51 protein-coding genes and 2 pseudogenes (1 of these 53 running past the window's edge) are annotated in these 56,102 nt (G+C 66.3%); 22 read left to right on the top strand and 31 right to left on the bottom strand.

Annotation, left to right across the window (positions count from 1 at the left end):
* Both EJV47_RS29110 and EJV47_RS06110 read left to right on the top strand, forming a co-directional pair.
* Positions 1–107: pseudogene (locus tag EJV47_RS29110) on the top strand (IS982 family transposase); the annotation flags it as partial.
* Between the two features lie 22 nt (positions 108–129).
* On the top strand, positions 130–837 hold the full coding sequence (locus EJV47_RS06110) for an SMI1/KNR4 family protein (protein ID WP_126692270.1): 708 nt from the start codon (positions 130–132) through the stop codon (positions 835–837).
* A 137-nt stretch (positions 838–974) separates the two neighbouring features.
* On the opposite strand, the pseudogene EJV47_RS06115 reads toward EJV47_RS06110, so the two are convergent.
* Positions 975–1,871 (bottom strand): annotated as a pseudogene (locus EJV47_RS06115) (Tn3 family transposase); the annotation flags it as partial.
* A 323-nt stretch (positions 1,872–2,194) separates the two neighbouring features.
* Between EJV47_RS06115 and EJV47_RS06120 the strand changes: the two are divergent.
* The 5 genes from EJV47_RS06120 to EJV47_RS06140 all read left to right on the top strand — a co-directional run bounded on the left by EJV47_RS06120 (position 2,195) and on the right by EJV47_RS06140 (position 12,322).
* A complete protein-coding gene (locus EJV47_RS06120) occupies positions 2,195–4,123 on the top strand; it encodes a sensor histidine kinase (protein ID WP_165903637.1) in 1,929 nt (642 codons plus the stop codon).
* A gap of 9 nt (positions 4,124–4,132) precedes the next feature.
* Positions 4,133–4,897 carry a LytR/AlgR family response regulator transcription factor gene (locus EJV47_RS06125; protein WP_126692273.1) on the top strand — a complete coding sequence of 255 codons (765 nt, stop codon included), beginning with the start codon at positions 4,133–4,135 and terminating at the stop codon, positions 4,895–4,897.
* A gap of 196 nt (positions 4,898–5,093) precedes the next feature.
* Entirely contained in the window at positions 5,094–8,609 is a 3,516-nt protein-coding gene (locus tag EJV47_RS06130) for an LVIVD repeat-containing protein (protein WP_126692274.1), read from the top strand.
* An 81-nt stretch (positions 8,610–8,690) separates the two neighbouring features.
* Positions 8,691–10,262 carry a glycine rich domain-containing protein gene (locus tag EJV47_RS06135; protein ID WP_126692275.1) on the top strand — a complete coding sequence of 524 codons (1,572 nt, stop codon included), beginning with the start codon at positions 8,691–8,693 and terminating at the stop codon, positions 10,260–10,262.
* 41 nt (positions 10,263–10,303) lie between these two features.
* Positions 10,304–12,322, top strand: coding sequence for a beta strand repeat-containing protein (locus tag EJV47_RS06140; RefSeq protein ID WP_126692276.1), 2,019 nt, complete (start codon positions 10,304–10,306; stop codon positions 12,320–12,322).
* A 125-nt stretch (positions 12,323–12,447) separates the two neighbouring features.
* On the opposite strand, the gene EJV47_RS06145 is transcribed toward EJV47_RS06140, so the two are convergent.
* Together EJV47_RS06145 and EJV47_RS06150 are read right to left on the bottom strand one after the other, a co-directional pair.
* Complete coding sequence (locus tag EJV47_RS06145) at positions 12,448–12,606, bottom strand: T9SS type A sorting domain-containing protein (RefSeq protein ID WP_126692277.1); 159 nt, start codon at positions 12,604–12,606, stop codon at positions 12,448–12,450.
* A 63-nt stretch (positions 12,607–12,669) separates the two neighbouring features.
* Positions 12,670–13,431, bottom strand: a complete 762-nt coding sequence (locus EJV47_RS06150; RefSeq protein ID WP_126692278.1) for an IS5 family transposase — start codon at positions 13,429–13,431, stop codon at positions 12,670–12,672.
* 89 nt (positions 13,432–13,520) lie between these two features.
* Here EJV47_RS06150 and EJV47_RS06155 point away from each other — a divergent pair, with 89 nt between their 5' ends.
* The 3 genes from EJV47_RS06155 to EJV47_RS06165 all read left to right on the top strand — a co-directional run bounded on the left by EJV47_RS06155 (position 13,521) and on the right by EJV47_RS06165 (position 15,144).
* Positions 13,521–13,790 (top strand): CPCC family cysteine-rich protein, encoded by a 270-nt coding sequence (locus EJV47_RS06155; protein ID WP_126692279.1) that lies wholly within the window; start codon positions 13,521–13,523, stop codon positions 13,788–13,790.
* 206 nt (positions 13,791–13,996) lie between these two features.
* Positions 13,997–14,473, top strand: a complete 477-nt coding sequence (locus EJV47_RS06160) for a helix-turn-helix domain-containing protein (protein WP_126692280.1) — start codon at positions 13,997–13,999, stop codon at positions 14,471–14,473.
* Positions 14,474–14,481: 8 nt separating this feature from the next.
* Positions 14,482–15,144 carry an IS630 family transposase gene (locus EJV47_RS06165; RefSeq protein ID WP_243651057.1) on the top strand — a complete coding sequence of 221 codons (663 nt, stop codon included), beginning with the start codon at positions 14,482–14,484 and terminating at the stop codon, positions 15,142–15,144.
* A 1,232-nt stretch (positions 15,145–16,376) separates the two neighbouring features.
* On the opposite strand, the gene EJV47_RS06170 is transcribed toward EJV47_RS06165, so the two are convergent.
* Entirely contained in the window at positions 16,377–17,384 is a 1,008-nt protein-coding gene (locus EJV47_RS06170) for an IS701 family transposase (RefSeq protein ID WP_126692282.1), read from the bottom strand.
* Positions 17,385–17,465: 81 nt separating this feature from the next.
* On the opposite strand from EJV47_RS06170, the gene EJV47_RS06175 reads away from it, so the two are divergent.
* The 3 genes from EJV47_RS06175 (at position 17,466) to EJV47_RS06185 (ending at position 21,149) form a co-directional block, all read left to right on the top strand.
* Positions 17,466–17,669: a hypothetical protein gene (locus EJV47_RS06175; RefSeq protein WP_126692283.1), complete on the top strand. Its 204-nt coding sequence runs from the start codon at positions 17,466–17,468 to the stop codon at positions 17,667–17,669.
* 62 nt (positions 17,670–17,731) lie between these two features.
* Complete coding sequence (locus EJV47_RS06180) at positions 17,732–18,739, top strand: hypothetical protein (protein ID WP_126692284.1); 1,008 nt, start codon at positions 17,732–17,734, stop codon at positions 18,737–18,739.
* Between the two features lie 85 nt (positions 18,740–18,824).
* Complete coding sequence (locus tag EJV47_RS06185; RefSeq protein ID WP_126692285.1) at positions 18,825–21,149, top strand: DUF5682 family protein; 2,325 nt, start codon at positions 18,825–18,827, stop codon at positions 21,147–21,149.
* 334 nt (positions 21,150–21,483) lie between these two features.
* Here EJV47_RS06185 and EJV47_RS06190 read toward each other — a convergent pair whose 3' ends face one another.
* Positions 21,484–22,197 carry a spheroidene monooxygenase gene (locus EJV47_RS06190; protein WP_243651037.1) on the bottom strand — a complete coding sequence of 238 codons (714 nt, stop codon included), beginning with the start codon at positions 22,195–22,197 and terminating at the stop codon, positions 21,484–21,486.
* Positions 22,198–22,293: 96 nt separating this feature from the next.
* Positions 22,294–22,809, bottom strand: coding sequence for a pyridoxamine 5'-phosphate oxidase family protein (locus EJV47_RS06195; RefSeq protein ID WP_126692286.1), 516 nt, complete (start codon positions 22,807–22,809; stop codon positions 22,294–22,296).
* Positions 22,810–23,017: 208 nt separating this feature from the next.
* On the opposite strand from EJV47_RS06195, the gene EJV47_RS06200 reads away from it, so the two are divergent.
* On the top strand, positions 23,018–23,611 hold the full coding sequence (locus EJV47_RS06200; RefSeq protein WP_165903639.1) for an acyl carrier protein phosphodiesterase: 594 nt from the start codon (positions 23,018–23,020) through the stop codon (positions 23,609–23,611).
* Positions 23,612–23,709: 98 nt separating this feature from the next.
* Here EJV47_RS06200 and EJV47_RS06205 read toward each other — a convergent pair whose 3' ends face one another.
* Entirely contained in the window at positions 23,710–24,759 is a 1,050-nt protein-coding gene (locus EJV47_RS06205; protein WP_126692288.1) for a hypothetical protein, read from the bottom strand.
* 279 nt (positions 24,760–25,038) lie between these two features.
* Entirely contained in the window at positions 25,039–25,758 is a 720-nt protein-coding gene (locus EJV47_RS06210; protein WP_165903640.1) for a carboxypeptidase-like regulatory domain-containing protein, read from the bottom strand.
* Between the two features lie 558 nt (positions 25,759–26,316).
* On the opposite strand from EJV47_RS06210, the gene EJV47_RS06215 reads away from it, so the two are divergent.
* Positions 26,317–27,066 carry a hypothetical protein gene (locus EJV47_RS06215; RefSeq protein ID WP_126692290.1) on the top strand — a complete coding sequence of 250 codons (750 nt, stop codon included), beginning with the start codon at positions 26,317–26,319 and terminating at the stop codon, positions 27,064–27,066.
* 28 nt (positions 27,067–27,094) lie between these two features.
* A complete protein-coding gene (locus tag EJV47_RS06220) occupies positions 27,095–29,173 on the top strand; it encodes a T9SS type A sorting domain-containing protein (RefSeq protein ID WP_126692291.1) in 2,079 nt (692 codons plus the stop codon).
* Positions 29,174–29,261: 88 nt separating this feature from the next.
* On the opposite strand, the gene EJV47_RS06225 is transcribed toward EJV47_RS06220, so the two are convergent.
* The 9 genes from EJV47_RS06225 to EJV47_RS06265 form a co-directional block, all read right to left on the bottom strand.
* Positions 29,262–29,774 carry an FKBP-type peptidyl-prolyl cis-trans isomerase gene (locus EJV47_RS06225; protein WP_126692292.1) on the bottom strand — a complete coding sequence of 171 codons (513 nt, stop codon included), beginning with the start codon at positions 29,772–29,774 and terminating at the stop codon, positions 29,262–29,264.
* A gap of 214 nt (positions 29,775–29,988) precedes the next feature.
* Positions 29,989–31,983 carry an AAA domain-containing protein gene (locus tag EJV47_RS06230; protein WP_126692293.1) on the bottom strand — a complete coding sequence of 665 codons (1,995 nt, stop codon included), beginning with the start codon at positions 31,981–31,983 and terminating at the stop codon, positions 29,989–29,991.
* A 115-nt stretch (positions 31,984–32,098) separates the two neighbouring features.
* Entirely contained in the window at positions 32,099–32,629 is a 531-nt protein-coding gene (locus tag EJV47_RS06235; protein ID WP_126692294.1) for a hypothetical protein, read from the bottom strand.
* Positions 32,630–32,735: 106 nt separating this feature from the next.
* The gene (locus tag EJV47_RS29115) at positions 32,736–33,197 is read right to left on the bottom strand and encodes an RDD family protein (RefSeq protein WP_424321752.1); all 462 of its coding nucleotides are present in this window, start codon (positions 33,195–33,197) and stop codon (positions 32,736–32,738) included.
* Positions 33,198–33,272: 75 nt separating this feature from the next.
* Positions 33,273–33,539, bottom strand: a complete 267-nt coding sequence (locus tag EJV47_RS06245) for an Imm51 family immunity protein (protein WP_126692296.1) — start codon at positions 33,537–33,539, stop codon at positions 33,273–33,275.
* Positions 33,540–33,828: 289 nt separating this feature from the next.
* Positions 33,829–34,035 (bottom strand): Rossmann-fold NAD(P)-binding domain-containing protein, encoded by a 207-nt coding sequence (locus tag EJV47_RS06250; RefSeq protein WP_126692297.1) that lies wholly within the window; start codon positions 34,033–34,035, stop codon positions 33,829–33,831.
* A gap of 258 nt (positions 34,036–34,293) precedes the next feature.
* Positions 34,294–34,809 (bottom strand): hypothetical protein, encoded by a 516-nt coding sequence (locus tag EJV47_RS06255; protein WP_126692298.1) that lies wholly within the window; start codon positions 34,807–34,809, stop codon positions 34,294–34,296.
* 129 nt (positions 34,810–34,938) lie between these two features.
* Positions 34,939–36,057, bottom strand: coding sequence for a VWA domain-containing protein (locus tag EJV47_RS06260; RefSeq protein WP_126692299.1), 1,119 nt, complete (start codon positions 36,055–36,057; stop codon positions 34,939–34,941).
* A gap of 72 nt (positions 36,058–36,129) precedes the next feature.
* Complete coding sequence (locus EJV47_RS06265; RefSeq protein WP_126692300.1) at positions 36,130–38,376, bottom strand: ATP-binding protein; 2,247 nt, start codon at positions 38,374–38,376, stop codon at positions 36,130–36,132.
* A 127-nt stretch (positions 38,377–38,503) separates the two neighbouring features.
* Between EJV47_RS06265 and EJV47_RS06270 the strand changes: the two genes are divergently transcribed.
* From EJV47_RS06270 to leuS, 3 genes are all read left to right on the top strand, one after another.
* Positions 38,504–38,965, top strand: a complete 462-nt coding sequence (locus EJV47_RS06270; protein WP_126692301.1) for a hypothetical protein — start codon at positions 38,504–38,506, stop codon at positions 38,963–38,965.
* A gap of 46 nt (positions 38,966–39,011) precedes the next feature.
* Positions 39,012–41,705 carry a M1 family metallopeptidase gene (locus EJV47_RS06275; RefSeq protein ID WP_243651039.1) on the top strand — a complete coding sequence of 898 codons (2,694 nt, stop codon included), beginning with the start codon at positions 39,012–39,014 and terminating at the stop codon, positions 41,703–41,705.
* Between the two features lie 221 nt (positions 41,706–41,926).
* The gene (gene leuS, locus EJV47_RS06280; protein WP_126692302.1) at positions 41,927–44,710 is read left to right on the top strand and encodes a leucine--tRNA ligase; all 2,784 of its coding nucleotides are present in this window, start codon (positions 41,927–41,929) and stop codon (positions 44,708–44,710) included.
* A 254-nt stretch (positions 44,711–44,964) separates the two neighbouring features.
* On the opposite strand, the gene EJV47_RS06285 is transcribed toward leuS, so the two are convergent.
* Positions 44,965–45,327, bottom strand: coding sequence for an MmcQ/YjbR family DNA-binding protein (locus EJV47_RS06285; RefSeq protein WP_126692303.1), 363 nt, complete (start codon positions 45,325–45,327; stop codon positions 44,965–44,967).
* 251 nt (positions 45,328–45,578) lie between these two features.
* On the opposite strand from EJV47_RS06285, the gene EJV47_RS06290 reads away from it, so the two are divergent.
* Positions 45,579–46,187: a DUF1003 domain-containing protein gene (locus EJV47_RS06290; RefSeq protein WP_126692304.1), complete on the top strand. Its 609-nt coding sequence runs from the start codon at positions 45,579–45,581 to the stop codon at positions 46,185–46,187.
* 86 nt (positions 46,188–46,273) lie between these two features.
* Here EJV47_RS06290 and EJV47_RS06295 read toward each other — a convergent pair whose 3' ends face one another.
* On the bottom strand, positions 46,274–46,453 hold the full coding sequence (locus tag EJV47_RS06295) for a DUF6728 family protein (RefSeq protein ID WP_126692305.1): 180 nt from the start codon (positions 46,451–46,453) through the stop codon (positions 46,274–46,276).
* Positions 46,454–46,575: 122 nt separating this feature from the next.
* Entirely contained in the window at positions 46,576–47,100 is a 525-nt protein-coding gene (locus EJV47_RS06300; protein ID WP_207895839.1) for a GNAT family N-acetyltransferase, read from the bottom strand.
* A gap of 123 nt (positions 47,101–47,223) precedes the next feature.
* Between EJV47_RS06300 and EJV47_RS06305 the strand changes: the two genes are divergently transcribed.
* A complete protein-coding gene (locus EJV47_RS06305) occupies positions 47,224–47,685 on the top strand; it encodes a nuclear transport factor 2 family protein (RefSeq protein WP_126692306.1) in 462 nt (153 codons plus the stop codon).
* A 176-nt stretch (positions 47,686–47,861) separates the two neighbouring features.
* On the opposite strand, the gene EJV47_RS06310 is transcribed toward EJV47_RS06305, so the two are convergent.
* From EJV47_RS06310 to ispG, 9 genes are all read right to left on the bottom strand, one after another.
* Positions 47,862–48,182 (bottom strand): DUF6984 family protein, encoded by a 321-nt coding sequence (locus EJV47_RS06310; RefSeq protein ID WP_126692307.1) that lies wholly within the window; start codon positions 48,180–48,182, stop codon positions 47,862–47,864.
* 75 nt (positions 48,183–48,257) lie between these two features.
* The gene (locus EJV47_RS06315; RefSeq protein ID WP_126692308.1) at positions 48,258–48,920 is read right to left on the bottom strand and encodes an HAD family hydrolase; all 663 of its coding nucleotides are present in this window, start codon (positions 48,918–48,920) and stop codon (positions 48,258–48,260) included.
* 411 nt (positions 48,921–49,331) lie between these two features.
* Positions 49,332–49,706, bottom strand: a complete 375-nt coding sequence (locus EJV47_RS06320; protein ID WP_126692309.1) for a hypothetical protein — start codon at positions 49,704–49,706, stop codon at positions 49,332–49,334.
* Positions 49,707–49,711: 5 nt separating this feature from the next.
* The gene (locus EJV47_RS06325; RefSeq protein ID WP_126692310.1) at positions 49,712–50,362 is read right to left on the bottom strand and encodes an HAD family hydrolase; all 651 of its coding nucleotides are present in this window, start codon (positions 50,360–50,362) and stop codon (positions 49,712–49,714) included.
* Positions 50,363–50,369: 7 nt separating this feature from the next.
* Complete coding sequence (locus EJV47_RS06330; RefSeq protein ID WP_126692311.1) at positions 50,370–50,633, bottom strand: Txe/YoeB family addiction module toxin; 264 nt, start codon at positions 50,631–50,633, stop codon at positions 50,370–50,372.
* Positions 50,633–50,866 carry a hypothetical protein gene (locus tag EJV47_RS06335; RefSeq protein ID WP_126692312.1) on the bottom strand — a complete coding sequence of 78 codons (234 nt, stop codon included), beginning with the start codon at positions 50,864–50,866 and terminating at the stop codon, positions 50,633–50,635. The genes EJV47_RS06330 and EJV47_RS06335 overlap by 1 nt, the downstream gene beginning before the upstream one ends.
* A 123-nt stretch (positions 50,867–50,989) precedes the next feature.
* The gene (locus EJV47_RS06340) at positions 50,990–51,295 is read right to left on the bottom strand and encodes a hypothetical protein (protein ID WP_126692313.1); all 306 of its coding nucleotides are present in this window, start codon (positions 51,293–51,295) and stop codon (positions 50,990–50,992) included.
* A gap of 8 nt (positions 51,296–51,303) precedes the next feature.
* A complete protein-coding gene (locus tag EJV47_RS06345) occupies positions 51,304–51,702 on the bottom strand; it encodes a hypothetical protein (protein WP_165903641.1) in 399 nt (132 codons plus the stop codon).
* 158 nt (positions 51,703–51,860) lie between these two features.
* On the bottom strand, positions 51,861–53,957 hold the full coding sequence (gene ispG, locus EJV47_RS06350) for a (E)-4-hydroxy-3-methylbut-2-enyl-diphosphate synthase (RefSeq protein ID WP_126692315.1): 2,097 nt from the start codon (positions 53,955–53,957) through the stop codon (positions 51,861–51,863).
* 252 nt (positions 53,958–54,209) lie between these two features.
* Here ispG and EJV47_RS06355 point away from each other — a divergent pair, with 252 nt between their 5' ends.
* Positions 54,210–54,677 (top strand): hypothetical protein, encoded by a 468-nt coding sequence (locus EJV47_RS06355; RefSeq protein WP_126692316.1) that lies wholly within the window; start codon positions 54,210–54,212, stop codon positions 54,675–54,677.
* Here the strand turns inward: EJV47_RS06355 and EJV47_RS06360 are convergent.
* Together EJV47_RS06360 and EJV47_RS06365 are read right to left on the bottom strand one after the other, a co-directional pair.
* On the bottom strand, positions 54,658–55,317 hold the full coding sequence (locus EJV47_RS06360) for an NAD(P)H-binding protein (RefSeq protein ID WP_126692317.1): 660 nt from the start codon (positions 55,315–55,317) through the stop codon (positions 54,658–54,660). The two genes, EJV47_RS06355 and EJV47_RS06360, sit on opposite strands and share 20 nt — an antisense overlap.
* 197 nt (positions 55,318–55,514) lie before the next feature.
* A protein-coding gene (locus EJV47_RS06365) for a MarR family winged helix-turn-helix transcriptional regulator (protein ID WP_126692318.1) crosses the window boundary here: on the bottom strand, positions 55,515–56,102 show its 3' portion. Its footprint extends 78 nt past the window's final position; 588 of the gene's 666 nt are visible here — the last part of the coding sequence; its start codon lies off the right edge, out of view; it ends in the stop codon at positions 55,515–55,517.

Consider the following 56,102-nt stretch of genomic DNA (forward strand, 5'->3'; position numbering starts at 1 on the left):
TGACTGAGCGCTTCCCCAAGAAGATCCACGCCACCACGGCCGCCGGCTTCGCCCTTAAAATCGGCCTCTTCGTCTTTGTACACGCAATCGACCGCTTCGGACTGTAACCCGCAACTTGGGTTTGCTACTATGTCCGACCTGCTAACCGCCATTGAGCGCAAATACGACTTTCAGCTGCCCGCGCTGTACCACCGCCTGTACCACAACGGCATGCTCGACTGGTTCCCCGACGGCGGCTACCCCCACCCCCACTGGCGCCGGGACGTTTTTCCGCGCCTGCAGCAGCGGCCGCCGGTGCTGTTCTACGCCCAGGACTTCGAGTTGATGCGCCCGGAGGAAGTGCTGAGCTGGGAATGGCCGGAAGACTGGAGCCCGGCGCACCGCTTCGTGCCCCTGGGCCAGACCGGCGGCGGCGACGTGTACGCCTTCTGCCCCAGCCTCGCCCCGGCCGGCGGCGAAGTGCCCGTCATCCTCTCGCTGCACGACGACAACCAGACCACCGTGCTGGCTCCCTCGCTGGAAGCCTTTATTTTCCGCGAAATGCTGGACCGGGCCACGTCCGTCGACTCGTACGATGTGGAGGGCTACGCCGACTTCGAGGCCCTGCGGGCGGATTGGCAACGGGCGGCCGCGGCCATCAGCCCCTACCTGCGGCCGGCCTGGAACGCCGTGTTGACCGAGGTATACGCCCGGCCGCTGCAGACGGAAACCGTAGTGCTGCCCCGCCGGCGCTACACCGTCGACACCCTGCTGCCGCAGGCCGAGTTTGAGCAGCTGCTGCAGCGGGAAATGAGCTTTCCGCAGCTGAACGCGACGTTTGAGCACTTCACCGCCTGAGCGCCGGCCTCCCCTTTCATCCTACCTGTTGGCATGAGCAATTCAGTGGTTTTCGCCCGCCTGCTGCAGCGCCTCGACGAGCTGCTGCAGCGGCACCGCCCCGACTACTGGCCTTGGTTAAAAGTTTGGTACAAAAGTTAAACGGGCGGGGCGGGCGGCTCCTCCCATCGGAAGGCAAAGAGTGCGTCCAGATCGAAGCGCAGGGAGTCTTTCAGCGCTTCGTCGGAGAAATCGAATTCCCCGTACAGGTTGATGTGCTGCCAGCTCACGGGCGAGCTGGCGGCGATGGCGTCGGCCACGGCCTGTCGCTCGGCGGCTGGGGCCTGGAGTAAGTACTGGTTCAGGTACAGGCAATTCCAGCACACGATGACGTTTTGCACCAGCCGCTTGCAGGCATCGGCCAACTGCTGCTCTTCCTTGCCGGCGTAGGGCAACTGCCCGTTCTGCCCGTAGAACACGGCCCGGGCGAGCGAGTGGGTGCTTTCGAGCTTGTCGAGCTGCTCGTCGATGCGCTTGCGCAGCCCCTGGTCGTCCATGTAGCGCAGCAGAAATTCGGTCTTGACCGCCCGGCCCAGCTCGCGCAGGGCCAGGTACCCGGGGTGGTGCTGGGAATAGGAGTTGAGGCGCCGCAGCACGGTGGAGGCCGTCACCTGTTTGTGCTTCAGGCTCACCACCAGCCGCACGAGCGTGTCCCACTGCGCCTCGATCAGCACCCGGTCCAGGCGCTTGACTGGCGCCAGGCCGTGGGCCGTCAGGTCGGGCACCTCCATCCCGGCGAAGGCGTAGAGTTGCTGGTCCTGGAACGACTGAATGCGCGGGGCGAAGGCGACCTGAATCAGGAACGTGACGGCGAAGTTGACTTCGCTGAAGCCGTGCGTGTCGGTGGAGTGAATGGTCGACTCGACCACGTCGTTGTGCAACAGCCCATCGAGCAGGTAGGCCGCCTCGCGCTCGGAGGCGCTGATGGTCACGGAGTGGAACAGCCGGTGCCGGTCGTCGAGGAAGCCGTAGGAGACGATGCCTTTGTCCTGGCCGAAATACTTGTAGGGGGGCTAACTAGAGTAGGAACGAAAAACAACGCTAAGGTCTTGCGGTCAAATTTTGTCGGGCATGGTGCCTCGCGAAAGGGCCAACTACTCGGTGTCGGCAGGGCTACCATCCACCGCTGCCTTGCGCACTTAGGCTTGCCTAATGGAGGGAGTTCCGCCAATCTCCCGGGTGTTTAGCGTAGAATTATGTCCACTTGCTAAAAGACCCCCAATACGCACGTCGTGCACGCGCTGGTGCTAGCATTTGTCCGTACGCCCTAGGTCAAAACGCCATGGGTGATATATTTTGCGCGTTACCGCATAACTCCATGCCGCTGTTTTCTTCTTTACCCTGGTGCCATTGCGTAGGCACGGCGGTCTGTCTGCTGCTCGTTGCCTGCCCCGCCCGCGCCGGCGGCCCCGTCCCTTCCTCGCCCACCGACAGCTTGCGGCGGCTACTGGCCCGCACCCAATTGCCCGACACCCAGCGCGTACAGGTACTCGACGAGCTATGCTGGCAGCTGAGCCGGCGTGACCTGCTTGCCGCCCGCCGCTACGGCGAGGCCGGCCTGGCTCTGGCCCGGCGCGTAGGCTACCGTCTGGGCGAGGCCCGCTGCGCCAACGACTTGGGTACAACAGCTTTGTACCAGGGTGAGCTGGTGGCCGCCACCCGCTATTACCAGACCAGCGTGGCCGCTGCCCGCCAGCTGCCGCCCACCCCCGCGCACCGCCGCCTGCTGGCTTTTGCCCTCATGGGCCTGGGCAACGCCCTCACCGAGCAGCAGGCCTGGGCCCGGGCCGAAACGCAGTTTCGCGAGGCCCGCACCGCCCTGCCGTCCACTGCCAGTGCCGCCGACCGCGCCCTGTTCGAGCTGAACCTGGGCAACTTCTACCAGCAGTGGGGCCACCCGGCCCGGGCCCTGGCCCCGCTGCGCCGGGCCCTGGCCACCTACCAGCAGGCCGGCGACTCTACCCACCAGGCGCTGGCGACCCGCGCCCTGGGTGCCGCCGCCTACGACCTGCGCCAGCTGCCCCTGGCCGAAACTTACCTGCGCCAGGCCCTGCGCCTCAACCGGGCTCTGCAAGACACCCTGGGCCAGGCCGGCGACCTGAACAACCTGGCCCTGGTGCAGGCCGCCCGGGGCCGCCACCCCGCCGCCGTAGCCCTGAGCCGGCAGGCCCGGGCCCTGGCCCGCGCCGCCCACGCCCGCGACCTGGAAGCCGAGGCCCTCGACAACCTGGCCGAGGCCCTGGCCCGCAGCGGGCAGGCCCCGGCCGCCTACCGCACCCTGCGCCGTTACTTGGCCCTGAACGACTCGTTGCGCGGGGCCGCCGCCGCCCGCGAGCTGGCCGCCCTGCAGGTGCGCTACCGCGTGGCCCAGCAGCAGCTGCGCATCGGGCAGCTGCGCGGGCAGCAGCAGGCCGCCCGCCAGCAAGCCGCCCGCCAGGCCGCCCGCCTGCGCCAGCTGGGCGCGGCGGCTGTGGCGTTGCTGGCCGCCCTGCTGCTGTTTGGCTGGCTGATGCTGCGCCTGCGCCGCTCCCGCGCCGCCCTGGCCCGCTCCGAGGCCGCCCTGCGCCAAGCCAACCGCACTAAGGACCAGCTCATGGCCGTGGTGGGCCACGACCTGCGCGGCCCGGTGGCGGCCTTTCAGCAGGTGCAGCCCCTGCTGACGCACTACGCCCAGGCCCCCGAACCCGCCGAGCTGCGCGCCCTGGCCGCCGAGTTGGGCGAATCGGCCCGGCAGATGGCAGCCTTGCTCGACAACGTGCTGTGCTGGGCCCGCGCCCAGATTGGGCAGGTGCTGCTGCGGCCCGAGCCCCTGGCCGCCGCCGCCGTGGCCGAGGCCGCCGCCGCCCTGCTGCGCCCCGCCGCCACGGCCAAGGGCGTGCAGCTGCAGCTGGACCTGGCCCCGGACCTGCCGCCCCTGCGCACCGACGCCGACGCGCTGGCCACCGTGCTCCGCAACCTGCTCGGCAACGCCGTCCGATTTACCCCGCCCGGCGGCACGGTGCAGCTGCGGGTGACGCCCGCGGCGGCCGGACAGCTGCGCGTTGAGGTGGCGGACACCGGGCCGGGGCTGCCGCCCGCCGCGCTAACCGGCGCGGCCCCCACGCCGGGCACCGGCGGGGAGGTGGGTACCGGCCTGGGCCTGCCGCTGTGCCGGGAGTTCGTGCGCTTGCTCGGCGGCGAGCTGCGCCACAACGCCGGGCAGCCCGGCGGGGCCCGGCTGTGGTTTGATTTGCCCGCCGCCCGCTAATTTAGCCCCATGCCCGCTGCCCCCACCCTGCGCCTCCTGGCCGTCGAAGACAACCCTGTGCAGGCCCGCGCCCTGCGGGTGCTGGTGCGCGAGCTGGGCTACGAGCTGGTGGGCGTGGCCCCCAGCGCCGCGGAGGCGCGGGGCCTGTTTCGCGAGCTGGCGCCCGACGTGGTGGTGCTCGACATCCGCCTGAAGGGTGCCGACGACGGCATTGCCCTGGCCCTGCAGCTCAACGCGGAGCGGGCCGTGCCACTCATCTTCGTCAGCAGTCTGCAGGACGCGGCCACCTTCGAGCGGGCCCGGGCGGCCGGGCCCTTCGCCTTTCTGCCCAAGCCCTACGACGCGGCCGTGCTGGGCCGGGCCATCGAGCTGGCCGTGCTCAACTTCGCCCGCACCCAGGGCGCCCGCCCCGACGCCGAGCCGGGCGCCGACGGCAGCGGCCTGCTGGTGCGCGACAGTTTGTTTCTGCGCGAAAACAACCGCCTCGTGCGCCTGCCCTACGCCGAGCTGCTCTGGGTGCAGGCCGACGACTCCTATTGCCACCTGCACACCCGCGGCGGCCGCAAGCACACCGTCAAGCTCAGCCTGCGCGAGCTGGAAACCCGCCTGCCCGCCGGCCGCTTCGTGCGGGTGCGCCGCGGCGTGCTGGTCCAGGCCGACGGCATCGAAAACATCGACCTGGGCGCGGGCACGGTGCAGGTGGGCGGGCAGCGCGTAGCCATCGGGCGGGCCTACCGCGAAGACCTCTTGCGCGGACTGAATCTGATTGGGTGAAGCCCCGCATCCGCCGGCTCCCCACCGGGGGAGGTACAGGACACCCCGGTTTCGCCCCGGGGTTGCGGCTGCATGGGCTGCCGTTTACCCCCCACGTTGTGTCGTTGGCCCACCTGAATTTGCGGGTGCAGCCTCCTAGAGCTCAACTTTGGAGTTGGAAGTTGGCCGTTCGGGCCGGCTCAACTGCTCACCCGCTATGCTTGCTTCATTACGACGCCTCCTCGGCCCAGCGCTGCGCACCTGGCTGTTGCTGGCCCCCACCATGTTGCGCGCCCAGCACGTGGGCATCAACACCACGCAGCCCACCCAGCCGCTCGACGTGAACGGCAACGCCCGCGTGCGCGGCCTGGCCAACCCGGCTGCTACCGCTCCGCAACTGGTGCGCGCCGACGCCGACGGCAACCTGAGCGCAGCCCCGCTGCCGGCCGCCGCTGGCCTGGGCGCTGCCGCTGCGTTGCTGGGCCAGGTCGCCACGGACCCAGGGCCCGCCGACGTGGCCGTGAGCGGCACCACCGCGTACGTGGCCAGCTCCGGCAGCAACCGCTTGGCCGTGTACGACTGCGCCAACCCCGCCGCGCCGGTGCTGCGCGGCCAGCTGAGCACCCCCGGCGCGGCCCTGGCCGTGGCCGTGAGCGGCACCACGGCCTACGTGGTGACCTACAACCCCGGCGCCCTGCTGGTGGTGGATTGCAGCAACCCGGCCGCCCCGCAGCTGCGCGGCAGCGTGTCCATCGGCGGCGTGCCCTACGACGTGGCCGTCGGCGGCACCACCGCGTACGTGGTGGAGCCGCTGAGCAACGCACTGCTGGCCTACGACTGCGCCAACCCGGCCAGCCCGCAGCTGCTCGGCAGCGCCGCCACCGAGGCCTCGCCCCAGGGCGTAACAGTGAGCGGCACCACCGTGTACGTGGCCAACTACACCGCCCGCAGCTTGCAGCTGTTCGACGGCGCCCCCCCCGGCGCCCCGGTGCTGCGCGGCCGGTTGGCCTTGTCCGGCTCACCGTACCGCGTGGCGGTGGACGGCACCACGGCCTACCTCACCTCCTACAGCCCCGACGCCTTGCTGGTGGTGGATTGCGCCCCCCCCACGGCCCCGCAGCTGCTCACCAGCCTCACCACCGACACGGGCACGGCCGACGTGGCGCTGAGTGGCCCCCTGCTGGCCGTCATCAGCTACGCTTCCACCTCGCTGCAGGCGTTTGACCGCAGCCGCCCCGCCGCGCCCGCCCCGCTGGGCCGCGCTACCACCGACGGCACGCCGCAGGCCCTGGCCCTGAGCGGCACCACGGCCTACGTGGTCAACGCCTTCCGCAACTCGCTGCAGCTGTTTCGGGTGCTGCCCACCCCGGCCGGCGTGGTGGGCCAGAACCCCGACGGCAGCCTGAGCAACCTGCCCCTCTCGGCGCTCAACTACTGGCAGCAGAGCGGCAACTACGTGTACCGCGCCGGCGGCCGGGTGGGCATCGGCACGGCCGCGCCCCAAACCACGCTGGACGTGAACGGGGTGGCCACCCTGCGTGACGAGCTCCGGGTGAGCGGCCCGCTCACGCTCGCGGGCGGCGCATGGTTGCAAAACCAGCTGCGGGTCAGCGGCTCGACGGAGTTGCAAGGCAGCGCGACCTTGCAAAACGGGCTGACGGTGGGCGGCTCCACGCACTTGCGGGACGTGGTCACGACCGCCAAATCGGTGGTGCTCGACGTGGGCGACACCAACCCGGGCACAGTGGGCGGAGAAGCGCTGCGCTTCGGCGCCCTGGGTACGGGCGAGGGCATCGGCAGCCAGCGCCAGGCCAACGCGGCCGGGCGAGCGAACCAGTACGGCCTGGATTTCTACACCAACTCCCAGAAACGCCTGAGCATCGCCAACAACGGCAACGTGGGCGTGGGCACCGACCAGCCCGCGGCGGCGCTGGACGTGGTGGGCGGGACCCGCCTGCGCGGCCTGAGCACGCCCGGCGTGGTCACCACCGACGCCGATGGCTACCTGAGCAGCGCCCCGGCCGCCGCCCTGGACCCGACCACCGCCGGCAGCGGACTGACCAAGACCGGCAACAACTTCGCGTTGGGCGGCACGCTCACCCAGCCCACAACCCTAAACCAGGGCGGCTACGCCCTGAGCCTGACGGGCGGCTACGTGGGCATCGGCACGGCCGCGCCGCAGCAGCCGCTGGACGTGGCGGGCAACATCGGCGCCAGCGGCACGGTGGCGGCGGCCGGGGGCCTGGCGGGCGGGGCGCTGGACGTGAGCGGCCCGGCCCGCCTGCGCGGCTTGGCCACGGCCGGCGTGGTGACCAACCAGGCCGACGGTACTCTGGGCACGGCCACCGCCGCTGCCCTGGACCCGACCACGGCTACCAACGGGCTGACCAAAACCGGCAGCGCCTTCGCGCTGGGCGGCGCGCTCAGCCAACCCACCGCGCTGGACCTGGGCCCGCACAGCTTTCGCTTGACCAACGGCGTGGGGCAGAACGTGGCCGATCCGGCCGTGCTCGGACCGACCAATAGCTTCCGCACCGTGGGCAACCCGGGCGAAACCCAGACCTTCACGGCCGCCGCCACGGGCGCGCTGACGCAGGTGGAAGTGACGCTCTCCAGCAGCGCCGGCGGCCGCTCCCTGCTGCTGAACGTGTGGGCCGGCGCGGCGGGCACCGGCACGCTGCTGCTGAGCGCCCCGCAGGCGTTTACGGTGGCCGTCGGCGGACCGGCCCCGTACGTGTTTGCCCTCGGCGGCCTGACGCTCACCCAAGGGCAGGCGTACACGCTGGAGTTGCGCGGCGCCGGCAACCTGGGCTGGGCTTACTCGTCCATCGGCCCTTACCCCAACGGCGCCGCCGGCTTCGACCCCGCGCGCGACTTTGTGTTCCGGGTGACCATCAACAACGCCGCCGTGCTGCTGACGGCCCAGGCCACGGGCGTGGGCATCGGCACGGCCACGCCCCAGGCGGGCCTGCACGTGGCGGGCAGCAGCCGTTTCGACGCCTTGAGCGGCGCTGGGCAGCGCGTAGTCACGGCGGACGCGAGCGGCAACTTGAGCACGGCCACCGCCACCAGCCTGGACCCGACCACCGCCGCCAACGGGCTGACCAAAACCGGTAACAGCTTTGCCCTGGGCGGCACGCTGCTGCAGCACACGACGCTGGCGCTGGGCGGCTTCAACCTCGGGCTGACCGGCGGCCGGCTGGGCGTGGGCACCAGCAGCCCCCAGCAGGCGCTGGACGTGAGCGGCAATGCGGCCATCAGCGGCAACGCGGCCGTCAGCGGCACCACCGCCCTGACCGGCACCGTGACCACCGGCGGCAGCTTGGGCGTGGGCACCAGCAGCCCGGCCGTGCGCCTGCACGTCGCGGGTACCGCCGGCACGCCCAACGTGCGCGTGGAAAGCCTGGCCGGCTCGGGCACGCGCCTGGTCACGGCCGACGCCAGCGGCAACCTGGCCACCACCGCCGCCATGCAAACGGGCGCGGCCAGCATCGGCACCAGCGGTTCGGACTACAAGACACTGGCCGTGACTTTCCCCGCGGCCTACGCCAGCGCCCCGGCCACCGTGCTCGTGACCGTACGCAACGAGGCCGGCACGACTTACACCGACACCTTCGCCGTGACCCTGCGCTCGGTGTCGGCCACGGGCTTCGTGGTCAACATCCGCCGCGAAGACGGCGGCGGGCAAGGCTGGGGCCAGAACCCGACTCTGAGCTGGCTGGCGCTGCCCTAGGGTCCGGCGCGGCCCCGCTACCCGGCGTCGGACGCCAAGGCCCAATTCTAAAAACCTTTCTCTGTAATTGATTTCGGGTCCATGAAACAGTTATTCATGTTTTTCGCACTGGCCGCGCTGCTACCCGCCGCTGCCCAGGCCCAGTCGGTGGGCATCGGCACGGCCACGCCTCACGCCTCGGCTGCCCTGGACGTGCGCAGCCCCGGCAATAACCAGGGCCTGCTGCCCCCGCGCCTCACCCAGGCCCAGCGCGATGCCATTGCCAACCCCGCCACGGGCCTGCTCGTCTACAACCTCGACACCCGCGCCCTCAACGCTTGGGACGGCGCGCGCTGGCAGGAGGTGCTGGGCACGGGCGCGGGCGGCTCGGCCGGCAACGCCGCTCCGGCCACGACGACCTACGGCTACACCGGCAGCCCGCAAACCTACACCGTGCCGGCCGGCGTGACCCAGATTCAGGTGGTGGCCGACGGGGCCGGCTCGGGCTGGACCACTTCCAATGCTGTATTCCGGCAGGGGGCGCGTGTGTCGGCCACGCTGGACGTGCTCCCCGGCGAGGTGCTGACCGTGGAGGTGGGCCAGAGCAGCGACGACGGCTCTACCGGTGCCCTTAATTCTAGCGTTACCCCTTACAACGGCGGTGGGAGCGGTTCCGGTGGTTTTCAGGTAGGCAACGTCTTATTCAGAGGCATGGGAGGGGGCGGGGCCACCGACCTGCGCCGGGCCAGCGCCCTGGGCAGCACCGGCGACTACCTGGCCAGCCGCAACGCTCTGCTGGTAGCCGGTGGCGCGGGTGGCTCCACCACCAATCTGGGCGGTACGGGCGGCATTCCCAACGGGGCCGACGGGGCCAGCGGCTCGGTGACCGGCGGCACGGGCGCTACCCAAGCTGGGCCGGGCATCGGGAACGGGGGCGGCGCCAACGGCACCGGCCCTACTGGCGGGAATGGCCGGACTGCCAGCTTTGCCATTGAGCTAAGCGGCGGCGGCGGCGGCGGCTACTACGGGGGCGGGGGCGGGGGGGCTGTCTACCGGAACAACAACGGCAGCGCCGGTGGGGGCGGCTCGTCGTGGGCGATGCCGGGCGCGGCCAACGTGAGCTACGCGCTGGCCCCGGTGCAGCAACACGGGCGCCTGACCATTACGCCGGTGGTGCTGCCGGCCCCAACCTTTAGTGTAGCCAACCTGGTGGGCGGCTGGCAGCTCGGCGCCGCGGGCCTCTACTACCAGACCGGCAACGTGGGCATCGGCACGAGCAGCCCGCAGGCCGCGTTGCACGTGGCCGGCAGCAGTGGCACCGCCAACGTGCGCCTGAGCAGCCTGGCCGGCGCGGGCACGCGCCTGGTGACGGCCGACGCCACGGGCAACCTGACGGCCACCGCCCCCGCCCTGCAGACGGGCACGGTGAGCATCGGCAGCAACGGCGGCGACTTCAAGACCCTGACCGTGACTTTTCCGGCGGCCTACGCCAGCGCCCCGAACATCGTCGTGTGCAGCGTGCGCAACGAGGCCGGCTCCAGCTTCAACGACACCTTCGCCGTGACGGTGCGGTCGGTGTCGGCCACGGGCTTCGTGGTCAACATCCGCCGCGAGGACGGCGGCGGCGCCGGCTGGGGCCAGAACCCGGTACTCTGCTGGCTGGCCCAGCCCTAGCGGGCGGTGCCCCACTTCTCTTGCCGCTTTTTTCGTATCGCATGAAAGCACTCAATCTCCTGGCCCTGGCCGCCGCATTGCTACCCGCTCTGTCGGGCCAGGCCCAGTCGGTGGGCATCGGCACCAGCACGCCCGACGCTGCCGCAGCCCTCGACATTCGGTCCGCCGATAAAGGCCTACTTATCCCGCGCCTGGACTCGGCCGCCCGCGCCGCCATCGGCGCCCCGCCCGACGGGCTGCTGGTGTTTCAGACCGACGGGCGCCGCGGTTTCTGGTACGCCGTGGGCGGCCAGTGGGTGTTCATCCCCGATAAAGCCCGCAGCGGCGACAACCTGGGCAACCACACCGCCACCCAGCCCCTGAACCTGCAAGCCAACGCACTCATGGGCACCGGCGCCGACTTGGGTACGGCCGTGGGCCTGGGCGTGCGCGCCGACGGGGGCCTGAACCTGGCCCAGAACGCGGCCGGCCGCAATCTGCTACTGGGCTTTCAGACCGGCACGACCTTGGCACCCGACGCCGGTACCCAAGCGGGCCTCTACAATCAGGCGGTGGGCTACCAAGCGGGCATGCTCCTGCGCACGGGCGCCCGAAACACGTTCACCGGCTACCAGAGCGGGCCGAACACCACCAGCGGCAGCCGCAATGTATTCACGGGCTACCAGACGGGCTACAGCAACACGACCGGCAGCGACAACGTGTTCATTGGCGACTTGAGCGGTCAGGACAACAGCAGCGGTTCGCAGAACGTGTTCACGGGTGCGCAGAGCGGCTTCTACAATACCACCGGCAGCAACAACGCCTTTTATGGCTACCAGGCTGGCGGGCGCAACACCACCGGCAGCTTCAACGTGTTTGTGGGCAGGGGCAGCGGCGAAAACAACACTAACGGCTACGAAAACACGTTCAGCGGGTTTTACAGCGGCAACGCCACTACCACCGGCTACCGGAACGTGATGCTGGGCGCCTACTCCGGTAACAACACGACCACCGGTTACTACAACGTGTTTGCCGGCGCTGGTGCGGGCTACACCAACACGACCGGCATCGAAAATACCTTTCTGGGCTTTCAGGCAGGCTTCGCCAACACCACCGGCTACCAGAACGTGCTGGTCGGCTCGCTGGCCGGGGCCAGTAACACAACCGGTTACTTCAACGTGTTTGCCGGCCAGGGTGCGGGCAACCGAAATACCACGGGCTACAACAATACTTTTCTAGGCTTTCAGACAGGTTTTAGCAACACCACGGGGGCCAGCAACTTGTTTGTGGGCTCACAGGCGGGGGCGTATAACACTACCGGCGACCGTAACGTGCTGGTGGGCCCGCAGAGCGGCCGCGACAATACCACCGGCGAGCGGAACACTTTTCTGGGAGGCCTGAGCGGTGTGGGCAACACCACCGGCTCGCGCAACGTGTATCTGGGCCGCGAAAGCGGCAACGGCGGCACCACCGGCTCCGACAACACCTTTGTGGGCGCGCTCACGGGCACCAACAACCGCACCGGCAGCCTGCTCAGCATCTTAGGCGCCAACAGCGGCCCGGCCGCCGGCAGCGACGCGCTAACCAACGCTACGGCCGTAGGCGCCAACGTGACGCTGACGCAGAGCAACACCGTGGTGCTCGGCAACGCGGCCAGCGTGGGCATCGGCACCAGCGCCCCCACCGCCCGCCTGCACGTGGCCGGCACCGGTGGCACGCCCAATGTGCGCCTGGAAAGCTTGGCCGGCACGGGCACGCGCCTGGTCACGGCCGACGCCAGCGGCAACCTGGCCACCACTGCCCTGCCGCCGGCTCAGCAAACGGGCGCGGTGAGCGTGGGCACCAGCAGCTCGGATTTCAAAACGCTGACCGTGACCTTCCCGGCCGCCTACGCCAGCGCCCCGGCCACCGTGCTCGTGACTGTGCGCAACGACCCTGCCTTTGGCAACGTCAACGACACCTTCGCCGTGACGGTGCGGTCGGTGTCGGCCACGGGCTTCGTGGTCAACATCCGCCGCGAGGACGGCGGCGGCGCCGGCTGGGGCCAGAACCCCACCTTGAACTGGCTGGCTCTGCCGTAGCCCTGCGGGACCACCGCTACGGAATGTCCGGTGACCTCGCCGCCGGTGCGCACAGTCGGCAACCGCCCACAGCCATACGGTCCGCAAACATTAGGGACTGTTTGGCTGTGGGCGGTATAATTCCGTTACTCGGCCACCACCAAGCGGGTGCTGGCGCGGCGGCTGCCGCTGCGCGCCTCCAGCAGGTACACGCCCGCCGGCAGGGCCGGCAGCGCCAGCTCCTGCGCCGCGCCGGCCTGCCGGCTCAGCACCAGCTGGCCCATGCTGTTAGGAACGAAAATCAACGCTAAGGAAATTAGTCCAGCCGTTCTTCCCTAATGAAGTGTTGTTAAGAGCGTGTTGGGGAATTACGTGATTCGATTTAGGCAGAGGGTGATGTTGGCCCAGAGAAGCCAGGCGGCGTGGCTTTTGGGCAGGTGCTCGTAGTCGACCACGAGGCGGCGGAAGCAGTTGAGCCAGGCAAACGTATGCTCGACGACCCAGCGCTGGGCTACGGGCACGAAGCCGCGGGTCGAAGGCGGACGGCTGGCCAGCTCGTGGCGCAAGCCGCGTGCCAGCAGCCCTTCGGCAAAGCGGCCGCGGTAGGCTTGGTCGGTAACCACGGCGCGCAGGCGCGGGCCCCAGTGGCGGCGTTCGAGCAGTAGCGGAGCTGCGCCGTGCCCGTCGTGCTGGTGGGCTGCGTGGATGCGGCAGGCCCATACGCGGCCTTGCGTGTCGACCAGCAGCTGCCGTTTGCGACCGTTCACGCGTTTGTGCGCGTCCAGCCCACGGGCTTCGCAGATGCGCGGGGCCAGCTTCACGCTTTGGCTGTCCAAGCAGAGCACGGCCGACGTGGGGGCGCGGCCTTCGCGCACGCGCTCGGCCTGCATCAAGCAGCGGTTCAGCCGCGGCAGCGTGCCGTCCTGCTGCCAGCGCCGGTAGTAGTAATACACGGCTGTCCACTTCGGAAATACCGCCGACAGGCTGCGCCACTGGCAGCCCGTGCGGCACACGTAAAGCAGCGCGTTGACCACGTGGCGCAGGCACAAGCGACGTTTGCGTTGCAGCGGCAGCAACGGAATCATACCTTGCCACTGCGAGTCAGTAAGGGGTTGAAAGCACTCAACCATACGGGGCCGGAAGCCTAGGAACTCCCGCCCCAACTTACTGGCTCGTTTCTGTTTACGCCCTACTCAACTGCCCAACACGCTCCTGGCTCATGAAAGCGAACCGACACGGTAATTACCCATGTCCTTGTTGTAGCTATTATACCTTTGATGCTCCGCCAGATAATAGCTTTGACATCTGTCCGGTGTGCTACTGGGAGGATGATGGCGTGCAATTACGCGAGCCAACCTACGCCGGTGGGGCAAACAAGCTCAGTTTAGAACAAGCGCGCCTGCATTACGCGCAGTACGGCGCCTGTGAGCCTGGCATGCAGCGATATGTTCGCGCCCCGCTGCCCGATGAACTGCCGGATCAAGCATAAACAAGCACAATCACTGAAGTACTTCCTGCAAAGTACTTCAGACCCAGACGAGATTGGGGGCAACTTGGAAGGCATCCTTCCTACCTAAGATGGAGTTAGGCACTCGCTCTAACCTCGGCACTATTGAAATCCCCAACACGCTCTAAGTCCTTATTCCACCTGATAGTGAGGGGTGCGTATACAGACGGTATTTGCTCCTCACTGCTATGCCAGCCAAACATCACGTTGAACTCGACGCGGCTGCCCGCGCCACGTTGCTGCAGCACTGTAGCAGCGGCACGCACGCGGCCCGCTACCTGTTGCACGCGCGCATCCTGTTGCTGGTCGACGGCGGGGCACACGGGCCTGGGTGGACCGATGAGAAGGCCGCGGACGCCTTGCACTGCGGCGTGGCCACCGTGGAGCGAGTGCGCCGCCGCTACGCCACCGACGGCCTGGACGCCGCCTTGCGCGTGCGCCGCCCCGTGCCCGGGCGCCCGCCCAAGATCAACGGCGCGGCCGAAGCGCAGCTTATCGCGTTGGCGTGTTCGGCGCCGCCGGCCGGCCGGGCACGCTGGACGGTGCGCCTGCTCACCGACTCGTTCGTGGACCTGGCCTGCCAGCACGGCTGGCTCGGGGTGCCGGTGGGGCGCGAAACGGTGCGCCAGACGCTGAAAAAAACGCGCTGCACCCGCAGCGCGTGAAGCAATGGGTGATACCGGCGGAGGGCTCGCCCGCCTTTGCCGCGGCCATGGAACACGTACTGGACGCCTACGCGGCCCCCTACGACGCCCGGTTTCCGCTCGTGTGTGTGGACGAACGGCCCTGCGCGCTGGTCGGTGAAGCCCGCGACCCGCTGCCCCTGCAACCCGGGCGGGTGCTGCGCCAAGACGCGGAATACGTGCGCGGGGGCCTGTGCTGCCTGCTCCTGGCCTTCGAGCCGCTGCGCGGCTGGCGCCAGGCGTGGGTACGCCCGCAGCGCCGGCGCCTGGAGTTTGCCGAACTGGTGGCTCATCTGGCCGAAGAAGTCTATCCCACCGCCGCGCGCATCCGCCTCGTCTGTGACCAGCTCAACACGCATTCGGCGGCCGCTTTTTACGCCCGCTACCCGCCGGAACGGGCGCGGCGCCTGGCCGAACGGGTCGAGTTTATCTACACGCCCGTGCACGGCTCGTGGCTCAACGTGGTCGAAACCGAGTTCAGCATTTTGGTGCGCCAATGCCTGGGCCACCGCCGCCTGGGCGGCATCGACCAGCTTGACCAGCAAGTCCAGGCGTGGGTAGCCGCCCGCAACCAGCGCAAGGCCACCATCCAGTGGCACCTCACCACAGCAGACGCGCGCCGACGGCTCACAAAACTTTACCCCTCAATTTGACCCGGTCTGAGGACTAAGTCTCCATCCAGAAGTAAGCGTATAATGCGCGGGTCGTAGCATGTATCATGCTATTACCTGCCACCGTGTTGAACGCGGCCGCAGTTTCCTGTTTAGGATCCAGCAGCCAGCACGGACCGCACCCGTGTATGAGGCGGCGGGCGCTGGCTGTGCCGGGGCACCGTGCACGGGTGGCTGCAGGCCTAGTTCCGGCAGCGCAAAAAAATAGTGGCCTGACTTGAGCAAGCCACCCAGCAACTGCACCGGCTCGTGCCGCGCGTGGCGGCCGAGTTGCATGTAGTCGTCAGCGTGGGCACGTTAAGCTGGGTGGCGCCTGCGGTTTTTGCCCGCCACCTGTGCCGAGCTGAACCTGATCGAAATTCGCTGGCACCGCTGCAAGCACTACTGGCTCACCCCCGACGACTGCCACAGCAGACAAACCCGGCGCGACAAGCTCGATGAGTTGCTAGCCAGAGTCGAACCCGACTATACGGTTACTGTTAGAGCGATTCTCAAATCAATGTACTGTGTTTGGAGTAGGTTGAGGCATGCAAGCGTATTCTACTGATCTATGCGAACGAGTAATGGCGGCCCGCACAGCTGGCGGTACGCTCACGGCCGTGGCCGCTCGCTTTGGCGTCTCCGTTTCCTTCGTAACCAAGCTGCGCCGCCGGCAACATGTGCGCGGCACGTTGGCCCCGTTGCCCCATCGCGGCGGCCCGGCGCCGCTGCTCAGCACAGCCGCGCAGCAGCTGCCCGTCGCCTGCCTGCGCCAGCAACCTGACGCGACGTTGGCCTCGGTTAAAAGTTTGGTACAGAAGTTAATTGGCTAACTCAGCAGCAGCCTCGCTGCCTCATGATTAACAAGAGTTAACATATTGAAAAGCAGGTGATTGTAATTGCTATTCTAGCACTAAAGTACAGTTTGCTCGTCGCAATAGACGAGTTAATTGTACTTTGACTGTTGAACAAGTTTTCTGAACCAAATCGGGTGGTTTTGGTGCCAGTTGCCCGCTCGGTGGATGGTTGGCTCACTTGTTCATTTATAGGGGGTATTCTGAACCACTATGCCATAATTGCCCTCCGAATGCCATATCTGGTCTGCTGCGCCTTGCGGCTGCCACTCTGCTTTCAATACGGACATTACAATCTTATCGTGAAACACGCCTTGCCTACAAGCCGCTTGTCGGAGACGCCCTTCCACGACGAAGCCCGCTCTCGTATAGGCTTAGGAGTTACGCAGTTGCCAGATTGAGCAGATAGGTCGGCTGGGGCAAATACGCACGGATGGCTTCTCGCAGCAGCAGTTTCTTGGCCTCATACCAACTGCGTCCCGTTTGTTGGCGCTGCACTTCCAGTCGTAGAAACGCCCGCAGCGCACAACAGATGTGGTTACGCTGGGCGCGGGCGGCCCGCACCTGGGCTTTCTCTACCCCGCAGCATTGCTTCAGCCCCCGGTGGTACTGCTCGATGCCCCAGGCCAAGTCGGCCAGCGGCCGGCGCTCGGCCTCGCTCAGCGCTGGTTCGCTGCTGGCCCAGTACTGGGCCGCGTCCGTGCCGCCGTCTGGGGCGGCCAACCGGAACACGCGAATGAAGCCGTAGCCGTTGAGCCAGACGCGGGCCCCGTCGGCGGGCACAGCACACTCCCGCAGCGGGCGTAGCTGCTGCCCATCGGGGTTGACCAGCCGGTTCGCATGCAGGCGGGTGAGCCAGCGCCAGCCGCAAGCGCGCACCAATTTCAGATTGGGCAAACTCGCGTACCAACTATCGAACAAGACGCACGGGGGATGCAGCCCCCGCTGGTGGGCCGCCTGCACCAAGTGCTGAAAATGGTGGTTTTTGGTCAGGTGGTCGTGGGCCCTATCATAGAGACGGCAGTCGAGCGGCACCAGGCGCTGACCGTCGCTCCACAGTAGCGTGAGCAGGTTAATGCTCTGCACCACGGCGTGGTGTTTGCCCGACCAATGGCGCGTGACCAAGCCCATCTTGTGGGCGTAGGGCTTGTCCAGGGTCGTATCGTCGAGCATCAGCACGCCGGAACCGGGCCTGACCAACGCCTGCGCTTCCTGCCAGAGCGTGGCCGCATCCGGCTCCAAGCGGTGCAGCAAGCGCGTAAACGAATCGTGGGCCACCAGCCCCGTGGCAGTCGGATGCACGCGGGCGGCTTCTGTGCCACTCACCGCGACCGGGCTGGCCACTAAGAACTGAATGTAATCCTCGGCTACAACTTTGGGCGCGTTCATGCCTTAACTTACCAAAATCTCAACTGCGTAACTCCTAACTTCCTGAACCAGGACGCTGCCCACCGCCTGCTGCGCCAGTACGTGCTGCCCAAGCCCACGCCGCAGCAGCAACGTACCGCTTACCAGGAGCGGGTAACGCAGTTCAAGACCACCTTTGCCCGCAAATCGGACGAAAGCCTGCGGCAGATGCTCAGCAACGAAACCCTCGTGCCCGCAGCCCGGGAAGCCGCCCGGCAGCTGCTGCAGGCGCGCGGGCTGGCCCCCGCGCCTGCCTCGTCGGTCTGACAAGGGCGGCCCCGTATCCGCGCTCCGATTTTCAGGCTTCCAACCAGCTACTCAGCTTTTTCATGCCCTCGTCACCTGCCGCCTTCGATTCGCGCTACTTCCCCGTCGACGACCAGCCGATTGCCTGGGGCAGCACCCTCGACGAAGCCAAGGCCCAACTGGAGCCGCCCGGCTGGCTGCCCTCCTACGGCGGCTGGCCCAACCTGCGCGGCCGCTGCCAGGCGGTGCTGGGCCTGCCGGCGGTGGAGTACAACCTGCGCGCCCCGGCCCGCCACAAGCCCATCGTGCAGGTCAGCTACGAGCTGGCCCCGCCGCCTGGGCACGCCGGCAGCGGCCCGGCCGAGCCGGCCTACTGGGTGCAGCCGCTGGCCCGGCTGCTGGGCCCGCCCACGCAGGCCGGCCCGACCGCGTTTGTGGGCGGCGGCTGGGGCAGCGTGGTCTACACGGCCAAGTGGGAAACGCCGCTGCTCAGCATTGGCCTGTCGGTCTACGGCGGGGTGCGGCAGGAGCAGTCGGGCCCGGCCGCGGCGGGGCTGTACTTCGACTGGCGGGACGTGCTGACGGCCGCCCGGCCCTTCTACGAGGCGGCGCTGGCGCAATCGGCGGCCCTGGCGGCGAGTTTCGCCAAGCTGAGCGCGCCCCCGCAGCTAGTTGACACCCAGTACCAGCAGGGCTATTCCTACCACGACAGCCCGCCCCTGCCGCTCGACGCGGCGGCTGAAACGCGCTGGCGCCAGTCGCAACGGGCCCTGTACCGGGAAGGTCTGCTCGAAACGCCCGCCCCGCTCCAGGGCCGCCTCGCCCCTACCCAGGTGGCCCTGTGGCGCGCCGCCGACCAAGCCGCCTGGGCCGTATCCACCACCTTCGACACCGTGCTGCTGCCCGATGCGGCCCCCGGCCCGGTGGAGCTGGTAACCCTGCACCCGGCCAAGGGCGGCGGCAACGTGCAGCTGATTCTGGCCGGCCTGAGCCTGCAGGATGCCTATAAGGCCCCGGCCCTGCCCAGGCTGGCCGCGGCCCTGGAGCAGGCCGGCATAGCCGTGCAGCGCCTCGAAGACCACGACTGCTAAAAACCCACCCTGGCGCCGGCAACCTCATTCCCTGGTTTCGCGCCGCCGCTGCCCCGCCCATCTACCGACCTCCGCCCCTGCTCATATGCCTACCGATTTGCGCCTGTTCGGCATCCGCCACCACGGCCCTGGCAGCACCGCCTCCCTGCTCAAGGCCCTGGACGAGTACCAGCCCGACGTGGTGCTGCTGGAATGCCCCGCCGATGGCGAAGCCGCCCTGGCCCTGACGGCCAACGCCGCCCTGCAGCCGCCCGTGGCCCTGCTGCTCTACAATCCCAAGCAGCACCGCCAGGCCACGTTTCTGCCCTTTGCCTACTTCTCGCCCGAGTGGCAAACGGCCCGGTGGTGCCAGCAGCACGGCGCCCACCTGCGCTGCTTCGATCTGCCCATGAGCCTGCGCTTCGCCCTGCCCGACGCGGTGGAGCAGCTGCCCGGCACGGCAGAACCAGTAGCCATGGAGGCGGAAGTTACCGCAGCCCCTGAAGACGCAGAACCTGCTTCGCCTGGCTCCCCCTCGCCTTTTTCGGAGAGGGGGGCGGGGGGTGAGGCTACGTGGCAGTACGACCCCATTGCCCACCTGGCCCGCCTCGACGGCTACACCGACGGGGAGCGGTGGTGGGAAGCCCGCATCGAGCACTCGGCCGGCCACGCCGACGCCTTCGACGTGGTACTGCAGATGATGACGGCCCTGCGCGAGGAGCTGGCCCAGCCCGAATCGGAGGAGACGCTGCTGCGCGAGGCCTACATGCGCGAAACCCTGCGCGCCACCCTCCGGCAGGGCTACCAGCGGGTGGCCGTGGTGTGCGGGGCCTGGCACGCGCCGGTGCTGCGCCTCGAAGGCCTGCCGGGCTTCGCCAAGGACGACAAAGCCCGGCTGAAAGGGCTCGGCAAGGTCAAGACCGAGGCCACCTGGGTGCCCTGGACCTACGAGCGGCTGGCCCGGCAGTCGGGCTACGGGGCGGGCGTGTTGTCGCCGGCCTGGTACGAGCTGCTGTTTGAGCAGCCCCACGAAACGGTGGTGACGCACTGGATGGTGCGGGCGGCCCACCTGCTGCGGGCGCAGCAGCTGGATGCCTCCTCGGCCCACGCCATCGGGGGGGTGCGGCTGGCCGAGGCGCTGGCGGCCGTGCGGGGGCTGGCCCTGCCCGGCATCGAGGAGCTGGAGGAGGCGGCGGTGAGCATCTTCGGCGGGGGCTACGCCGAGGCCCTGAGCCTGGTGCACCAGCAGCTGGTTATCGGCGAGAAGCTGGGCGAGGTGCCCGAGGAAGTGCCCGCCTCGCCCCTGCAGCAGGATTTGGCTCTGCAGCAGAAAACGCTGCGCCTCAAGCCCGAAGCCGGCGCAAAAACCCTCAGCCTGGACTTGCGCAAAGACCTTGATCTGGGCCGCAGCCACCTGCTGCACCGCCTCACGCTGCTGGGCATAGCCTGGGGTGAAGAGCAGGGCGTGACGGGCAAGAGCGGCACCTTCCACGAGGTGTGGGAGCTGCAGTGGCGGCCCGCCCTGGTGCTGCAGGTGCTCGAAGCCGGCCGCTGGGGCAACACCCTCCTGGCCGCCGCCTGCGGGGCCGCCCGGCACCAAGCCCAGCAGGCCACCGACCTCGGCCAGCTCAGCCAGCTGCTGCACCAGGCCCTGCAGGCCGACCTCGCCCCGGCCCTGCCCGCGCTGGTAGCCCGCCTCGAAACCCTCAGCGCCGACACCCACGACGTGGCCCGGCTGCTCACGGCCCTGCCCCCGCTGGTATCGGTGCTGCGCTACGGCAACGTGCGCCGCACCGACGCCACGCAGGTAGCCCAGGTGGTGCACCACCTCGTGCCGCGCCTGTGCATCTCGCTGCCCCTGGCCGTCACTGGCCTCGATGTGGACGCCGCCCGGCCGCTGCTCACCCTCATCGAGGCGGCGCACCAGGCCCTGGCCCGCCTGCCCGAGGAGGCGCTGCAGCAGCCCTGGCGCGAGGCCCTGGCCGTGGTGGCCCGGCAGCCCCGCAGCAGCGGCCTGCTGGCCGGGGCCGCCACCCGCCTGCTCTTCGATGCCCAGCAGCTCAGCTTCGACGATACGGCCCGCCTGCTGGGCCTGGCTCTGGCCCCGGCTCAACCCACCGAGTACGCCACGGCCTGGATTGAAGGCTTCTTGCGCGGCTCGGGCCTACTACTGATTCACAACCGTCAGCTCTTCGACTTGCTCGACCAGTGGCTGGGCCAGCTGCCCGAGGAGGTATTCCAGGAAACCGTGCCCCTACTGCGCCGCGCCTTCACCGATTTCAGCCCGCCCGAGCGGCAGCAGGTGCTGGCCCTGGCCGTCAGCGGCCCGGCCCCGGCCGCGGCGGCCGCCACCGTCGAGTTCGATTTGGCGCGTAGCCAGCGGGTAGTACCGGTGTTGCGGGAATTGTTGGGCTTAAGGGAGTTAGCCTGAAATTGTCCAAAAACGCGCAGGATAATTCCGTACTAATCCGCGCCCAAAACCCGTAAAAATGCGGTGTGGTGGCGGTTTTTCGAGCTGCTACCTTTGTAGTGAGCAGGCCGCCCGTCAAATGCGGCAACTGACGCAGCTTCAGGTGTGGGGCTGTGTCGTGACGGGTGGTCTGCTCTTTTTTTTGTGCCTGGCCAGACGTGCATTCCCGCTTACCTGGCCTGGCCCCGAAGCGCTTACCGCCAGCGTTCAGCCCCGCTCTCCTGCTTTTCTGGTTTCGTCCTGCCGAGCACGTTGGTGCCTGTGCGGCGGTGGCTGACTGGCGCCCGGGCAGCGGCTACTGCACCGCGGTCAGCGGATTACGCCCATCCCAGCTCCCCTCGGCCCGCAGCACCCGGAAGCGGGCAAACAGCTCTTCCCCGTACCACCGCTCCTGCCGCGTGCGGCGCACCACGTCGCGGTGCTGCCCGTCGTGCCGGGCCCCGTAGGCGTACTGCTGCATCAGCGCCACCGATTCCCAGAGGCTGAACGTGGCCTGCCGGATGATGGGCAGCTCGCCCAGCCCGATGGCGGCCAGCAGCCCCGGCGCGGCGGCTACGGCCCGGCTCACCGGCGGCACGGCCCGCCAGAAGCTCCAGGCCCGCAGCGGCCGGATACTGGCCCGCGTCAGCACGGCCACGGGCCCGTCCGAAGCGTCTGTTGCCCCTTCTGCAGCGGCCGCCGCGAAGGGGGCGGCGCCGGCCCAGCGCCCGTGGGCCTGCAGGGGCTGCAGGTAGGCCGTCCACAACTCGGCGGCGCGCTGCTGGTAGGCCTGCCAGGCCGGGTGCGTGGCAAAAAACCGCTCGGCGGCGGCTTCGTCGTCCCACTCGGCCATGAAGCCGTAGCGCTGCAGGTTGGGGCGCAGCCCGAAATCGAAGCCCGAACCCAGCAGCTTGGCGAAGCGCAGCCCCGGCACCCGGCGCAGCTGCGGCGGCACCGTGCCCATGCGGGCCAGGGCCCAGCGGCGGCTGTCGGGGCGCACGGTGATGATGGAAAGCGTGGTGAGAGGCAACGGACGAAGCGGGTAAGCGGGAAACGGGCGGAGTGGCAAATTGCCCACAAAAAAGGGACGGAATAACTTCCGTCCCTTTTTTGTGGGCAGGCAAAGCTAGCGGGCTTTTACCTGCGCGTGCTGGTTCACGTCGTCGTCCTTGCTTTTTTCGCCGGTTACCACGGCGCGCACGTAGGCGTAGGCCTGGCTCAACACCGAGCTGGGCGAATCCCAGTACTCGGCCTTTTCGATGACGATTTTCAGGATGCGGATGCTCGGGTCGTCCTTGCCCTTGGGAAACCAGGCGCGCATCGGCTCCGACCACAGCTCGTTGATTTTGGCCTGGTCGTGGTACACCGAGGCGGTGCCGGTGACGGAGGCGTACACATTGTCTTCGGGGTTGGAGTAGCTCAGGTTCACGCTGTCGTCGCGGCGTACCTCGAATACCTTGGCCGAGTCGGCGTCGGTGAAGAACAGCAGGGAGCCGTCGTGCTCGGGCTTGATGGTGTACATCGGGCGCGAGTGCAGCTGGCGCTGCTCGTCGGTGGTGGTGAGCATGGCAATGCGCACGTCCTTGATTTTCTCGAACAGCTTGGAGAGGTCGTGCGTTACGGGCGTTTTTTCGGAGGCCATGAGGCGGGTGTTTTGGTGTGGAATCAATAGGGAAAAGTACCCCGGCTTACGGGCGGGGCGGCGGCCGGGTTGGGCCGCGCTCATAACTATTAGCGGGTCAAGTTTGTACTCTCCCCGGCCAGCTGAGCCGCAGCGGCGGCCACCGCTACGGCTTTCTGCGGCCCTATTCCCTTCAGCTATCAGCCGCGGCCGCGCGGCGGCCCCGCCCGTGAACTTCCTCGCCCACCTCGTTCTTTCCGGCCCCCACGACGCCGATTTGCTTTTCGGCAACTTCGCCGCCGAAGCCGTGCGCGGCCGCGCCGCCGTGGCCGCCTATCCGCCCGCCGTGCAGCGCGGCATCCGCCTGCACCGCCTCATCGACTCGTTTACCGACGCGCACCCGGTGGTGCGCCGCAGCACGGCCCGCCTGCGCGAGGCCGGCCTGGGCAAGTGGGCCGGCGTGGTGGCCGACGTGGGCTACGACCACCTGCTGGCCCGCCACTTCGCGCGCTACCACTACGATGCCGCCGAGCCGCTGCCCGCCTTTGCCCAGCGCATGTACGCGCTGCTGCACCAGCGCCGCCACGAGCTGCCCGAGCGCCTGCAGCACATGCTGCACCACATGCGCGCGGGCGACTGGCTGAGCGGCTACGCCGACCCCGAAGGGCTGAAACGTGCTCTGCTGGGCCTGAGCCGGCGGGTGCCCGGCGCGGAGGTGCTGGCCACCGGCGGGGCCGCGTTCCTGGCCGAGCGGGCCGCCTACGAGGCCGATTTTGAGGCTTTCTGGCCGGAGCTACGGGCAGCCGCGGCCGAAATTCATTAGTGGCCGGCGGCCCCGGCCGGAGCTGGACCACGGCCTGATGCTGCCGGAATCATCGTGAACGAACCCGGCCCGGGCGCTTTGCCGCCCCGGCTACCTTGTTACTTGCCGGTGTCGCCCTTGGTTTTGGCCAGGTACTCGTCGGTGGCCTGCACGATGGCCTTCTGGGCGGCCGACAACTTGCCCGTCGTGCCCACGCGGGCGTGGTAGCGCTGCAGCTCCTGGTTGACTTGCCGCAGGCTGGCCTTCACCTCGGTGCGCAGCTTCTTGCTATCGGGCGGCCCCGCCGGGGCAGCCAGCTGTTGCAGGGCCCGCACGGCCCGGGCCAGCCCGGCGCCGGCAGTGATGCGCTCCGCCAACGCGGCATCGTTCAGGAGCCGGGCGGCTTCGCCGCGGTCGAATTCGTCGTTGGCCAGCCCTTCGCTCAGCCGGCTTGCCGAGGGCGCTGCCACGGCCGGCGGGGTTGTGGCAATATCGTACCCGAGCAGGGTGCTGGTCAGGTTGGTCAGCGTAGCGCTGTGGGCGGCCACCTGGGCCTGCGCCTGGGCCGGGTCCTGCTGACTCCACCACGCGCCGTCGCGCAGCTCTTCGCTGATGCGCTGCACCTGCTCCTGGGCAGCTGGGGACAAGGCCATGGTTTGCAGGGCGTCCGTTACTGCTCCCCGCAGAAACACCTCCTGGTAGCTTTTCACGGTGAGGCGGGTGAGCTGCCGGGCATCTTCGCGCTGCTGGGCTGCGGCCTGCTGGGCATCCTGCGCGGGCTGGGCCAGCCGTTTGCGCTGCTGCTCCTGCGCCAGCTGGGCAATCTGCTCGTTGGCCTGCTGCTCGGCCTGCTCCTGCCGCTGCTTGTCCTCGGCTGCCTGCTGGCCATTGCGCAGGCGCATCCACAGCAGTTGCTGCTGCATCTGCCGCTGCATCTGCGCTTGGCTGCGCAGCGCCTGCTGCTGCTGATTGCGCATCATCTGCTGCTGCATCATCTGCATCTGCTGGGCCTGCTGCCGCTGAAAATTCTGCCGCGCCAGCTGCTGGCTCTGTTGCTGCATCTGCATGGGGCTGGGGCCGATGCGCGGCGGCGCGGGCGTGTAGCTGGGCCGGTACTGCGCCACCACCGACAAGGGTAAGGACAGAAATGCTAGTAGAGGAAGCTTCATAAGAACAAATGAAAGTGGCCGAGCAAGTTACAGTTAATTGACCACAGCGGTGGCAGCGGCGCTGCGGGCGGCCGCTACTTTCCGCGGCCGGCCCGGACTACGGGCCGGGTTGCCCATTCTGGCCGGCTTACCCGCTATTTCGCCCCGATGCCTGCATTCGTCGTCCAACCCGTGTACTCCCTGCTGGTCAGCTGGCACGGCTAACAGCCGTCTTCCCAATACCCAAAAACAGGGCCCCGTTTGCGGTTAATCAACTCTGAGTGGCCGGCCCGGGCGGGCTCAATCGGCCGGCACGTAGGCTATTTCGGGGGCGTTGGCTTCGGCGTGTTTGAGCACCAGGCGTTCGGACGTCAGCTCCACCACGCCGATTTTCCGCTCCCCGCCCTCCTCGTCGATGACGGTGAGGGTGCGGGTGTCTTCGTCGAGTTGCCAGCGCAGCTTGTGGCCGGCCACCAGCAGCTTGGTCTTGACCACCCCGTTTGCGCGGAACTCGTAGCGGGCCATTTCCATCACCTTGCGCACCGCGTCGGGGTTCTGGGCCAGGGTGGCGGCTTTTTTCGGGTCGCGGGCCTGCGCGCGGGCGGTGATGAGCCGGGCCGCGTCGTCGAGCGAGGCGGGCGCGATGCGCCACTGGCGCAGCAGCAGCTTTTGCAGCTGCACGTAGCTGACCTGCACTTCCCCGATGAGGTAGCGCTGCTCCGCCAGGCTGACTTCGGCCCCGAGCTGGGCGGCGGGCACCATCAGCGGCTGGTAGCCCAGGTGCGAAAACGTCAGCTGGGCTTCGTTGCCGGGCAAGGTGAGCGAGAAGCGGCCGTTTTTATCGGTGACCACGCCGCCCGGCTGGCCCTCCACCCGCACCGTAACCTGGGGCAGGGCTTCTTTGGTGGCCTGGGCCGTTACGCGGCCGCTGACAGTGCGCTGGGCCAGCGCCAGGGCCGGCAGCAGCAATAAAGCCAGCAGAAAATGAACGAAGCGGTGCGGGAAGGAAGTAAGGGGCATAAGGACGGGTTTGGGGAAGACAAGACTTAGATGCACCGGCCGCCGGGACGGTTGTACGGAGCCACAAATCAGCGCGAACCATCGGCACAAAGTGTGCTGGCCGGTTTGCCCCGGGGCCGGCACGCACCGCCGACTTAGCCGGGGACGGGGCCGGGCGGGAGCTGCGGCGCGACCGAATCGGCCATTGGCTGGGCGAAAGATATTGATAGGTGGTTTGTCAAGGGCTGATGGCCATCCGGATAGGCGCGGACTTGAGGCCTGGCTACCGCAGCAGTACTGTATTAATATACTTCTGATGCGCACTGGGTCCGGCTGGAGCTGCCGAGGCCGCTGCATGAGCCCAGGCCGTCGGCTGGGGTTAGGGTGCTGAGGCCGGACATCATAAATGAAAACGCAGGAACGGTTGGAAGTTTTGATTTTTTTTTTTTAATGTTTGCCCTACTTCGCCCCGCTTACCCTACCTACCTATTGCAACGTTGAGTGGTGGCTTCCATTTCCGGAAGTCACGTGTTAACCACGCCATTCCCGAATCGGGAGCTGGCCTCATCTCTGGTTGCTATGAATACGATTCCGTTGATGCGCTGGGTTTGGCCGCTGGGCCTGCTCGTGAGCCTGCAAGCCTGCCGTGACCCGGCGCCGCCCGCGCCGGCGCCCTGCTCGGCCGCCGACCGCAACCCGCTGCGCTTCACGGTCACCGAGGCCTTCGGTGCGGCCGCGCTCGATACCCTTTACACCGGCGGCCCGGTGGGCTTTGCCGGACCCGGCGCCCCGTACACGGCCTGGCAGTGGCTGGTGGGCCCGGCCACCACGCGCGACACGCGCACTTTCGGCCTCTCGTTCGACCGCACGTTCACCGGTCCCTTGCCCGTGCGCCTGATTGCCCGCCGCCCGCCCAACCCGCACTGCCCCGGCGACGACGGGGTGGACACGCTCACGCGCGTGTTCACCTTCGTACCCCGCGACCTACAGCAGTACCGGCCGGCCGTATTCGGCAAATTCCTGGGCGCAAACACCGACACGCCCCGTGACACGTTCACCGTGAGCATATACTTGGGGCCAAATTTTGATTTTCCCAACCATCCGGGGGCGCCACTCATGCCTTACCTGAGCGGCCTGCCCAAAGGCTGCGCCACGCCGTATTTCGAGGTTGGCATCGATTGGCGGGGAGCGAATGCAACCAGCGGTGGTTGTCTCGGTACCTCCGCCCGGGCGGTTCTGACTACGCGCGACAGTATCCGTATCCAGTATCGTGCTACAGTACTACCCCAAATTATCGACAAGGTTTTTCTAGGCCGACGCGTGCGCTAAGGTCTTTCATCTCTTCATCATATTTCTTATGCGTAAAAACCTACTCGCTACAGTAGGGCTAGCCCTCCTGTGCATGCCGCAGGCCTTTGCCCAGCAGGCTCCATGCCCGCCCGTCGGTATCGTCACCGACCCCAGCGGCCCCGCCACCAACCCCGGTGGCGTCCCGAACAGCTTCAACTGGTACTTCGGCGATTACCAGCCGACTTTGTACAACGGTCGGCGCTACACGCTCAACGCCCCGGTCATCGGGCAGCCCTACATTGAGCTGCCCTGGCAGCAGCCGCTGAACGTGAACATGGAGCGTTTTCAGGGCAAGAACGACGTGCCCGCCGATGGCTGGGAGCTGGTGCGCCGCGACCTGGGCTTTGACGACAACGGCAACCCGGCCAATACGCGCAACCCCACCGTGCTCCTCTACAACCGCTTCACCGGCGTGCTGCGGGTGTTCGTGGCCTGCGGCGATGTGAAGGCTGCGCATCAGTTGGCGGAGGTAAAGCTGACATTTAGCACAGCAGGGGCTCACAAATCCGCTACCCTCAACCGGGTGTACTCCCTGGGCACGGCGCTGGAAGACCTACCGCCGGGTGAGAACGTGGAATTTGTCGCCGTATCGCGTTACCTCAGCGACGCGGGTAAGTGGTTTGTAGCCGATTTCCCCATGGATTACGACCCCTGCGTCTGCCTGTTCGATTCGCGCTTGCGGGTCGAAGTGAACTTAATTTCGGAAGCCGACGTGAATCTGACTGGTGTTTCGCAGGGCACCATCGCTACGGCCGGGGGCGGCAGCAGCAGCACTAAGGGTGATTTCGACAAGGGCATTCCAATCATGCGGAAAATCACCGGCGTGTTGTCGGCCGGCGGCAAGTCCTACGAAAGCATCGACAAGTTTACCGGCAAGCTCAAGCGCGACAATCCCGGCAAAGCCGGGGCGGTGGACAACCTGGGCAATGATCTGAAGGCGCCCGGGTTTCTGCAGCAGGGCCTGGCGGCCCTGCCCTACCTCGGGGCGGCCGTCAGCATGCTGGATTACTTGCTGACCGGCGGCAAGGCCGACCCGGCTCCGGCCATGAGCCTGCAGCCGATGACCATCGAAATGACGACCAAAATTACCGGCAAGATTACCGCGCCTACCCTGTACGTCACGGTGCCTTTTCACAACCCGGGTAACCGGCTGGCCTCGACCCTGCCCGAGAACGTACCGTACTACAACGAAGGAATGGGCGTGCTGAGCATTTTGACGCGCCCGGTGCTGGATGTAAAATCACGCCTGTACACGGGGCCGAACCGCGAGCTTATTTCCGAACGCACCAGCCGCCTGACCCAGGATATCAAATACGTAATAAATCCCGCCGCCAAGCTGGACGTGCAGGATTTCAAGGTGGCGCTGGTGGTCGAAGGCTCCAGCCCAATAGGAGCCGGGGGCGATTATACCTATTACGAAGGAGTGGTATCCAATCCGGGCGGGCCCGACACGTACGCCTTTCGCACGGAGTACGTGGATGCGGCCTGCATCAAAAACACCATTTTCAGCCTCCAGTCTTCCAGCCGTAATCTCGACCCGGCCAATGATTTTGTGGTCAAGGGCAACTACCTTAAAATAATGGTGAATCTGCGGCCCCGCAACGCTTCGCCTACGCAACAGAACGTGTTGTTGGTGGCCCGTTACCCGGTTGCCGGGCGACAAGTCACGGGCTTTGCCGCTCTGCCTACCGCGGCTTGCGGCGTACTGCCCCAGGCCAGCGCCGCCGAGGTAGGCGCCGTGTGCAACGGCAGCCGTTATCCTGCGGCCGCAGTGCTAACTCGTCCATCGGCCGTAGCCGCCAGCCCGGCGTCGGCGCCAGCCTCGGCGCCGCAGGTGGACATATTCCCGAACCCAGCCCACGAGATGCTGCGGCTGCAGGTGACTACCGCCGCAGCCGGCCCCGTCGAGGCCGAGTTGCGCAATGCGTTGGGGCAACTGGTAAAGAATCTGAATGCCTGGCAAGAGGTTAGGCCCGGATTCTATCAACAGGAGGTTTCAACACTCGATTTACCCAACGGGGTATATTTCGCGGTTTGCAAAACGGCGGAGCATTCTGCAACTAAAAAGGTGTTGGTTGTGCACTAATTGGCATCCAAACGGGAGCCGACTGCTCAACCATAAAAAACGGGGCCTGGCGAGGCCCCGTTTTTTTGTTGCTGCACGATGCTGCGGCCTAGTGGTGATGGCCGCCTTCGCCGTGCACGTGGCCGTGGTCCAGCTCCTCCTGGGAAGCGTCGCGCACGTCCACCACTTTGCCCTCGAAGTGCATGGTCATACCGGCCAGCGGGTGGTTGAAGTCCATTTTCACGGTGTCGTTGCCCACGTACACCACCTTGCCCTGCAGGTGGTTGCCGTGGTTATCGGACATGGGCAGGTAGTTGCCCACCTGCAGCATTTCGGCGTCGACGTTGCCGTCGACTTCGAACACCTGCTTGGGCAGGTCCACGAGGGCGTCCTGGTCGTATTCGCCGTAGCCCTGCTCGGGCGTGAGCGAGAAGCTGAATGCGTCGCCGGGCTGCTTGCCCTTGAGCTGGTCCTCGAATTCTTCGGGCAGCCCGCTCATGCCGAACAGGAATACCATCGGCGAATCGGCTTCGGCCTTTTCGACAAGCTGCTTTTCCTGCTCGTCGTTGGTTACGCTCAAGTCGTAGGTCAAGGTCACAACCTTGTGGTCAGCAATCTGCATGGCTGGGGAGGGAATAAGGAAAACAATGGCAAGTAAGGGAAAATAACGCGGCGGGCCCGGGTTTGTTCGGGAAGTGGCATAAGCTTCAGCTTGTGCTGCGGCCCGTGGCCGCAAGGCGAAACCGCGCCAACAGGGCGCCGGAATATGGCCCGGCCTGGTGCAGCTGCGCCCTGACGCGTACCGCGCCAGCACAAGCTGAAGCTTATGCCACTGCCTACAAATCCTGAAACTCCCAGGCCGTGCGGTACGCGCCGATGTCCTCCACGTAGTTCACGAACTCGCGGTAGAACTGGTTGACGCTGAGCGTGGCCGAGTCGCCGGTCATCAGCAGCTTGCGGCGGGCGCGGGTCATGCCCACGTTCATGCGGCGGATGTCGGCCAGGAAGCCGATGTCGGAGGCGGCGTTGGAGCGGGTGAGCGTAATGGCAATGATGTCGCGCTCCTGGCCCTGGAAGGAGTCGACGGTGCCGATGCTGAGCTGCCGTCGGTTCTGCAGCGCCAGCAGCTCGGGTATCTCGTCCACGCGGTCCTTGAGGTAGTTGATCTGGGCGCGGTACGGGGCGATGATGCCGATGCTGAGCGGCTGCTGCTCGTGGTCGTCGGGGTGGTAGTCCTGCAGCAGCTCCACCAGGCGGCGCAGCAGCAGGTCGGCTTCCTCGGGGTTGGCCACCGAGGGCGAGTCGAGGATGCCCAGCTCGGAAAAGCCGCAGCCGGCCGTGTCGATAAACTCCACCGCGCCGGGCTCGGGCGGGAAGCGCAAATCAAAGGCGTGCAAATCGGCGCGGCGCACGCGCTCATCGGCCTGTAGGAGGCCCTGGTAGAACTGGTCGGAGGAGAAGCGCATGATGTCCTCGTGCATGCGGTACTGCACCTCCAGCATCCGGGCGGTGGCGGGCTGGCGGGTGATGCACTTCTCGAACAAGGTCTCGCGCAGGCCCTGGGCGGCCGCTTTCTCGCTCTTGACGGTGGGCGGCAGCTGGCAATGGTCGCCGGCCAGCACCACGCGCTCGGCCTTGGTGATGGGAATCCAGCAGCCCGGCTCCAGGGCCTGGGCCGCCTCGTCGATAAACACCGTCTCGTAGGTGAGGTGGCGGATGGCGCGGTTGGCGGCCCCCACCAGCGTGCAGGTAATGACCTGCACCTTGTCGAGCAAATCCTCGGTGATGTACTTTTCGAGCTGATCGGACTCCTGCAGCATCTGGTGGGCCTGCTCCTTGAGGTGCTGGCGCTGCTGCCGCTCTTCCCAGCCGAAGTGGCGCTTGAACTTGCCCGCTTCCTCGCGGTACTGTTCGGCCGTCTGGCGCAAGGACTTCAGCTCCGGGTAGTGCTTGTGGGTCATAATCTGCGCGTCGAGCGTGTGCTCCAGCAAGAGGTCCGACACCCGCGAGGGGTTGCCCATGCGGATGACGTTGACGCCGCGCTCGGCCAGCTTTTCGGTGAGCAGGTCCACGGCCGTGTTGCTCGGCGCGCACACCAGCACCCGCCGCTCCCGGCGGATGGTTTCGAGGATGGCCTGCACCAGGGTAGTCGTTTTGCCGGTGCCGGGCGGGCCGTGGATGATGGCCACGTCCTTGGCGGCCAGCACCTGCTGCACGGCCGCCAGCTGGGAGGCGTTGAGCGGGTTGGGGTAGTACAGTTTCTCCGTCTGCGCCTCCGACTTGAACTCGGCCGGGCGGTGGCCCAGCAGGGTGTCGCGCAGCTCCTGCAGGCGGCCAAAGGCACCCTGCACCTTCTGCAGGGCGTACTCCATCTCGCGGTAGCTGACCTCGTCGAAGGTCAAATCAATGCCGAGCTTGCCCTCGTCAATCCAGTCGGGCAGGTCTTCCTTGTTGGTGGCCAGCGTAATCTTGTTGCGCCGCACCGACGTCACCACGCCCGACAGGGTGGGCTTGTCGGAGCCGGCGCGGCCGGGCACGTTGCCGAACAGGGCGGCGTTCTTGCCGACCTGAAACAGGTGCAACTGCTGGCTCTGGCCGGCGGGGCGCTCCAGCTCCAGCACCAGCTTGCCGCCGAAGCCGATGTCTTCCTTGGTGATGTTGACGGGGTACCAGGTCAGGCCGCGGCTCACGCGCTCCGAAATGGTACTCTTGGCGTTGCGCAGGCGGTATTGCTCCAGATCCTCCTGTTGCTCCAGCTTCAGCAAAGCCTGGACGCGGCGGAGTTCTTCGTAAACGGAGTCAGCGGGTAGGTGGGGGGCGGTTTCGGCCAACTTCTTCGGGCTTCTGAATGCTAGGTAGTAAACCGGGACAACAAGCGTTGAACGGCAAACGTGCGGCCGAAGGTCGGGGAGAAATGCGGAATCGTCGTGCAGTGATGCGCAGGGCTCAGTTGTAGGCAGCCATGTGCGTATGTACCCGGCTGGGCCGGTGCTTGGGGCCGAAGTAAATCAGGTACAGCAAGGTTTGGCCGAACGTCGGGGTGCGGCTGAACCGGTTCGGACCGTATTGGTTGTAAGAAACCTCCGTAAATAGGCAGTCGGCGCTGACTGGCGCAAAAGCCACGATAAACGTGCCCTTAGGCAGCGGGCTGACGTTGGTTAAACGAGCCACCGCGGCGGCAAATCGCGCCGGGGGCTGTGCCTGATCCACTTGCGCCAAGGAATCCAGCCGCCACGCCGAAAGCGGGCGGGGAAAAAGCAGCTCAGCGGCAAATGCCGTTCGGTCAGCCCGAATCAAGGAATCGTACACAGCCACTCGCGGCTGCCGGCCGGTGAATTCGCGAAACTCCGGGGTACGGCGAATGAGGCGGTAAGCGGCGCGGTAGCGCGGGCGGCCCGGCGAAACGGATTGGGCCGCCACCGCGACGCTCCAGCCGCAGAGCCCAAGTAGTGCAAGTATTCGGCAGGAAATTGACATAAGCAGCCCGCTGGTCACTGGATACGTGATGCGACTCCAGCGACTATTCCACAATATCGACTGCCCCGCTCAGTGCCAACGGTACTCTCCCTGACCAGTCGTAAGCTCAGTTAGCGGTTGACGTACCCCCTAAGTGTTCCACTCTGGTACCGGCTATAAAGTCGCCCAGCCGGCGGCTCGGGTTGAAAAACGCAAACAATACCTCAACCGGCCAGATCCAAATGGTCAGGTTTCTGACAAAACAGCGCAGCACCGACGCAGGCCTGCCCTCTCGCCTATCAACGACTCGCAGCCGGAGTACCCGTTTGGCTAGACTTTGCCCCCGAAAACTGTCCTTGAGCATGTAGAGCAACATGAAGCCCAGCCCCAACAAAATGGCTACAATATCCGGCTGCTCGGCTTCGAAAGTAGTTGCCTGCCAATGAGCCAGCATAAAAGATGCGGCCGGCCCAACCAGTAGCAGGCACATAATCCAGTGGTCGAGCAACATCGAAGCCAGCCGCCGGCCACTACCGGGCGGGGTGCTGCCGGAGCTAGCTGGAGAATTGTAATCTGTACTGGCTGCCACGCTGAGTCACAAAACAGGGTTGATGTTGATGCGCCAAAGATGCAGCTGATGCCTCGGGAAATAATCCGTCCTTATTCAGTCGGCCTGCTTCAGGTAACGCTCAAGCGCGGCCGGGCTGCCAAACACGGGCCGGACCACCTGCATAAAGCGCGCAACGGTTGCCTGCGTGTCGGCGTGGACGTAGAATGTGTCGCCTTCCTCGTTGAAGAAAAGGTGCTGGCTCGTCAGCAGCTCGGGCGCCTGCTGCGCCAGCAGGTAGCGGATGTGCTCGGCCCAGCACGGACCGTTGCCGCCGTAGCCGTACCGCTCGAATAGCTCGTAGTAGGCTGGCAGCTGCGCCACATCGGCCATGATAATAAAGCGGTAGCGGGGCGCCCACGGTGAATCAGCCGCAGTCGGCGCCGCTTTAAACGGATACGTGTCCGCTGGTTTGGGCTGGCACTGGACCAGAGCCAACAGAAGCCCCAAAAACGTAAGCAATTTTCTCACTGACGCACAACCTGCCCGGAAGATACAAGCCAAATGTAGGCAGTAGGGCAGCCAAACAAACGGCCACCCGCCCGGCCTGCTTGCACCGGGCGGGTGGCCAGTCCGAATCTCGAAAGGCTGCTGCGCTGACAGCGCGACGATTCTACAGTCCCATCAGCTCCCGCAGCCCCTCCTTGAGCGAGGCCGGCTGGCGGCCCAGCACCTCGGCCAGCTCCGGCGTTACGGCGCTTTCCTGCCCGTGCTTGATATCGGTCATGAAGCCCAGCGAGAGGTTGGCCACAAACTCCGGCAGGCCGCGGGCCCGCAGCTGGGTCAGGAAGGCCGCGGGCTCCACGTCGGTGTAGCGCACCGGGCGGCCCGACAGCTCCGTAAGGGCCGCGGCGACGTCGTGGAAGCTGTAGGCTTCCGCGTTGGTGAAGGTGTAGACGCGGTTGGCTGAAATACACGCCCGGCGCCTCCGTGGAAGCGGCGAAGCTGTCGAGGCGGTAGGTGGGAATGGGCTGATGCATGGCTGGCGGCCGGGCCGGTGGGTGGAAAGCCGCGGGCCGGCGCAAAAGTAGCAGCCCGGCAGCGGCCCTACTCCGACTTGGCCGGCGGCTCCAGCTGCTTAGTCCGCGTGGCCGGCCCGGCGGCGCAGGGGCAGGTCCAGCAGCATGGGCACGCCCTGAATCAGGGCCAGCACCACGTACTCGTAGCCCTTCATCAAATCCTTGTCGATGAGCGTAATAACGGCCCCGACCACGTGCAGCGCGGCCGCCACGGCGTACAGGCGCTTACGCGGCGCCCCGTCGACCACGGCGGCGGTGTAGCCGAAGCCCGCGGCCCCGAAGGCAAACCAGAGCGTGTGGTAGCTCAGCGGCATCAGGGTTTTGGCCTGCGTCAGGTGCACCCACACGTTTTGCAGGGTAGCCAGCACCGTGATAATGGCCCACACCCAGATCAGCGCGTTGGCGCGGCGGCCCAGCAGCACGGTTAGCAGCACCGGAATGGCCATGGCCACGCCCCAGGTCCAGAGCACGGCCGCGTGGCCTTTTTCCATCGTGTTGCCGATGTATTGGGTGATGAGGTAGGCCACCGTAACGGTGAGGCCCCACCAGAGCAGCAGGGATTGGCGGGTAAGCATAGCGGCGCGGCCCCGACCAGTATCTGCCAGGGGCTGCGGCGCCGCCCGCAGCTCGTCGGTAGGTTCTGGGCCTACGCCGGTCGGGCGGGCAAGGTTGGCCGCCCGGCAGTTGGCGCGGCTGTCGGCCGGCTACTGCACCACCTTCGTCATGTCCTGGCCCTGAATGGCGGCCGCCATCAGGGCCGGAAACTTATCCGGCGTGCAGGCAAACGACGGAATGCCCAGCGCGGCCAGCTTTTCGGCCACACTCCTATCGAAGCTCGGGGCGCCCTCGTCGCTCAGGGCCAGCAGGGCCACCATGGTCACGCCCGCGGCTTTGAGGGCCGCGGCGCGCTTGATCATTTCGGCCGGGTTGCCGCCCTCGTACAAGTCGCTCACCAGCACCAGGATGGTATCGGTGGGGCGCGTAATGAGCTGCTGGCAATACGTGAGGGCCAGGTTGATATCGGTGCCGCCGCCCAGCTGCACGCCGAACAAGAGGTCCACCGGGTCCTGCAGATCCTCGGACAGGTTGACCACCGCGGTATCGAACACCACCATGTGGGTGCGCACGGCCTTGAGCGAGGCCAGCACCGCCCCGAACACGCCCGCGTACACCACCGAGGCCGCCATGGAGCCGCTCTGGTCCAGGCACAGCACGATTTCCTTGAGCGCCTGCCCGCGCCGGCCGTAGCCCACCAGCTTCTCGGGAATGATGGTGCGGTGCGCGGGCTGGTAGTGCTTGAGGTTGGCCCGGATGGTGGCCGCCCAGTTGATTTCGGCGAAGCGGGGGCGCGGGTTGCGCACGGCCCGGCTCAGGGCGCCCTGCACGGCCTGGCGCAGCGGCTGGGCCAGGCGCTTTTCGAGGTCCTGCACCACCCGGCGCACCACTTCGCGGGCCGTGTGCTTGGCCTTGGCCGGCATCACCCGGCCCAGGGACATGAGCAGGCCCACCAGATGCACGTCGGGCTGCACGGTGCGCAGGATTTCGGGCTCGGTGAGCAGCTGGTGCAGGCCTAGCCGCTCCATGGCGTCCTTCTGCATCACGGCCACCACCGAGGAGGGGAAATACTGGCGGATGTCGCCCAGCCAGCGGCTGACTTTGGGGGCCGAGCCGCCCAGGCCGCCGCGGCGCTCCGGGGGCTGGTCGTAGAGAGCCGTCAATACCTCGTCCATGCGGCCGTAGTCGGGCGAGAGAGGAACCGAATTGTCAGCATCGGCGGCGGCGCCGAGCACGAGCTTCCAGCGGGCGGCGTGGTCAGTGGGCATGGCGGGGCGGGTTAGGCGGGGCGACGAGCGGGCGGCAATATAGGCCGGCGCGGGCGTTTCCCGGCCCCGGCGCTAGGCGGGCAGCGTGATGATAAACTCGGTGAACTCGCCCTCCCGCGTCTGCACCCGCAGCGTGCCGCCGTGGCCCTTGGTGATAATGTCGTGGCTGAGCGAGAGGCCCAGACCGGTGCCCTCGCCCACGGCTTTGGTGGTAAAGAAGGGCTGGAAGATGCGCGCCTGCACCGCCGCGTTCATGCCCACGCCGTTGTCGCGCACCCGGATTTCCACCTGCCCCTCCAGTCGCCGGGTACTGATGTGCACGGCCGGCGCGTAAGCCGGACCGGCCGTGCGGCTGCGCTGGCGCACGGCCTGAAACGCGTTGGTGAGCAGGTTCAGCACGGCCCGGCCCAAATCCTGCGGCACCACGCTCAGCGGGGCCAGCTGGGCCTCCAACTCGAGCGCGAGGGTGGCGTGAAAGTGCACGTCCTGGGCCTGCAGCCCCTCGTAGGCCAGGCGCGCCTGCTCGCGCACCAGGGCATTGAGGTCGGTGAGCTGGCGGTGCGTGGTGCCGGCGCGCGAATGCGCCAGCATGTCGCGGATAATGGCCGAGGCCCGCAAGCCGTGCTGGCTGATTTCCTGCAGGTTCTGCTTGAGCCCGACCAGGATTTCCTGCTGCAGGTTGTCGGCGCGGTGGCCGTCGGCGGCCGGCTGCATGCCGTCGAGCATGGTGGTGCTGACCTCGGCGAAGCGCTTCATGAAGTGCAGCGGGTTTTGCAGCTCGTGGGCAATGCCGGCCGACACCTCCCCCACAAACGCCCATTTCTCGGCCGCCACCAACTGGTTCTGGGCTTTGCGCAGCTCGGCCAGCGTCTGCCGGTTCACGCGCAGCTGCCGGTACAGCACCGCCCCCAGCCCCGACACGGCCGCCACCGTCAGCAGGGCCAGGGCCAGCAGTCCGTTGCGCTGCCGCAGGCGCAGGGCCTGCACGGCCTGCTGCTCGCGCAGCCCGGCCAGCTGGGCGGCGTGGGCCTGCTCGGCCCGCTCGCCCTCGTACTGGGCCACGTGGAAGGTGTTCTGCGCCTCGGCCAGGGAGTCGGTCAGGGCCAGGTAGATGCGGGTGTAGTGGCGGAACTCCTCGGGCTGCTGCCGCGCGTCGTACAGCCGAATCAGCTCCCTGAGCAGCCGGGGGCGCATCATGTTGAAGCGGCTGGCGGTGGCTTTCTGGTAAGCCTGCAGCCAGTGCTGCTCGGCCCGGTCCACGTCGCCGCGGGCGGCATGGTAGCGGGCCCAGGTTTCGTCGATGGTAAAGTCGCCGGGCCGGCCCGAAATGGACAGGTGCAGCGAATCGGACAGCTGCTGGGCCCGCTGCAGCAGACCGTAGGCGCGCCCGAGCTGCCGCTGCTGCACCAGCACCGCCCCCTTCTGCAGCAGGGCGTAGGTGGTGTACAGCGGCCGGTCGGCCGAGTCGCGGCGGGCGGCCTGCAGGGCCAGGTCGGCGTACCTATCGGCGGCGGCCAGCTGGCCCTGCCGCTGGTAGAGCTGCGAGAGGGCCCGCAGGGTAAAAAAGCGCCGCAGCCCTTCGAGGTGGTGGCGGTCTTCCAGCTCGGCAGCCTGCAGCAGGTAGTGCAGGGCCCGCTCCGAGTTGCCCCAGTCGGCGTAGGTGTAGCCGGCCACCATCAGCTCGTTGGTGTAGAGCATGCGGTCGAAGTGCTGGAACAAGTCGGCCGCCCGCAGGTAGCTGCTGATGGCGCGGTTGTAGTCGCCCAGGTGGCGGTAGGAGCCGCCCAGCACTAGGTGGCAGGCCGCCGCGTTTTCGGCCGGGCCGTGCAGCTGGTAGTAGGCCAGCTTGCGCTGGAAGTAGCGCCGCCGCTCCTCCGACTGGTGCAGGCGGTTGTAGAGCGGGGCCAGGTCGATGAGCAGGCGCGGAATCGGCCGGCGGGTGGAGTCGAACAAACTCACGGCCCGGTGCAGGAGGCGCATGGCCTGCGCGTCGTCGGTGCCCTGCACCCACAGGCCCAGGCCGCGGCGCAGCTGGCGGTAAGCCGCCGCGTCGGCCAGCCGGGGCTGGCGCTGATTTAGCTGCAGCAGCTCGTCGAGCAAGGGCAGCGCCTCGGCGCGGCGGCGGGCTTCCGTCAGCTCCGTCACGTCGAGCAGGTGCACCAGCGTCCGCAGGCGGGCCGTATCAGCGCGCTGCCGCGTGAGCACCCGGCGCAGGGAGTCGTAGTCGGCGGCCCAGTAGCGGTACTTGCCGCGGGCCAGCCCCGGCAGGGTGCCCACCGCCAGCAGCAGAAACAACAGACAGAACCGCAACGAAAGCACAAACAAAACTGCTAATGACAAAAGAAACCCCGCCGGGCGGGACACGAACCCGCAAAAATAGGCGGCCGGCCGCGAAGCTGACCGGGCCCGGCCCCGCGCCCCTAACGGCCTTGCTACCTTTACCGGTATGAATACCATTACGGCCGGCCGGCACCAGACCCGCTACGCCGCCGAGCCGCACCTGCACTTGTTCATCGACGGGCAGCCGCTTGACGGGCTGCTGCACCAGTATTATCCCGACGACAATTTTCGGGGCCTGGTGCCCACGCTGCTCAGCTGGCTCGACCGGCCCCAGGAGCGGGCGGTGGTCTGGGCGCGGGCCCGGCTGCACAGCCTCCGCCGCGTGAAGCTGCCCCTGCTCATGTGCCCCGACGACCTGGATTTGAGCTGCACCGTCATTGCCGCCGAGGTCATCGTGGAAGACGACCTGGTGCACTGGCCCCGGCTCGGCTGGGATGCCACGACCAGCCACGACCCGGTCGACAGTTGCCGGGAGGTGACCTGGCTGCCGCGGATTCCGGCCTTTGCCTTCGACCGCCGCGAGTACCAGCGCTGCCTCGACGCGTTTGCGGCGGCGCTGGCCGAGTAGGCGGGTTTCGGGTAATTTCGGGCTTTGTCCCCGCCCGCTACCCACGATGAACCGACGCTACACGATGCTGCGCCCCTGGGCCGCCGGCCTGCTGCTGGCTACTGCGGCCTGCACCAGCACCCGCCCGCCGCAGCCCCTGGATGCCCCCAAAGAAGCCGAAACCGTAGCCGCCGCCGTGCGCGTAGAGCCGGGCGTGAGCCAGGCGCTGGCCCGCTACCGCCGGCAGCAGCTCCGGGGCCTGAGCTACGCGCTGACGCTGCTGGTACCCGCCGACAAGCAGCAGGATGTTCAGGCCACCGAAACCATCCGCTTCCAGCTGAAATCGACGGCCCAGCCCCTGCAGCTCGACTTCAAGGAGCAAACTGAGCGGCTGCAGCAGCTCACGGTGAATGGCCGGTCCGTGCCCATCGACCACCGCCAGGAACACCTGATTATTCCGGCCGCGGCGCTGCGGGCGGGCCCGAACGAAATCAGCATCCACTTTCGGGCCGGCAACCTCTCGCTCAACCGCAACGACGACTTTCTCTACACCCTGCTGGTGCCCGACCGCGCCCGCACGGTATTCCCGGTGTTCGACCAGCCCGATTTGAAAGCGTCCTTCCAGCTCACGCTGGACGTGCCTTCCGACTGGCAGGCCCTGGCCAACGCACCACTGTACCCTGACCGGCGGGTTTACCCCGTCAACGATTCCGTCTACACCTACTCGTTTGCCCCCTCCGATACCATCAGCACCTACCTGTTCAGCTTCGTGGCGGGCAAGTTTCAGACGGCCGAAAGCCCCGCCACGGATGGCCCGCTGGCCGGCCGCAACATGCGCCTGCTGCACCGCGAAACCGACCCGGACAAGCTGCGCCTGAGCCTCGGGCCCATCTTCCAGATTCACCGCGACGCGCTGGCGTTTCTAGAAGATTATACCGCGCTGCCGTACCCGTTCAAAAAGCTCGATCTGGCCGCCCTGCCCGATTTTCAGTACGGCGGCATGGAGCACGTCGGGGCCATCGACTACCGGGCCAGTACGCTGTTTCTGGACGCCGGCGCCACCCAGGACCAACTGCTGGCCCGCAGCTCCCTCATCAGCCACGAAACGGCCCACATGTGGTTTGGCGACCTGGTGACCATGCGCTGGTTCGACGACGTGTGGATGAAGGAGGTATTTGCCAATTTCATGGCCGACAAAATCACCCAGCGGGCCGTGCCGGGAGCCAACTACGACCTGAAATTCGTGGTGGACCACTACCCGGCGGCCTACGCGGTGGACCGCACCGCCGGCGCCAACCCCATCCGCCAGCCCCTCGACAACCTGCAGGACGCCGGCTCGCTCTACGGCGGCATCATCTATCATAAGGCGCCCATCATGATGCGGCAGCTGGAGCGGCTCATGGGCGAAGAAGCCTTCCGTGATGGGCTGCGCGAATACCTACACCGCTACGCCCACGGCAACGCCACCTGGCCCGACCTCATCCAGATCCTCGACGCCCGCACCCCCGCCGATTTGCAGGCCTGGAATCAGGTGTGGGTGAATCAGCCCGGCCGCCCGGTGTTTGATTACGAGCTGCAGCTCAAAGACGGCAAAATCAGCCAGCTGGAACTCACGCAGAAGGCCGAGGACGGCTCCGACCGGCTCTGGCCCCAGCTGTTCGAAGTGCTGCTGGTATACCCCGACGGCCGCACGAAGGAGCTGACCGTGAACATGAACCAGCCCCGGGTACAGCTCAGCGAAGCCGTGGGCGCGCCGGCGCCGCAGTTCATGCTCTTCAACTCCACCGGCCTGGGCTACGGCGTGTTTCCCATGGACGACCAGCTGAACGTGCGGCTCGAATACCGCTACGACGCCCTGGCCAAGGCCCTGGGCCGCAACCTGGCCCAGCTGCCCAGCCCCGTAGCCCGGGCCGCCAGCTACGTCAACCTCTACGAGAACGTGCTCAACGGCCGCTACCTCGCCCCGCGCCCACTGCTGAACGTGTACCGCCAACGGCTGCCGCTGGAGCGCGAGGAGCTGAACCTTAAGCTAATGACGAGCCAGCTGACGGACATCTACTGGAAGCTGCTGACGCCCGCCCAGCGCACGGCCCTGGCCCCTACGCTGGAGCGGGAGCTGTGGCAGGCGCTGGCGCAGAATCCCGCCCCGAACCAGAAGAAGCTCTTGTTCAAGGCCTACCAGTCGGTGGCGCTGACCCAGGACGCCCAAACGCGCCTGTACCGGATCTGGGACCAGCAGCAGCCGCCCGCCGGCGTCACGCTCACCGAGGACGACTACACCGCCCTGGCCCTTGCCCTGGCCGTGCGCGACTACCCCGCCCCGGCGCCCATCCTGGCCCGGCAGCTCACCCGCATCAAGAACCCCGACCGGCAGCGGCGCCTGCAGTTTCTCCTGCCGGCCCTCGCCCCCGAGCCGGCCACCCGCGACGCCTTTTTCGCCTCGCTCAGTGATGAGCAGAACCGCGAAAAAGAAGCTTGGGTGACGGCCGCGCTGGGCTACCTGCACCACCCGCTGCGCGCCGCCGCCTCCGAGAAGTACCTGCCGCAAAGCCTGGCCCTGCTCGAAGAAATCCAGCGCACCGGCGACATTTTCTTTCCCTACGACTGGCTGCGCGCCACCCTGGGCTATTACCAGACGCCCACCGCCGCCCGCACCGTGCGCGACTTCCTGGCCGCCCACCCGCAGTACAACCCGCGCCTGCGGGCCAAGCTGCAGCAGGCCGCCGACGATTTGCTGCGCGCCGAAAAGCTCGTCCGGTAAGCAGGCGCCGCTGTAGCGCGGGCTTGGCTACGCCTTCCTGCGGTTCAGCCCGCGTCCGTCTGGACGATTTCGTGCGAGCGGACGCGGGCTAAAGCCCGCGCTACAGGCAGCGGCAGCCCGACCGGAAAAGTCGGCTCCACCTGCTTATTGCCGGACAAAAAAGCCGCCCGTGTGCCGGCTTGGGCTAACTTCGCGGTTTCAGACAATCGAATAACCGCCCTATGCCCGGCTACCGTCCGCAGGAGATAGAGAAGAAATGGCAGCAGTTCTGGCAAGAGAACCAGACTTTCCGCGCCGATAATCACTCCGAAAAGCCCAAGTATTACGTGCTCGACATGTTTCCCTACCCCTCCGGGGCCGGGCTGCACGTGGGCCACCCGCTGGGCTACATTGCCTCCGATATCGTGTCGCGCTACAAGCGCCACCGCGGCTTCAACGTGCTGCACCCCATGGGCTTCGACTCCTTCGGGCTGCCGGCCGAGCAGTACGCCATCCAGACCGGGCAGCACCCCGAGAAGACCACTCGCGAAAATATTGCCCGCTACATCGAGCAGCTTTCGGCCCTGGGCTTCAGCTACGACTGGTCGCGCGAAATCCGCACCTCCGACCCGGCCTACTACAAGTGGACGCAGTGGATTTTCCTGCAGCTGTTCAATAGCTGGTACAACCTCGACACCAACAAGGCGGAGTCGATTCGGACCCTGCAGGAAAAGTTTGCCGCCGACGGCTCCCGGGGCGTGCGCGCCGCCTGCAACGAGGAGGAGCTGCACGACTTCTCGGCCGGGCAGTGGCAGCTGATGTCGGAGGCCCAGCGCGTGGCCGCCGTGCACCCCTACCGCCTCGCCTACCAGTCGGAAACCTACGTGAACTGGTGCCCGGGCCTGGGCACCGTCTTGTCGAACGACGAGGTGAAGGACGGCGTGTCGGAGCGCGGGGGCTTCCCGGTGGAGCGCCGCCTCATGCCCCAGTGGAACCTGCGCATCACCGCCTACGCCCAGCGCCTGCTCGACGGCCTCGACCACATCGACTGGCCCGATGCGGTCAAGGAAATGCAGCGCAACTGGATCGGCCGCTCCGTCGGCGCCGAGGTGCGCTTCGAGGTGGCGGGCCACCCCGGCCTGCCGCTGACCGTGTTTACCACCCGCCCCGACACCCTGTTCGGCGTGTCGTACCTGGCGGTGGCTCCCGAGTCGGAGCTGATTGAGGCCCTGACCACCGACGAGCAGCGCGAAGCCGTGCAGCAGTACGTGGAGCAGGCCAAAAACCGCTCGGAGCGCGACCGGATGGCCGACGTGAAAACCATCACCGGGCAGTTTACGGGCAGCTACGCCCTGCACCCGTTCAGCGGCGAGCAGCTGCCCATCTGGGTGGCCGACTACGTGCTGGCCGGCTACGGCACCGGCGTGGTTATGGCCGTGCCCGCCCACGACACCCGCGACTACGCCTTTGCCCGGCACTTCTCGCTGCCCATCGTGCCCGTGGTGGAAGGCTACGACGAGGAAGCCGGTGAGGCCTACGTGGCCAAGGAAGGCCGCGTGATGAACTCCGACTTCCTCAACGGCCTCGACGTGAAGCCCGCCATTCAGGAAGTTATCAAGCGCCTGGAGGACAAAGGTATCGGCAAGGGCAAAATCAATTACCGCCTGCGCGACGCCATTTTCGGCCGGCAGCGCTACTGGGGCGAGCCGATTCCAGTGTACTACCGCGACGGTATGGCCTTCGGCGTGGCCGAAGCCGATTTGCCGCTGGTGCTGCCCGAAATCGACGAGTACAAGCCCACCGAAACCGGGGAGCCGCCGCTGGGCCGCGCCCAGGACTGGAAGTACCGCGGGCAGTTCGACTTCGAGCTGAGCACCATGCCCGGCTGGGCCGGCTCCTCGTGGTACTACCTGCGCTACATGGACCCGAGCAACCGGGACCGGTTTGTGGGCGAAGAGGCCGAGCAGTACTGGCAGAACGTGGACCTGTACATGGGCGGGGCCGAGCACGCCACCGGCCACCTACTCTACTCCCGCTTCTGGCACCTGTTCCTGAAGGATTACGGCCTGGTAAGCACCGAGGAGCCCTTCCAGAAGCTCATCAACCAGGGCATGATCCTGGGCCGCTCGAACTTCGTGTACCGCATCAACGGCACCAACACGTTCGTCACGGCTTCCAAGCGCAAGGACTACGAGACGACGCCCCTGCACGTGGACGTGAACATCGTGGAAGACGACGTGCTCGACGTGGAAGCCTTCCGCAACTGGCGCGAGGACTACGCCGGCGCCGAGTTCATCCTCGAAGACAACGGCACGTACGTCTGCGGCGTGGAGGTCGAGAAGATGTCCAAGTCGAAGTACAACGTGGTCAACCCCGACACCCTCATCGAGCGGTACGGGGCCGATGCGCTGCGCCTGCACGAGATGTTCCTCGGGCCGCTGGAGCAGTACAAGCCGTGGAACACCCAGGGCATGACCGGCGTGTCGGGCTTCCTCAAGAAGCTCTGGCGCCTGTTCTACCCCGAGGACCGCGACTGGGCCGTGACCGACGAAGCCGCCACGCCGGCCGAGCTGAAAGCCCTGCACAAGGCCATCAAAAAGGCGCAGGAGGACATTGAGCGGTTCTCGTTCAACACCTCCGTCAGCACCTTTATGATCTGCGTGAACGAGCTGGCAGCCCTGAACTGCCGCAAGCGCGCCATCCTGGAGCCGCTGACGGTGCTCATTTCGCCCTACGCCCCGCACCTGGCCGAGGAGCTGTGGGAGCAGCTGGGCCACGCGGCCGGCTCGCTCAGCACCGCCCCCTTCCCCGAGTTCAAGGAAGAGTACCTGGTGGAAGACACCGTGAACTACCCGGTGGCCATCAACGGCAAGGTGCGGGAGCAGATGCAGTTTGCCGCCTCGGCCACGGCCGCCGAAATCGAGGAAGCCGTGCGCGCCACCGACATTCTGGCCCGCTTTGCCGAGGGCAAGCCGGCCAAGAAGGTTATCGTGGTGCCCGGCCGCATGGTGAACGTGGTGGTGTAAGGGCCACCGCCCGTCAGGCACGAAAAAGCCCGCTGGCGCCTTGCCAGCGGGCTTTTTTGCGTTCCGAACCGTGTAGCGGCGTCACGTCAATAGAATGAATGGGCAAGCAGAACGAACGAGCTCCGTAGGCGCGGCACCTGACCTGCGCGGTCAAGGTGGCGCGCCTACGGAGCTCGAAATGCATTACTGCCAACTTCTATTGACGTGACGCCGCTACGCGGCTGGAATTGCCGCTGTGGCTACGTGCAGCAGAGTTACTGCTTCTCCGCCTCGGCCAATTCTCCGCGCACGGCGCGGGGCAGGGAGGCGCGCACCAGGTCGTAGGAGTGGTCGATAAACTCCTGCAGCTGCCGCCGCGTGACGCCGGTGCCGATGAGCACCGTGTTCCAGTGCTTCTTGTTCATGTGGTAGCCGGGGCGCACGAAATCAAACTCCTCGCGCAGCAGGGTGGCGCGCTCCGGCTCGCACTTCAGGTTCACGCTGCCGAAGGAGTCGATGCTGGTCAGGGCGTAGATTTTGCCGCCGATTTTAAACACCAGCGTATCGGGGCCGAAGGGGGTTTCTTCGGTGGTGCCGGGCTTGGCCAGGCAGTAGTCGCGGAATTCTTCGATGTTCATGGGGCAGAACGCAGCTGGGCCGGCAAGGTAAGCAGGCGGCAAGAAACCCGCGCGCCCTCACCGGGGCTTTAGCCCGGGCAGCGGCCCAACTCGCGCCGCCGGCAACCGGGGAATAACAGCCGCTGCTACCGGTGCTTTTCCTGCCGAGTTGGTTTTATCCAAACTCAACCGTGGCGTACGAAATCTGGCTTACGGTGCAGCTGCTATTTGTTTAATTTCCGTATTGGCTGCATCACCGTCCTCCGCCCCGCATGCAGCCCCCGAGCCCTTCTTACTCCCCCGCCCCTGAGCCCCGGGAAATGGCGCAGGTAGTAGAGCGCAACATCCGGGCGCTGCTGCAGCGCCGCCGGCAGGAAGAGCAGCGCCGCAGCTGGCCCGACCGCGTCGCCGACGCCGTTACCGCCTTCACCGGCAGCATGCTCTTCGTGCTGCTGCACCTGGGCTTGTTTGGCCTCTGGGTGGTCTGGAACCTGGGTTGGCTGGGCTTGCCGCCGTTTGATAAGTCGTTCGTGGTGCTGGCCATGGTGGCCTCGGTGGAAGCTATTTTCCTCTCCACCTTCGTGCTCATCAGCCAGAACCGCATGGCCGCGCAGGCCGACAAGCGCGCCGACCTCGATCTGCAGGTCAGCCTGCTGGCCGAGCACGAAATAACCCGGCTGGTGGTGCTGGTGACGGAAATGGCCAAGAAAATGGACATAGCCGCCGCCTACGACCCGGAAATGCAGGAGCTGGCCCAGGACGTGCACCCCGAACGCGTGCTCGACACGATGGAAGCCCGGCAGGCCGCGCCCGCCCAGTCGGCGCCGGATGCGTCGGGGCCTTCAAACCCAGCTGCAGCCCGACGGCCCGGCCGCGGGTAGTATGCCCGCCTGCTTGCTAAAAAGCCCCCGCCCGTTGGTGCTGGTGGCAGCAACGGGCGGGGGCGCGGCTGAACGCCCGCAGGGCGTTAGCGCAGGATGACGAACTTAACGAGCATGTAAATCAACCCGGCCAGAAACATCAGCATCGATATTTTATTAATCGTGTGCATGGTGCGCAGGTTGAAATTGCTGTGGCGGGAGGGGTCTTTCTTGCGGAAGAAATAACCGAGCACCGGCCCGAAATCAAACAAACCTTTGGTACGCATAGAAGCAAAAGCGTTACGGCAGCCCGAAAAGCGAAGGTAGCAAAACCCCGCGCTTCGGCTGCCGGGGTGAGGCACTTGGTAACAGCCGGCCGGGGCGGATAGTTGCGCCCGGCGGCCCCAAATCAGACGGCGGCAAACTCGGCGGGGTAGCGCACCGTGCCCGCCGCCGCGGCCAGGGCGCCGGGCTGCAGCTCCCGGGCCATAAACGCCGCGTCGGGCACCGCAAAGGGCGCGCGGATACCCCAGCGGCTGGCCGGCCCAAAGCCGAAGCGCGGGTAGTAGTCGGGGTGGCCCAGCAGTATCACCGAGCCGAAGCCCGCGGCCCCGCCGGCCACCAGCCCCGCCTCCACCAGCCGCGCCCCAATGCCCTGCCGCTGCCACGCGGGCTGCACCGCCACGGGCGCCAGGGCCAGGCTGAGGGTGGGCGGCCCGGCCACCGGCTCGATGGCAATGGGCGTCAGCAGCACGTAGCCGACCACCGTGCCCGCCACCTCGGCCACCAACGACAGCGCGGGGCGAAAATCGGGGCGGCGGCGCAACTGTTCCACCAGGGCGGCTTCCTGGGGCCCGGGAAAGGCCTGGCGCAGCACCTGGGCAATGGCGGCCCCGTCGGCCGGGGTTTCGGGGCGGATCAGGGGCTCGGGCACGGCAACCGGGGCTTGGGGCGGGCCCAAACCTAGCCAAATCGGCCGGAACTGCCGGCCGGGCCTTGCAACTGCGGCCGCCGCCCCGCGACCTTGGCAGAACGCTCACCCTCTCCTACTGCTTCTATGCGCGCTTTCTACCTGCTCGGCGGCTTGCTTCTCGCCGCCCCCGCTGCTTTCGGTCAAACCACCGCCCCGGCCGAGACCGAGGCCGTCAAGGCCACCGTCAACCGCTTTTTCGAGGGGCTGCGCAAGGGCGACAGCGCCGTGGTGCGCAGCACGCTGGCCCCCACGGCGGTGCTGCACACCATCAGCACCCGCGGCGGCACGGTGCAGGTGCAGAACGAAAACCCGCGGGAGCTGCTGAAAGCCGTGGGCACCCCGCACAAGGAAGTCTGGGATGAGCGCATCAGCTTCGAGCGGGTGCTCATCGACGCCCAGCTGGCCAGCGTCTGGACGCCCTACCAGTTCTACGCGGGCACCCAGTTCAGCCACTGCGGCTACAACTCCTTTCAGCTCGTTAAGCTGGCCCAGGGCTGGCGCATTGCCTACATCATCGACACGCGCCGCAAGGACGGCTGCAAATAAGCGGCTTGCCCGGGACGTAGCTGTCGGTGCCCGGCCCGTTCTGCCCCGGCAGGCCGGTTTGCGTTGGTTGTCGGACCGTATCCGAACGGCTCCGCGCGGGAAGCGCGCAATGAAAGTGGCCCTGCAACTTGGAGTCGTAGGGCCACCCGGCAACGGAGCCGGTTCGACCTGCCAGCTCAGAAAGCCGGAATGCGGTGCACCGGCGAGGCGTCGGCTTTCCAGCAGTCCAGCTCGTACAGCTCGCCGGCGCGGTCGAGGTACAGGGCCACGAACACGGGCACGCCGTCGTCGTCGAGGAAGTGCGTGCGGCCGGCAATGGCGCCGAGCCGGCGCTCGGGCATGGGCCCCACGAAGCGCAGGCTGCCCACGCCGTGGGCCGTGATATCGGCCACGCGCGCCACGGGCAGCTGGCCGAGCAGCCGCTCGGCATCGGCGGCGCCGCGCAGCAGGTACACAAGCAGGCCGAGTTCGGGCAAATTCAGCGGACGTTGGGCCATACCGGAGGGCGTTTGCCTGGGCATACGCATTCGGCGGCGCCGCGGTCGGCCCGCCCAGTGGGCCCGCCGGCCCGCTTATTCGGCTGCCAGGGCCAGAATCCGCGCGGCGCTCAGCTGCCCGAGGTCCGACACCACGAAGTTGGCGTGGTGCAGGTCCTGGCCGGTGGAATGCTCGCTGCGGTAGCCGATGCAGTACATACCCGCCCGCTTGGCCGCCGTCACGCCGTTGGCCGAGTCCTCAATGACCAGGCAGTGCGCGGGCGCCGTGCCGGCCAGCTCGGCCGCGTGCAGAAAAATGGCCGGGTTGGGCTTGGACTGCGGAAAGTCCTCCCCGCTCACGCGGTTATCGAAGTACGGGTACAGCTCGAAGCGCGTGAAGACGCGGTTGATGGTTTCGTGCGAGGCGGAGGAGGCCAGCTGCAGGGGCACGCCGGCCTGGTGCAAATCGAGCACCAGTTCCCGGGCGCCGGGCAGCAGGGCCAGGGTGGTGTTGGCCTCGAAAGCCACGCCGAACAGCTCCCGCTTGCGCCGCACGAGGTCGGGCACCTCCTGGGTCAGGCCGTACTCCTGCTTGAGGCGCTGGTACATATTGGTGGTGGAGGAGCCGAGGAAGGTGGCGTACTCCGTGTCGGAAATCGGCAGGCCCAGCTCGGCGAAGTGGCGGAAAAAAGCGTCGTGGTGCAGCGGCTCGGTGTCGACGAGCACGCCGTCCATATCGAAGATGACGGTGCGAATCATGCGCAGGCGTTGGTGGAAGGCGCCGCAAAGCTAACCCGCCGCGCTGCATCCGGCCGCTGACGGCCAATGGCAAGGCGCAGCCCCGGCTTTTGTCCTGTTTCGCCTTCGATTGTCGCAGGTCGTCGCAACGAGTAGCCTCTTGCACCACTGCAAGGGCTTGGTCGTCGTGACGAGTAGCCTCTTGTAACGCTGCAAGGGCCTCCTCGCCCGGACGAGTAAGCCCTTGCAGCGTTGCAACGCCTTGGTCGCCCGGACGAGTAAGCATTTGTAGTGCTGCAAGCCCCTGGTCGTCGTGACGAGCAAGCCGTTGCAGTGCTACAATGACCCACTCGCCGCGACGAGTAAGGTCCTGTAAACGCACACGAGCCCTTCTTATCTGGTCCGGGCAAGACCAATCGGAGCCGCCCGCCGCTATTCCACCGGCTGCATCGTGAATTTGGCGCAGTGAATCCGCAGCGGCGGCAGGTGGTCGATGGCCAACCGCAGGTGCAAATCGAGCGGGCGACTGGGCAGTGCCGGGTCGAAATCGAACCGGTCGACGCGGTAGCCCAGCTCCCGGTCCGGCGTCCGCCGCCATGCGGCCTCAACCAGCTGCTGCACGGCCGCCACCGCCGCCCCGTTGCGGATGCCCGATAGCACCAGCCGCTTGCGCACGACCTCGTTGGTTTGCCACAGCGGCTCAGGCTTTTCCCAGAGCACCAGCGTCAGGCGGCCCCGTTCGGCGTCGAAACAAAACTGCTCCACCACCGCGTCGTGCAGGTGGTCATCAATGCGAGGCGCAGCCACAGGCCTTACAGCAGCTGCCGGAAAAACGGGTCGCGGAAGTCCCGGGCGAAGTGCAGCACGTTGTCGAGGTAGCTGAACTCGGCCTCCTCGTGCGTGGTCTTAAGAATGACGCAGCTCATGCCGGCGTTACGGGCCGCTTCGGCGCCCTTGGGCACGTCCTCAAACACCACGCAGTCTTTGGGCGCCACGCCCAGGGCCGCGGCGGCTTTGAGGAAGGTTTCGGGGTGGGGCTTGCTCTCCGTCACGTCGTCGGCGCTGACCACGGCCTGCACGTACTGGCGGATGTCGAGCCCGTCGAGCACGAAATCGATGTTGAACGGAATGGCCGCCGAGCCGATGGCCACCGGGATGCCGCGCTCTTTGGCCGCTTTCAGAAACTCCAACAGCCCCGGCAGCAGCTGCAGGTGGGGCCGGTACTCGGCCTGGTAGCGCTCCTCCTTCTGCCGGGCCAGCCGGTCCATTTCGGCCGCCGTAAACCGCTCCGGCCCGAACATGCGCACCAGCACCTCCTGGTTCTTCCCGTACATCTGCGGCTTCACCTCCTCGTAGGTAAACTGCCCGCCCAGCTCCTCGTTGAGCAGCTGCTGCCAGGCGCGGGTGTGGTAGTCCATGTCGTGAATCATGGTCCCGTTCAGGTCGAAGAGAAAGGCTTTCAATACGGTATTATTTGCTGTAATGGTAGCGGCACTGGAGTATCCAGACCACTTGTGCTTCCACGCGGTACACCAGCCGATGCTCGTCGGTAATGCGGCGCGACCAAGTGCCGGCGCGTTCGTGCTTGAGTAGCTCAGGTTTGCCAGTGCCTTCGTAGGGCGTGCGCTGCAGTTCCTTGAGTAGCGCGTGCAGCCGCCGCAGCACGGCCTTATCGGTTTGCTGCCAGTACAGATAGTCTTCCCAGGCCACCGGCACGAAAGCCAGGGCAAACATTACTCGTTGGGCAACTCAAAGCTCACCCGCTCGCCCCGGTCAAACTGCTCGTAGGCCTGGCGCAGGCGCTCTGCGTTGGCGGGCGACGCGTTGAGGTAGGCGGTGGTGTCGGCTTCGTCCTGCGCCGATTTGCGCGACCGGCGCGGCCGCACGTTGCTCACAAACGACATGCTGCGCAGCATCTCCAGCATCAGCGGCACGCGCTCGGGAGGGACGTCGAAGATGATTTCCATACAGGGTAAAGGTAAGTTAGGGTGGTTTGATTCCGGGATGGGATGGCCAGCGACTAAAACAAACCGCGCAGCCGGCTCATGGTTTGCGGGAGCCGGCTGCGCGGTGATGAGCATTGCGAAAGGCTATTCATTCTTTCCAGAGCCTGAAAAAGTCACGAACAATATAAAGGCACTAGCAGCTAATCCGCTCCACCCGTAAATGTTCACATGTGTTCTTACTCCACCGTGATGCGAACATGCGCCTCGCCGTCCGATACTTGTAGATTTCCATCCATCCGCGCAACCTTCATACGCACCCAACGCGGCAAAGGCACAAGCAACTATAAATGAGGTACTAAAAACTATTTTGGGGTTCTTTTCTACGTTCAGCAGCTTAGCCAGCAAAATCAAACATGCTATTCCAGTAGCAATAAATAACATCAGACGCATTTGAATGTCTACTTTTGGTTTATCTTACTCAACAAAGGCTCATGAATTAATTTCATTACCTCAATCTTAGTTGACTTTATAACAGCCTCCTCATCAGTTATAACTAAATTGTGAGGCATTACTATATCTTTAACGCCAGTTTTAATATTCACCTTTCCATTATCAATCTGGATTGTCACATCACACAGATAACCAACAGAGCCGTTGTCAATTGCAATATTAGCTTTAATCTCATCTTCTGAAACAGACTCTATCTTACCTCTATATCCTTTAAGCCAGCGTTCTACTGTAGGTAAAACATCAGTAGCATCCCCTTCAAGAACGTATTCACTTTCGACCTCACCATATTTATAGCTGGAGCAAGAACATAAAGCCAGACATAGCAAGAAGATCAACGAATTTATCACAGACCTCATACAGATCAATCTTTATCTATCTAGAGACGCAACAAATTATTAATTGTATCCCACAATTACAAACGAGCGTCAAACTACCCAACGAAGCGGTAGAGATGCTTCGACAAGCTCAGCATGACGTGCTGATTTTGCGTCGCCTTGCTTCTAAGCTACGCCCCAACCGGCTCCTCCACCGCTACCGGCTCCACCCAGCGGCCGTCTTCGCGGATGAGGTTAATCAGCTCGTCCACGGCGGCTTCTTCGGGCACCGACTTCTTGATGACTTCCTGGCCGCGGTAGAGGGCAATTTTGCCCCGGCCCACACCCACGTAGCCGTAGTCGGCGTCGGCCATTTCGCCGGGGCCGTTCACGATGCAGCCCATGATGCCGATTTTGACGCCCTTGAGGTGGTCGGTGCGGCGGCGGATCATGGCGGTAGTTTCGGGCAAATCGAAGAGGGTACGACCGCAGCTGGGGCAGCTGATGTACTCCGTCTTGCTCATGCGGGTGCGCGCCGCCTGCAGGATGCCGAAGCTGAGCTGGTTAAGCCCGTCGAGGCGGCTGAGCCAGGTGTTCTGGTCGGCGTCGGGCAGCTTTTCGGTGCTGAGCACCACGCCGTCGCCGAGGCCGTCGAGCAGCAGGCCGCCCACGTCGGTGGCGGCGTAGAGCTGGGTTTGCTCGGCGGCCTGGTCGGGGTACTGGCGGTTGATGATGACAGGATTGGTCACGCCCTTGTTGATCAGCCGGAAGAAGGCCCGGCGAATTTCGGGCATGGCGTGGGCGTTGTCGGTGTAGAGGATGATGACGGCCGTGCGGTCTGCGCGCAGCTGGTCGATGGCGGCCGGCGTAAGGGACTCTAGGTTGTGGAAGACGAAGTTGGCCTCCGGGTGCTTGGCGGCGGCCACGGCGTACTCGCTGTGGGTAAGCACCGGGAAATGGTCTTCGCGCTTGCCGCCGTCAATCCACGCCGCGTAGTCGACCAGCTCCTTGAGGCCGTTGGGCAGCATGAACGGGATGGGGCGCTGACCGGTGTAGATGTAGTCGGCGCCGAGGTCGTTCATCTGGAACTTGTCGAGGAAGGCCGAGTACAGGTGCCCCACGCAACGCAAATCAGCATATTCCACCTGCGGCAGGCGCGAAATATCGGCCAGCACCCGCGGCACGTTCTGCCCGCCGATGTTCAGCACCTCGTGCGTCTGGCGTCGGTGGTACTGGAAGGGGTCAATTGGGATTTGGGAATTAATAATTAATAATGAAGAATTAGTAATTGCGTCTACAGATTCCGCTGCATCGGATTTTGACGAATTATTAATTATTAATTCTTCATTATTAATTAAACTTAGAATGGGTTTGGCCTCGGCGGCCCGGTTCGTGTACCGGTCAATCAGCATACGGGCCACGGGAGCTTCGGCTTCGGGCGGCTCGGTCAGGCTCACGCGCACGGTGTCGCCTAGGCCGTCTTCCAGCAGCGTGCCGATGCCCACGGCCGACTTGATGCGGCCGTCCTCGGCTTCGCCGGCTTCGGTCACGCCCAGGTGCAGCGGGTAGGGCTGCAGGCCCTCGGCGTCGAGCTTCTGCACCAGCAGGCGGTAGGCCTGCACCATCACCTGCGTGTTCGAGGCCTTCATCGACAGCACCACGTCGTAGTAGTTCTCGTCCTCGCAGATGCGCAGAAACTCCAGGGCCGACTCCACCATGCCCAGCGGCGTATCACCGTAACGGCTCAGAATGCGGTCGGACAAGGAGCCGTGGTTGGTGCCGATGCGCATGGCCGTGCCGTACTGCTTGCAGATCTGCACCAGGGGCCGAAACCGCTCCCGGATGCGCTCAATCTCGCCCTGGTACTCCGCGTCGGTGTACTCGATGGTCTGGAATTTCTTCTTGTCGACGTAGTTGCCCGGGTTCACGCGCACTTTCTCCACGATGCGGGCGGCCAGCTCGGCGGCGTTGGGCGTGAAGTGAATGTCGGCAATGAGCGGCACTGCGCAGCCGCGGCGGCGCAGCTCCTTCTTGATTTCCTGCAGGTTCTGGGCCTCCTTCATGCTGGGGGCCGTGATGCGCACGTACTCGCAGCCGGCCTCCACCATGCGCAGCACCTCCTCCACCGAGCCGAGCGTGTCCATCGTGTCGACGGTGGTCATGCTCTGCACCCGGATGGGGTAATGGCCGCCGAGGGGCAGGTCGCCGATGTTCACGACGCGGGCTTCGCGGCGCTTGTATTCGGTCAGGCTGGGGCAGTAAATCTTGGATTCCGAAGAGGTGCTCATGCGCAGGGTAACGTAGTCGAGGCAGAAACCGCATTTCAGGCGGCAAAGTTGCCGGAACAAAGGTACGAGGCTTGCCAGCGTTTGCCGAGGTTTGTCGACGTTTGCGGGCCCGCGCCGCAGCGCGGGTGACGTTGTTACGTCGTCTTATGACCGACGGCAGCCGGCCGATTACCATTATTGCGTCATCGTGTAAAGGCCTTCACCGATGCCCACGCCATGGCCCGGGCCTACAAACGTGTCTGCATCCTTACTATGCACCCACCTCTGCGCCTCGATGCGTCCACCGGCCACCTGCAGCTCGGCCCGACTGGTAGCATCACCCCTACCACGACGCCCGCTGACCTGGCCCGGCTTTTTCCCGCGGCCAGCATCACGCCCTACAACCTCGGCAACGGCTGGCATCAATATCACCTGCAGCTGGCGCAAGACGGGTGGTTCATCGGTGTGGTGCTGCAGCTGGTCGGGCGCTACTTCGTGCAGTGGCAGCTGGTTTTCACCCAGGACCGGGCGCCCCGCAACACCTGGGCCGACTGGGATGAGCCCGCCGAGCGGCAGCAGGCGCTGCGCTACCAGCAGTGGCTGACGACGCAGCTCGGCCCCGCCGATGAGCGGTGGCAGCTCGACTGGGGCGAGGCCTGGGTGGGCTACGACGCCCGCAGCGGCAGCAGCAGCATAGTGGTGCGCTACGGCGGGCCCGCGCCTACTCCCCAGCCCGCTTGAACACGCCGTCCAGCGTGTCTACCTGCACGCCCACTTCCTCGTCGAAACTGGCGTTGATCATGGCCCGGGCCACGGTGCGGGCGTGAATGGGGCGGTACTTGTGCAGCCCCGGCAGCTGCCCCAACAGGGCCGCCGCCCCGATACCGAATCGTTCGAGCGGGCGGGCCTGCTCACGCGGGCCGGCCAGCACGCCCGGCTGCAGAATGCGGACGCGGGCAAAGGCCAGGGCCTGCACGTCGCGCTCCAGCTCGCCCTTCATGCGGTTGTAGAAGAGGGCCGAGTCCTTGTCGGCCCCAGCCGCCGACACCAGCACGTAGGTATCCGTGCCGTTGCGGGCGGCGTGTTCGGCCGTCTGCAGCTGGTAGGTGTGGTCGACGCGGTACTGGTCGTCCTTGCTGCCGGCCTGCTTGAGCGTGGTGCCCAAGGCCGAAAACAGCACCTCCCCCTGCAGCAGCTCCTGCCACTCCGAGGGCTTGTCGAAGTCGACGATGTGCTCTTCGAGCTTGTCGGGGTTGTGGTAGCCGGTGGGGCGGCGGGTGAATACTTTCACGCGCTCGAAGCGCGCATCGGTCAGCAATTGGCCAACCAGGTAATGGCCTACCAGCCCGGTAGCACCGATAACGAGGGCAGTCTTTTTCATGCGGCAAAGGCAAACGTTCAGGCTCTGTCTTTACCCCGAAGCGGCACCTGGGGTTATCCATCCGTGTACCGCGCAGACGCGATTATGCGTCTGCGCGGCCGCATTGCCCGAAAATTATCCGGCTGTAGCGGGTCAACGCCCAGACGCAGCCATGCCTCTCTACGCCGGCCAAACAGCTCTGATGCTAGCGTACCCCGCTACTGCGCGGGCGGCAGCCACTGCTGCATCAGGGCCTCGAAGCTCTCGGGGCGCGGGGCCAGGTAGATGCTGAGGTGAAAAGCGTCGAGGCGCTGCAGCAGGTACACCAGCTGGCGCCGCTCCTCCTGGGTCAGGTCGCCCGACACGAGGTGGGCCACCTGGTTCATGCGGCCCAGGGCTTCGCTGAGCACCTGCCGGCCCTCGTCGGTGACGCTGAGCAGCTTGCGGCGGCGGTCGGTGGCGTGGGGCTCTTCCGTGACGAGGCCGTGGGCCAGCAGGCGCTTGATAACCTCGGTGCCGGAGGCTTTTTCGTGCACGTTGCGGGTAATCAGCTCGGTTTTGCTTAGCGGCTGCAGCCGGTAGAGGCTGGCCAGGTAGGCAAAGTCATCGGCGGTGAGCAGGGGCGTGCCAGCCAGCGCCAGGCGGATGTAGGAGCGGGCGTAGCGGTTCATAAACACCACCAGCTTGCTGATTTGCACCTCCGGCGAGTCGTGCACGGCGTGCACCTCATCGGCGACGGGCTGCGGGCCCGCGCCCAGGGCGGTGCGGGCGTGCAGCCAGGCGGCAAAGCGGGGTAAGTCGGCCGG

Source organism: Hymenobacter gummosus, assembly GCF_003970915.1.
Classification (GTDB): Bacteria; Bacteroidota; Bacteroidia; order Cytophagales; family Hymenobacteraceae; genus Solirubrum; species Solirubrum gummosum.

What these genes read in the sequence shown, in the direction of transcription:
- EJV47_RS06135 (WP_126692275.1), top strand. Translation starts at nt 8,691, where the DNA reads ATGAAACAGTTATTCATGTTTTTCGCACTGGCCGCGCTGCTACCCGCC.
- EJV47_RS06215 (WP_126692290.1), top strand. Translation starts at nt 26,317, where the DNA reads ATGAATACGATTCCGTTGATGCGCTGGGTTTGGCCGCTGGGCCTGCTC.
- EJV47_RS06180 (WP_126692284.1), top strand. Translation starts at nt 17,732, where the DNA reads ATGCCCTCGTCACCTGCCGCCTTCGATTCGCGCTACTTCCCCGTCGAC.
- EJV47_RS06210 (WP_165903640.1), bottom strand. Translation starts at nt 25,758, where the DNA reads ATGCCCCTTACTTCCTTCCCGCACCGCTTCGTTCATTTTCTGCTGGCT.
- EJV47_RS06220 (WP_126692291.1), top strand. Translation starts at nt 27,095, where the DNA reads ATGCGTAAAAACCTACTCGCTACAGTAGGGCTAGCCCTCCTGTGCATG.
- EJV47_RS06170 (WP_126692282.1), bottom strand. Translation starts at nt 17,384, where the DNA reads ATGAACGCGCCCAAAGTTGTAGCCGAGGATTACATTCAGTTCTTAGTG.
- leuS (WP_126692302.1), top strand. Translation starts at nt 41,927, where the DNA reads ATGCCCGGCTACCGTCCGCAGGAGATAGAGAAGAAATGGCAGCAGTTC.
- EJV47_RS06195 (WP_126692286.1), bottom strand. Translation starts at nt 22,809, where the DNA reads ATGGCCTCCGAAAAAACGCCCGTAACGCACGACCTCTCCAAGCTGTTC.
- EJV47_RS06290 (WP_126692304.1), top strand. Translation starts at nt 45,579, where the DNA reads ATGCAGCCCCCGAGCCCTTCTTACTCCCCCGCCCCTGAGCCCCGGGAA.
- EJV47_RS06255 (WP_126692298.1), bottom strand. Translation starts at nt 34,809, where the DNA reads ATGCTTACCCGCCAATCCCTGCTGCTCTGGTGGGGCCTCACCGTTACG.
- EJV47_RS06310 (WP_126692307.1), bottom strand. Translation starts at nt 48,182, where the DNA reads ATGGCCCAACGTCCGCTGAATTTGCCCGAACTCGGCCTGCTTGTGTAC.
- EJV47_RS06120 (WP_165903637.1), top strand. Translation starts at nt 2,195, where the DNA reads ATGCCGCTGTTTTCTTCTTTACCCTGGTGCCATTGCGTAGGCACGGCG.
- EJV47_RS06140 (WP_126692276.1), top strand. Translation starts at nt 10,304, where the DNA reads ATGAAAGCACTCAATCTCCTGGCCCTGGCCGCCGCATTGCTACCCGCT.
- EJV47_RS06150 (WP_126692278.1), bottom strand. Translation starts at nt 13,431, where the DNA reads ATGGTTGAGTGCTTTCAACCCCTTACTGACTCGCAGTGGCAAGGTATG.
- ispG (WP_126692315.1), bottom strand. Translation starts at nt 53,957, where the DNA reads ATGAGCACCTCTTCGGAATCCAAGATTTACTGCCCCAGCCTGACCGAA.
- EJV47_RS06285 (WP_126692303.1), bottom strand. Translation starts at nt 45,327, where the DNA reads ATGAACATCGAAGAATTCCGCGACTACTGCCTGGCCAAGCCCGGCACC.
- EJV47_RS06125 (WP_126692273.1), top strand. Translation starts at nt 4,133, where the DNA reads ATGCCCGCTGCCCCCACCCTGCGCCTCCTGGCCGTCGAAGACAACCCT.
- EJV47_RS06260 (WP_126692299.1), bottom strand. Translation starts at nt 36,057, where the DNA reads ATGCCCACTGACCACGCCGCCCGCTGGAAGCTCGTGCTCGGCGCCGCC.
- EJV47_RS06330 (WP_126692311.1), bottom strand. Translation starts at nt 50,633, where the DNA reads ATGTTTGCCCTGGCTTTCGTGCCGGTGGCCTGGGAAGACTATCTGTAC.
- EJV47_RS06315 (WP_126692308.1), bottom strand. Translation starts at nt 48,920, where the DNA reads ATGATTCGCACCGTCATCTTCGATATGGACGGCGTGCTCGTCGACACC.
- EJV47_RS06185 (WP_126692285.1), top strand. Translation starts at nt 18,825, where the DNA reads ATGCCTACCGATTTGCGCCTGTTCGGCATCCGCCACCACGGCCCTGGC.
- EJV47_RS06335 (WP_126692312.1), bottom strand. Translation starts at nt 50,866, where the DNA reads ATGGAAATCATCTTCGACGTCCCTCCCGAGCGCGTGCCGCTGATGCTG.
- EJV47_RS06295 (WP_126692305.1), bottom strand. Translation starts at nt 46,453, where the DNA reads ATGCGTACCAAAGGTTTGTTTGATTTCGGGCCGGTGCTCGGTTATTTC.
- EJV47_RS06270 (WP_126692301.1), top strand. Translation starts at nt 38,504, where the DNA reads ATGAATACCATTACGGCCGGCCGGCACCAGACCCGCTACGCCGCCGAG.
- EJV47_RS06225 (WP_126692292.1), bottom strand. Translation starts at nt 29,774, where the DNA reads ATGCAGATTGCTGACCACAAGGTTGTGACCTTGACCTACGACTTGAGC.
- EJV47_RS06235 (WP_126692294.1), bottom strand. Translation starts at nt 32,629, where the DNA reads ATGTCAATTTCCTGCCGAATACTTGCACTACTTGGGCTCTGCGGCTGG.
- EJV47_RS06340 (WP_126692313.1), bottom strand. Translation starts at nt 51,295, where the DNA reads ATGCGTCTGATGTTATTTATTGCTACTGGAATAGCATGTTTGATTTTG.
- EJV47_RS06275 (WP_243651039.1), top strand. Translation starts at nt 39,012, where the DNA reads ATGAACCGACGCTACACGATGCTGCGCCCCTGGGCCGCCGGCCTGCTG.
- EJV47_RS06360 (WP_126692317.1), bottom strand. Translation starts at nt 55,317, where the DNA reads ATGAAAAAGACTGCCCTCGTTATCGGTGCTACCGGGCTGGTAGGCCAT.
- EJV47_RS06355 (WP_126692316.1), top strand. Translation starts at nt 54,210, where the DNA reads ATGCACCCACCTCTGCGCCTCGATGCGTCCACCGGCCACCTGCAGCTC.
- EJV47_RS06160 (WP_126692280.1), top strand. Translation starts at nt 13,997, where the DNA reads ATGCCAGCCAAACATCACGTTGAACTCGACGCGGCTGCCCGCGCCACG.
- EJV47_RS06205 (WP_126692288.1), bottom strand. Translation starts at nt 24,759, where the DNA reads ATGAAGCTTCCTCTACTAGCATTTCTGTCCTTACCCTTGTCGGTGGTG.
- EJV47_RS06305 (WP_126692306.1), top strand. Translation starts at nt 47,224, where the DNA reads ATGCGCGCTTTCTACCTGCTCGGCGGCTTGCTTCTCGCCGCCCCCGCT.
- EJV47_RS06155 (WP_126692279.1), top strand. Translation starts at nt 13,521, where the DNA reads ATGAAAGCGAACCGACACGGTAATTACCCATGTCCTTGTTGTAGCTAT.
- EJV47_RS06130 (WP_126692274.1), top strand. Translation starts at nt 5,094, where the DNA reads ATGCTTGCTTCATTACGACGCCTCCTCGGCCCAGCGCTGCGCACCTGG.
- EJV47_RS06110 (WP_126692270.1), top strand. Translation starts at nt 130, where the DNA reads ATGTCCGACCTGCTAACCGCCATTGAGCGCAAATACGACTTTCAGCTG.